Source organism: Pseudomonas sp. HLS-6 (assembly GCF_002753995.1).
Lineage (GTDB): Bacteria > Pseudomonadota > Gammaproteobacteria > Pseudomonadales > Pseudomonadaceae > Aquipseudomonas > Aquipseudomonas defluvii.
The window spans coordinates 3247962-3299469 of sequence record NZ_CP024478.1; the positions used below are offsets into that span (position 1 = coordinate 3247962).

71 protein-coding genes and 2 pseudogenes (2 of these 73 only partly in view) are annotated in these 51508 nt (G+C 59.4%); 24 read left to right on the forward strand and 49 right to left on the reverse strand.

Going from position 1 to position 51508, the window contains the following annotated elements; genetic code table 11:
* The 3 genes and pseudogenes from CS390_RS15010 to CS390_RS15025 form a co-directional block, all read left to right on the forward strand.
* On the forward strand, window positions 1-490 hold the end of the coding sequence (locus CS390_RS15010) for a SulP family inorganic anion transporter (RefSeq protein ID WP_065759664.1). Its footprint begins 1190 nt before the window's first position; the window shows 490 of its 1680 coding nt (coding positions 1191-1680); its start codon lies off the left edge, out of view; the stop codon is at window positions 488-490.
* A gap of 217 nt (window positions 491-707) precedes the next feature.
* Window positions 708-995, forward strand: a pseudogene (locus CS390_RS15020) (DMT family transporter); the annotation flags it as partial.
* Entirely contained in the window at window positions 992-1264 is a 273-nt protein-coding gene (locus CS390_RS15025; RefSeq protein WP_065759666.1) for a hypothetical protein, read from the forward strand. The pseudogene CS390_RS15020 and the gene CS390_RS15025, both read left to right, overlap by 4 nt.
* A 236-nt stretch (window positions 1265-1500) precedes the next feature.
* On the opposite strand, the gene CS390_RS15030 is transcribed toward CS390_RS15025, so the two are convergent.
* Window positions 1501-1974 carry an OsmC family protein gene (locus CS390_RS15030; RefSeq protein ID WP_065759667.1) on the reverse strand — a complete coding sequence of 158 codons (474 nt, stop codon included), beginning with the start codon at window positions 1972-1974 and terminating at the stop codon, window positions 1501-1503.
* A gap of 62 nt (window positions 1975-2036) precedes the next feature.
* Window positions 2037-2618: a DUF3841 domain-containing protein gene (locus CS390_RS15035; RefSeq protein WP_157767146.1), complete on the reverse strand. Its 582-nt coding sequence runs from the start codon at window positions 2616-2618 to the stop codon at window positions 2037-2039.
* 277 nt (window positions 2619-2895) lie between these two features.
* Here CS390_RS15035 and CS390_RS15040 point away from each other — a divergent pair, with 277 nt between their 5' ends.
* Window positions 2896-3861: an endonuclease gene (locus tag CS390_RS15040; protein ID WP_099775223.1), complete on the forward strand. Its 966-nt coding sequence runs from the start codon at window positions 2896-2898 to the stop codon at window positions 3859-3861.
* 294 nt (window positions 3862-4155) lie between these two features.
* Here the strand turns inward: CS390_RS15040 and CS390_RS15045 are convergent, their stop codons facing one another.
* The 4 genes from CS390_RS15045 to CS390_RS15060 form a co-directional block, all read right to left on the reverse strand.
* Window positions 4156-4965, reverse strand: coding sequence for a helix-turn-helix transcriptional regulator (locus CS390_RS15045; protein WP_099775224.1), 810 nt, complete (start codon window positions 4963-4965; stop codon window positions 4156-4158).
* Window positions 4966-5041: 76 nt separating this feature from the next.
* Window positions 5042-6391 (reverse strand): MFS transporter, encoded by a 1350-nt coding sequence (locus CS390_RS15050; RefSeq protein WP_099775225.1) that lies wholly within the window; start codon window positions 6389-6391, stop codon window positions 5042-5044.
* An 86-nt stretch (window positions 6392-6477) separates the two neighbouring features.
* Entirely contained in the window at window positions 6478-6666 is a 189-nt protein-coding gene (locus tag CS390_RS15055; RefSeq protein ID WP_083199803.1) for a DUF2783 domain-containing protein, read from the reverse strand.
* Window positions 6667-6676: 10 nt separating this feature from the next.
* The gene (locus tag CS390_RS15060) at window positions 6677-8377 is read right to left on the reverse strand and encodes an FAD-dependent monooxygenase (protein WP_099775226.1); all 1701 of its coding nucleotides are present in this window, start codon (window positions 8375-8377) and stop codon (window positions 6677-6679) included.
* Between the two features lie 230 nt (window positions 8378-8607).
* On the opposite strand from CS390_RS15060, the pseudogene CS390_RS15065 reads away from it, so the two are divergent.
* Window positions 8608-8907: pseudogene (locus CS390_RS15065) on the forward strand (DDE-type integrase/transposase/recombinase); the annotation flags it as partial.
* Window positions 8908-9221: 314 nt separating this feature from the next.
* On the opposite strand, the gene CS390_RS15070 reads toward CS390_RS15065, so the two are convergent.
* From CS390_RS15070 to CS390_RS15275, 42 genes are all read right to left on the reverse strand, one after another.
* Window positions 9222-9752, reverse strand: coding sequence for a lysis system i-spanin subunit Rz (locus CS390_RS15070; protein ID WP_371918201.1), 531 nt, complete (start codon window positions 9750-9752; stop codon window positions 9222-9224).
* Complete coding sequence (locus CS390_RS15075; protein WP_371918202.1) at window positions 9749-10243, reverse strand: glycoside hydrolase family 104 protein; 495 nt, start codon at window positions 10241-10243, stop codon at window positions 9749-9751. The genes CS390_RS15070 and CS390_RS15075 overlap by 4 nt, the downstream gene beginning before the upstream one ends.
* Window positions 10244-10359: 116 nt before the next feature.
* Window positions 10360-11415 carry a phage late control D family protein gene (locus CS390_RS15080; protein ID WP_099775228.1) on the reverse strand — a complete coding sequence of 352 codons (1056 nt, stop codon included), beginning with the start codon at window positions 11413-11415 and terminating at the stop codon, window positions 10360-10362.
* A 64-nt stretch (window positions 11416-11479) separates the two neighbouring features.
* Window positions 11480-11686, reverse strand: coding sequence for a tail protein X (locus CS390_RS15085; protein ID WP_099774354.1), 207 nt, complete (start codon window positions 11684-11686; stop codon window positions 11480-11482).
* Complete coding sequence (locus CS390_RS15090; protein WP_177442408.1) at window positions 11661-12506, reverse strand: phage tail protein; 846 nt, start codon at window positions 12504-12506, stop codon at window positions 11661-11663. Before CS390_RS15090 ends, CS390_RS15085 begins: the two co-directional genes overlap by 26 nt.
* A 9-nt stretch (window positions 12507-12515) precedes the next feature.
* On the reverse strand, window positions 12516-15143 hold the full coding sequence (locus tag CS390_RS15095) for a phage tail tape measure protein (RefSeq protein WP_099775229.1): 2628 nt from the start codon (window positions 15141-15143) through the stop codon (window positions 12516-12518).
* A 141-nt stretch (window positions 15144-15284) separates the two neighbouring features.
* The gene (locus tag CS390_RS15100; RefSeq protein WP_099774352.1) at window positions 15285-15587 is read right to left on the reverse strand and encodes a phage tail assembly protein; all 303 of its coding nucleotides are present in this window, start codon (window positions 15585-15587) and stop codon (window positions 15285-15287) included.
* Window positions 15588-15599: 12 nt separating this feature from the next.
* Window positions 15600-16109, reverse strand: a complete 510-nt coding sequence (locus tag CS390_RS15105; RefSeq protein ID WP_099775230.1) for a phage major tail tube protein — start codon at window positions 16107-16109, stop codon at window positions 15600-15602.
* A gap of 12 nt (window positions 16110-16121) precedes the next feature.
* A complete protein-coding gene (locus CS390_RS15110) occupies window positions 16122-17285 on the reverse strand; it encodes a phage tail sheath family protein (RefSeq protein WP_099775231.1) in 1164 nt (387 codons plus the stop codon).
* Between the two features lie 90 nt (window positions 17286-17375).
* Window positions 17376-17801 (reverse strand): phage tail assembly chaperone, encoded by a 426-nt coding sequence (locus CS390_RS15115; protein ID WP_099775232.1) that lies wholly within the window; start codon window positions 17799-17801, stop codon window positions 17376-17378.
* 15 nt (window positions 17802-17816) lie between these two features.
* Window positions 17817-19754, reverse strand: a complete 1938-nt coding sequence (locus CS390_RS15120; RefSeq protein WP_099775233.1) for a phage tail protein — start codon at window positions 19752-19754, stop codon at window positions 17817-17819.
* Window positions 19747-20358, reverse strand: a complete 612-nt coding sequence (locus tag CS390_RS15125) for a phage tail protein I (RefSeq protein WP_099774347.1) — start codon at window positions 20356-20358, stop codon at window positions 19747-19749. The genes CS390_RS15120 and CS390_RS15125 overlap by 8 nt, the downstream gene beginning before the upstream one ends.
* 2 nt (window positions 20359-20360) lie before the next feature.
* Entirely contained in the window at window positions 20361-21242 is an 882-nt protein-coding gene (locus tag CS390_RS15130) for a baseplate J/gp47 family protein (protein ID WP_099775234.1), read from the reverse strand.
* Window positions 21239-21565: a GPW/gp25 family protein gene (locus CS390_RS15135; protein ID WP_099775235.1), complete on the reverse strand. Its 327-nt coding sequence runs from the start codon at window positions 21563-21565 to the stop codon at window positions 21239-21241. Before CS390_RS15135 ends, CS390_RS15130 begins: the two co-directional genes overlap by 4 nt.
* A gap of 4 nt (window positions 21566-21569) precedes the next feature.
* On the reverse strand, window positions 21570-21776 hold the full coding sequence (locus CS390_RS15140) for a hypothetical protein (protein WP_099775236.1): 207 nt from the start codon (window positions 21774-21776) through the stop codon (window positions 21570-21572).
* Between the two features lie 65 nt (window positions 21777-21841).
* A complete protein-coding gene (locus CS390_RS15145) occupies window positions 21842-22165 on the reverse strand; it encodes a hypothetical protein (RefSeq protein ID WP_099775237.1) in 324 nt (107 codons plus the stop codon).
* A gap of 7 nt (window positions 22166-22172) precedes the next feature.
* The gene (locus CS390_RS15150) at window positions 22173-22733 is read right to left on the reverse strand and encodes a phage baseplate assembly protein V (protein WP_099775238.1); all 561 of its coding nucleotides are present in this window, start codon (window positions 22731-22733) and stop codon (window positions 22173-22175) included.
* The gene (locus tag CS390_RS15155) at window positions 22730-23230 is read right to left on the reverse strand and encodes a hypothetical protein (protein WP_099775239.1); all 501 of its coding nucleotides are present in this window, start codon (window positions 23228-23230) and stop codon (window positions 22730-22732) included. Before CS390_RS15155 ends, CS390_RS15150 begins: the two co-directional genes overlap by 4 nt.
* On the reverse strand, window positions 23223-23885 hold the full coding sequence (locus CS390_RS15160; protein WP_099775240.1) for a hypothetical protein: 663 nt from the start codon (window positions 23883-23885) through the stop codon (window positions 23223-23225). Before CS390_RS15160 ends, CS390_RS15155 begins: the two co-directional genes overlap by 8 nt.
* Window positions 23882-24196: a hypothetical protein gene (locus tag CS390_RS15165; RefSeq protein WP_099775241.1), complete on the reverse strand. Its 315-nt coding sequence runs from the start codon at window positions 24194-24196 to the stop codon at window positions 23882-23884. Before CS390_RS15165 ends, CS390_RS15160 begins: the two co-directional genes overlap by 4 nt.
* Window positions 24197-24198: 2 nt before the next feature.
* Window positions 24199-25194 (reverse strand): major capsid protein, encoded by a 996-nt coding sequence (locus tag CS390_RS15170; protein WP_099775242.1) that lies wholly within the window; start codon window positions 25192-25194, stop codon window positions 24199-24201.
* Window positions 25195-25256: 62 nt separating this feature from the next.
* Window positions 25257-25604, reverse strand: coding sequence for a head decoration protein (locus tag CS390_RS15175; protein WP_099775243.1), 348 nt, complete (start codon window positions 25602-25604; stop codon window positions 25257-25259).
* Entirely contained in the window at window positions 25601-26752 is a 1152-nt protein-coding gene (locus tag CS390_RS15180; protein WP_099775244.1) for a head maturation protease, ClpP-related, read from the reverse strand. Before CS390_RS15180 ends, CS390_RS15175 begins: the two co-directional genes overlap by 4 nt.
* Entirely contained in the window at window positions 26749-28230 is a 1482-nt protein-coding gene (locus tag CS390_RS15185) for a phage portal protein (protein WP_099775245.1), read from the reverse strand. Before CS390_RS15185 ends, CS390_RS15180 begins: the two co-directional genes overlap by 4 nt.
* Window positions 28227-28433 carry a phage head-tail joining protein gene (locus CS390_RS15190; protein ID WP_099775246.1) on the reverse strand — a complete coding sequence of 69 codons (207 nt, stop codon included), beginning with the start codon at window positions 28431-28433 and terminating at the stop codon, window positions 28227-28229. The genes CS390_RS15185 and CS390_RS15190 overlap by 4 nt, the downstream gene beginning before the upstream one ends.
* Window position 28434: 1 nt before the next feature.
* Complete coding sequence (locus CS390_RS15195) at window positions 28435-30375, reverse strand: phage terminase large subunit family protein (protein WP_099775247.1); 1941 nt, start codon at window positions 30373-30375, stop codon at window positions 28435-28437.
* A complete protein-coding gene (locus CS390_RS15200) occupies window positions 30347-30889 on the reverse strand; it encodes a terminase small subunit (RefSeq protein WP_099775248.1) in 543 nt (180 codons plus the stop codon). Before CS390_RS15200 ends, CS390_RS15195 begins: the two co-directional genes overlap by 29 nt.
* A 105-nt stretch (window positions 30890-30994) precedes the next feature.
* Window positions 30995-31312, reverse strand: coding sequence for a phage holin family protein (locus tag CS390_RS15205; protein ID WP_099775249.1), 318 nt, complete (start codon window positions 31310-31312; stop codon window positions 30995-30997).
* A gap of 224 nt (window positions 31313-31536) precedes the next feature.
* Entirely contained in the window at window positions 31537-32025 is a 489-nt protein-coding gene (locus CS390_RS15210; RefSeq protein ID WP_099775250.1) for a hypothetical protein, read from the reverse strand.
* A gap of 59 nt (window positions 32026-32084) precedes the next feature.
* Window positions 32085-32426, reverse strand: coding sequence for an antiterminator Q family protein (locus CS390_RS15215; protein ID WP_099775251.1), 342 nt, complete (start codon window positions 32424-32426; stop codon window positions 32085-32087).
* A 9-nt stretch (window positions 32427-32435) separates the two neighbouring features.
* A complete protein-coding gene (locus CS390_RS15220; RefSeq protein WP_099775252.1) occupies window positions 32436-32753 on the reverse strand; it encodes a hypothetical protein in 318 nt (105 codons plus the stop codon).
* Window positions 32750-34051, reverse strand: a complete 1302-nt coding sequence (locus CS390_RS15225; RefSeq protein WP_099775253.1) for a site-specific integrase — start codon at window positions 34049-34051, stop codon at window positions 32750-32752. Before CS390_RS15225 ends, CS390_RS15220 begins: the two co-directional genes overlap by 4 nt.
* On the reverse strand, window positions 34048-34476 hold the full coding sequence (locus CS390_RS15230) for a VRR-NUC domain-containing protein (RefSeq protein ID WP_099775254.1): 429 nt from the start codon (window positions 34474-34476) through the stop codon (window positions 34048-34050). The genes CS390_RS15225 and CS390_RS15230 overlap by 4 nt, the downstream gene beginning before the upstream one ends.
* Window positions 34473-34769 carry a DUF1364 domain-containing protein gene (locus CS390_RS15235; protein WP_099775255.1) on the reverse strand — a complete coding sequence of 99 codons (297 nt, stop codon included), beginning with the start codon at window positions 34767-34769 and terminating at the stop codon, window positions 34473-34475. The genes CS390_RS15230 and CS390_RS15235 overlap by 4 nt, the downstream gene beginning before the upstream one ends.
* Window positions 34766-34969: a hypothetical protein gene (locus CS390_RS15240; protein ID WP_256587500.1), complete on the reverse strand. Its 204-nt coding sequence runs from the start codon at window positions 34967-34969 to the stop codon at window positions 34766-34768. Before CS390_RS15240 ends, CS390_RS15235 begins: the two co-directional genes overlap by 4 nt.
* Window positions 34966-35634, reverse strand: a complete 669-nt coding sequence (locus CS390_RS15245) for a replication protein P (protein WP_099775256.1) — start codon at window positions 35632-35634, stop codon at window positions 34966-34968. The genes CS390_RS15240 and CS390_RS15245 overlap by 4 nt, the downstream gene beginning before the upstream one ends.
* Entirely contained in the window at window positions 35631-36398 is a 768-nt protein-coding gene (locus tag CS390_RS15250) for a helix-turn-helix domain-containing protein (RefSeq protein ID WP_099775257.1), read from the reverse strand. The genes CS390_RS15245 and CS390_RS15250 overlap by 4 nt, the downstream gene beginning before the upstream one ends.
* A gap of 11 nt (window positions 36399-36409) precedes the next feature.
* Window positions 36410-37075, reverse strand: a complete 666-nt coding sequence (locus CS390_RS15255; protein ID WP_099776719.1) for a Rha family transcriptional regulator — start codon at window positions 37073-37075, stop codon at window positions 36410-36412.
* A 143-nt stretch (window positions 37076-37218) separates the two neighbouring features.
* Window positions 37219-37836: a hypothetical protein gene (locus tag CS390_RS15260; protein ID WP_099776721.1), complete on the reverse strand. Its 618-nt coding sequence runs from the start codon at window positions 37834-37836 to the stop codon at window positions 37219-37221.
* Between the two features lie 135 nt (window positions 37837-37971).
* Entirely contained in the window at window positions 37972-38157 is a 186-nt protein-coding gene (locus tag CS390_RS15265) for a hypothetical protein (protein WP_099775258.1), read from the reverse strand.
* 18 nt (window positions 38158-38175) lie between these two features.
* Window positions 38176-38376 (reverse strand): hypothetical protein, encoded by a 201-nt coding sequence (locus CS390_RS15270; RefSeq protein ID WP_099775259.1) that lies wholly within the window; start codon window positions 38374-38376, stop codon window positions 38176-38178.
* Window positions 38377-38409: 33 nt separating this feature from the next.
* Window positions 38410-38649: a hypothetical protein gene (locus CS390_RS15275; RefSeq protein WP_099775260.1), complete on the reverse strand. Its 240-nt coding sequence runs from the start codon at window positions 38647-38649 to the stop codon at window positions 38410-38412.
* Window positions 38650-38687: 38 nt separating this feature from the next.
* Here CS390_RS15275 and CS390_RS15280 point away from each other — a divergent pair, with 38 nt between their 5' ends.
* The 14 genes from CS390_RS15280 (at window position 38688) to CS390_RS15345 (ending at window position 47870) form a co-directional block, all read left to right on the forward strand.
* Window positions 38688-39299: a hypothetical protein gene (locus tag CS390_RS15280; RefSeq protein ID WP_157767147.1), complete on the forward strand. Its 612-nt coding sequence runs from the start codon at window positions 38688-38690 to the stop codon at window positions 39297-39299.
* Window positions 39277-40152, forward strand: a complete 876-nt coding sequence (locus tag CS390_RS15285) for a hypothetical protein (protein WP_099775262.1) — start codon at window positions 39277-39279, stop codon at window positions 40150-40152. Before CS390_RS15280 ends, CS390_RS15285 begins: the two co-directional genes overlap by 23 nt.
* Before the next feature lie 155 nt (window positions 40153-40307).
* Window positions 40308-41024, forward strand: a complete 717-nt coding sequence (locus tag CS390_RS15290) for a hypothetical protein (protein WP_256587502.1) — start codon at window positions 40308-40310, stop codon at window positions 41022-41024.
* A gap of 627 nt (window positions 41025-41651) precedes the next feature.
* Window positions 41652-41858 (forward strand): hypothetical protein, encoded by a 207-nt coding sequence (locus tag CS390_RS15295; RefSeq protein WP_099775264.1) that lies wholly within the window; start codon window positions 41652-41654, stop codon window positions 41856-41858.
* A gap of 69 nt (window positions 41859-41927) precedes the next feature.
* On the forward strand, window positions 41928-42368 hold the full coding sequence (locus tag CS390_RS15300) for a tellurite resistance TerB family protein (RefSeq protein WP_099775265.1): 441 nt from the start codon (window positions 41928-41930) through the stop codon (window positions 42366-42368).
* Window positions 42365-42586 carry a hypothetical protein gene (locus CS390_RS15305; protein ID WP_099775266.1) on the forward strand — a complete coding sequence of 74 codons (222 nt, stop codon included), beginning with the start codon at window positions 42365-42367 and terminating at the stop codon, window positions 42584-42586. The genes CS390_RS15300 and CS390_RS15305 overlap by 4 nt, the downstream gene beginning before the upstream one ends.
* A gap of 98 nt (window positions 42587-42684) precedes the next feature.
* On the forward strand, window positions 42685-42954 hold the full coding sequence (locus CS390_RS15310) for a hypothetical protein (RefSeq protein WP_099775267.1): 270 nt from the start codon (window positions 42685-42687) through the stop codon (window positions 42952-42954).
* Entirely contained in the window at window positions 42951-43496 is a 546-nt protein-coding gene (locus CS390_RS15315; RefSeq protein WP_099775268.1) for a helix-turn-helix domain-containing protein, read from the forward strand. Before CS390_RS15310 ends, CS390_RS15315 begins: the two co-directional genes overlap by 4 nt.
* A 245-nt stretch (window positions 43497-43741) precedes the next feature.
* Window positions 43742-44155, forward strand: a complete 414-nt coding sequence (locus tag CS390_RS15320; protein WP_256587503.1) for a hypothetical protein — start codon at window positions 43742-43744, stop codon at window positions 44153-44155.
* 9 nt (window positions 44156-44164) lie between these two features.
* The gene (locus tag CS390_RS15325; protein ID WP_256587504.1) at window positions 44165-44764 is read left to right on the forward strand and encodes a DUF1566 domain-containing protein; all 600 of its coding nucleotides are present in this window, start codon (window positions 44165-44167) and stop codon (window positions 44762-44764) included.
* A gap of 65 nt (window positions 44765-44829) precedes the next feature.
* Window positions 44830-45444, forward strand: coding sequence for a DUF1566 domain-containing protein (locus CS390_RS15330; RefSeq protein ID WP_099775269.1), 615 nt, complete (start codon window positions 44830-44832; stop codon window positions 45442-45444).
* Between the two features lie 54 nt (window positions 45445-45498).
* Window positions 45499-45855 carry a four helix bundle protein gene (locus CS390_RS15335; protein ID WP_099775270.1) on the forward strand — a complete coding sequence of 119 codons (357 nt, stop codon included), beginning with the start codon at window positions 45499-45501 and terminating at the stop codon, window positions 45853-45855.
* Window positions 45856-46209: 354 nt separating this feature from the next.
* Complete coding sequence (locus tag CS390_RS15340; RefSeq protein WP_256587505.1) at window positions 46210-47211, forward strand: RNA-directed DNA polymerase; 1002 nt, start codon at window positions 46210-46212, stop codon at window positions 47209-47211.
* Window positions 47212-47273: 62 nt separating this feature from the next.
* Entirely contained in the window at window positions 47274-47870 is a 597-nt protein-coding gene (locus CS390_RS15345; RefSeq protein WP_099775272.1) for a hypothetical protein, read from the forward strand.
* 15 nt (window positions 47871-47885) lie between these two features.
* Here CS390_RS15345 and CS390_RS15350 read toward each other — a convergent pair whose 3' ends face one another.
* The gene (locus CS390_RS15350) at window positions 47886-48239 is read right to left on the reverse strand and encodes a hypothetical protein (RefSeq protein ID WP_157767148.1); all 354 of its coding nucleotides are present in this window, start codon (window positions 48237-48239) and stop codon (window positions 47886-47888) included.
* An 81-nt stretch (window positions 48240-48320) separates the two neighbouring features.
* Between CS390_RS15350 and CS390_RS15355 the strand changes: the two genes are divergently transcribed.
* From CS390_RS15355 to CS390_RS15375, 5 genes are all read left to right on the forward strand, one after another.
* Window positions 48321-50108: a DNA cytosine methyltransferase gene (locus CS390_RS15355; RefSeq protein ID WP_099775274.1), complete on the forward strand. Its 1788-nt coding sequence runs from the start codon at window positions 48321-48323 to the stop codon at window positions 50106-50108.
* Window positions 50109-50192: 84 nt separating this feature from the next.
* The gene (locus tag CS390_RS15360; RefSeq protein ID WP_099775275.1) at window positions 50193-50687 is read left to right on the forward strand and encodes a hypothetical protein; all 495 of its coding nucleotides are present in this window, start codon (window positions 50193-50195) and stop codon (window positions 50685-50687) included.
* Window positions 50684-50935: a hypothetical protein gene (locus tag CS390_RS15365; RefSeq protein WP_099775276.1), complete on the forward strand. Its 252-nt coding sequence runs from the start codon at window positions 50684-50686 to the stop codon at window positions 50933-50935. Before CS390_RS15360 ends, CS390_RS15365 begins: the two co-directional genes overlap by 4 nt.
* Window positions 50932-51234 carry a hypothetical protein gene (locus CS390_RS15370; protein WP_099775277.1) on the forward strand — a complete coding sequence of 101 codons (303 nt, stop codon included), beginning with the start codon at window positions 50932-50934 and terminating at the stop codon, window positions 51232-51234. Before CS390_RS15365 ends, CS390_RS15370 begins: the two co-directional genes overlap by 4 nt.
* Window positions 51231-51508: the 5' portion of a hypothetical protein gene (locus tag CS390_RS15375; protein ID WP_099775278.1), read on the forward strand. The gene runs 1 nt beyond the window's last position; 278 of the gene's 279 nt are visible here — the first part of the coding sequence; it begins with the start codon at window positions 51231-51233; only part of the stop codon is in view: it crosses the right edge, with 2 bases visible at window positions 51507-51508. The genes CS390_RS15370 and CS390_RS15375 overlap by 4 nt, the downstream gene beginning before the upstream one ends.

Genomic DNA, 51508 nt, shown 5'->3' on the forward strand with positions numbered 1-51508 from the left:
TACCGTAGCCATCGTCGTATCGTTGGTCAGCCTGGCCTACCAGACCGCACGCCCGCACCTCTACGTCCTTGGCCGCAAGCCCGGCACCGACGTACTGCGCCCTCTTTCAGAAGAGCACCCTGATGATGAAACGTTCAAGGGGCTATTGATCGTACGACCAGAAGGCCGCCTGTTTTTCCTCAATGCCGACTACGTGAAAGAACAAATCATCGCACTGGAAGCGCAGTACCAACCACACGTGATTGTCTGGGACATGAGCGCAGTGCCCGATATCGAATACTCGGCACTTCAGGCGCTTATAGAGGGTGAAAAAAACCTGACCGAACTGGGCGCCAGCCTCTGGCTCGCAGGCTTGAACCCTGGCGTACTGGATATGGTGCGACGTGCCAAATTCGATGAAAAACTGGGTTCCGAACGCATGCTGTTCAATGCCAATGCGGCAATAGAAAAGTATCAAGCTCAGGAAGGCGCGTCGGCGGGTGGCGGGTAGTGGTGGGTGGTATCACTTGAGATTGAAACGTCGCCCATGGGAACGCAACGTATCCCACCCGCGAAAGCACAGTCGCATTTCCAACGTCGCCCATCTTCCAACGGCACCCAGCGGACAGACAGCTCCTGCGCGGCACGATGGGCTGCAGTTTCGGGCAGCATGGCAATGCCGGCACGCTGGGCTACGAGCTGCGCGATCACCTCGAAACTGGCGCCATTTACCTACGGCGGTTTGGATCAACGCGGGGTTGATGGCGGTGTTTTCCACCGTGCTGCCGATCTACTGGGCGGCGCTGGCAATCCAGCGCATGGGCGCCACACAAACCGCAGCCGTAGGTAACCTGGGGCCGGTGCTGACGATGCTGGCTTCCTGGGCCTTGCTCAACGAAACGATCTCGACCTACCAAATCGCCGGCCTGGCACTGGTGCTGTTTGGCGTGTCACGGTTGAAGCCGGGTAAGCCCAAGGCTGCACCACAAGCGGCTATGGCGGACGAGGCAGCATGAGCTCTGGTGTCGACACCAGCAAGGCAGAAGTTCGCGCACCTGCCCAACTCGCCAACTTGCCTTTCTACGCGCAGGTTACGTCTTGGGAACGGCGCTATGTGCGTTGCCGAACGGAATTGCGGGCAGAGGTGCCGTATCGTCTAAACAAGACACCGTGTGTGTTGCAATTCTGCTCAGATCAAGAGGTGGCGTTCATGAACAACATTGTCTATATCGTCGGGGCCGTCGTGATCGTCCTGGTTATCCTGTCATTCGTTGGGCTTGTGTAAGTTCGAAGAGCGTTTTTGCTCATCGTTTGGATTCGATTTCTGCGGATGCGCCATCAGGTAACTTGGCGCCTGCCCCCTGACAAGGGACGCCAAGAAGCTGGTTATGCAGCCAATGCCCATAAATAAAACCGATACCCGCTTGGCTATTTCACGAGCGACGCTCGGGAGGCGCTTGCTTTAAGGTTGTGGCATGGCCGGACTCTCATTCAGATGCGTTCCTCCAAAGCGCCTTAGCGCTATTCCTCCACAGTGATAACAGCCTCGCAGCTCACCGGAAAATTCACCGAGTTGGCTATAAAGCACTCATGGTGTGCATCCTCATGCAGACGCATCGCCAAATCCGTGTCTGAACCGGCGCTCACCTTAACTCGCGGGCGTAGCGTGATCTCGGTGAAATGTCCTTTTCGATGTGCGTCACCTTCGACCATGTTCCCTTGGGCCTGGTCGACGTACTCCAGTACGTTCACCTTATTGACCGCGCAAAGGTGCAAATACCAAAGCTTATGGCAGGCAGATAACGATGCGACCAGCATATCCTCGGGATTCCATCGCCTGGGATCACCTCGAAATGCCGGATCAGCAGATCCAAGAAGGGCCGGTTTGCTTGGCACATCAACAACGAAGTCTCTTGAGTAGGCGGTATAGCTGGAGGTGCCTTCACCCACGTTACCCGTCCAGGTCACCATAGCCTCATAGGTATGCGTCTTCATCCTTGCCCTCGATAATGTAACGATTGACCGTAACAGATATGGCTGTTTTCGATTGCAAGCCACTACATGTTGGTGGGGGATGACATCGACCACCAAGGTTCAGCAATACATACCTCATGATAGGCATCGAGACGCACTTTTCGCACCTCCACCAGCCACTCGCGCCGCAAGCTCGGCAACACAGTCTGAATCGGTGCGTCGTCCAATGCCGTGTAGTCGATCTCGAACAACCCAAGCACCGTTTCAGGCAATAGCGTGAACGCTGCATTTGAAGATAGCGGGAAATACACCTGATCACACCAAACGTTGTAGTCCGAGTTCAGCACCTGATCGCCTGGGCACTCGAACGTCAACAGCACCATGGGCGTCTCGATCAGTTGATGGTCACTCAGTAACTGGCGCGCCAGCTCGGCGTCCGGTGCTCGCTGGTAACCACCGCAAGAATGCCAACCCCACACTGGCGGTCGCCCTTCGCAGGACAACCCACGGGCCGCCATTTCGCGGCACATGAGGCGGTAAGCCGCCTCGTTCTCGGGACAGACGTATGGCCAGTCACCCTGTAACAGGCCATCGTGTAGCAATGCCTGTAACTGGACCTCGGCTTGGAACGTCCAGACCGTTGTTAACGTGCTTGGTGGTCTCAAACCCACTGACCTTCCGATGTGATGTCCCCGCACTGTAAACGGTTACTCATATTTGAAGAATCTCGAGCCTCATCTGCGTTTCACGAAATCCTGATTACTGTTGGCGAGCCCCTGTTTTACATACGCCTGCGTATACCATCGGGTCTCAACCAATACTCTGTTTTTATCTGCAGCCAACGTTGCGCCAGCAGCCGTTGAGTTAAATTCCCGCAGATTACAGGCGTAGTCCTACGTCCGGCGCGTATGATGCGCGACCTGAATTTGAAAACACTGTCTCATGAAAAAACTGTTTTATGTCCTAACGCTAACCCTCTCTGTTATCACTCCCGCCTTCTCAAACCCTCCGTCGACTTTTTCCGAAGCCAAGGTCGTAGCAAAGCAGAAGATCTACCTCGACCAAGCGAGCAGTGCCATGGGCGAGCTGTATTGCGGCTGCAAGTGGACATGGGTAGGTAAGTCGGGTGGCCGGGTTGATGCTGAGTCCTGCGGCTATAAAACCAGGGAACAACAGAGCCGCGCGCAACGGACTGAATGGGAACACATCGTTCCTGCCTGGACATTCGGTCACCAGCGCCAATGCTGGCAGAACGGTGGGCGCGAGCACTGTGTGGACGATGATCCCGTGTTTCGAGCGATGGAAGCTGACCTGTTCAACCTCTATCCAGCAGTTGGGGAGGTGAACGGCGACCGTAGTAATTTCAACTACGGCATGGCTAACGGGGTAGCGCCGCAGTATGGACAGTGCAAGACGCGGGTTGATTTCGATCAACGAACTGCCGAACCACGTGACGAGGTCAAAGGGCTGGTCGCAAGGACAACCTTTTACATGTTCGACAGATACAAACTGAGCATGTCTCGTCAGCAGCAACAGCTACTGATGGCCTGGGACAAGCAGTTCCCGGTTTCGTCTTGGGAGAAAGAGCGAGATAGACGCATCGCTGCAATCATGGGTCATTCCAATCCTTTCGTAACGGGTGACCGGCGCTGGACGCAAGGATACAAGACGGTTGGTGATGGGCTAGTCAGCGCCATTCCTGTGAAAGCTCAGCAAGCAGCAGCCCAGCCAACCCTGGCAAGCACGATCGGGGGAAGTTTGATCATTGGTAATCGGAAGAGTCAGGTGTATCACCTCTCACAGGGATGCCCTGGTTATGAGCAGGTGTCGGCGAAAAACCAGATAACGTTTGATTCTGAATCTGACGCTCAGGCGGCGGGGTATCGTAAAGCAGGCAACTGCAAGTAACTGATGAGTGCTTCTGTCTCTATTCTCGTGCCCAGCATGTCAAAGGGATCTGAGCATTTTTTTCCAATAGATCGAGTGGCCTGTGCCCCGCTCGGCTGCCCGCCCGGCAAAGCGCACACCAGGCGCATTGTCCTCGAGTCGTGCCGGTCCGTGTGCTTGAGCACCATGGTGCAAGCGCGGCCTCGCCGATCAGTAATCCAAATAGACGATGGCTTTTCAAACTGCCCTCCCCTCGTCACCAAAACCAGCACCACCTTCGGCTCCTGCAGTGGCAGCTACTGTTCGCTGGCCATTTCAGGCCCACTCGGCCCGCGTGGCTAGCCCGAACAATTCACGCAAGCCATTGATGCCCAGTTTGCGGTACAGGCGTTTTACGTAGGTCGCAGCGCTGACGGGCCGAACGCCCAACTGCTCGGCGATGTCTTCCACCGTCAGGCCACTCAGCATCAGGCGCAACAGTTCCTGTTCGCGCAAGGTCAGCTCCACGTGCTGCTGCCTGATCACCCGCTCGGCCAGCAATAGAGGCATCTCGTTGGCATGCAGGTACGCGTGATAGTGCAGGCGCACGGCTTGGATCAGCAGTGGTGCGAGGGTTTCAAGGTAGTTCATTTCCCGTTCCGAGAAACGTCCATGCTCACGACCACGGTAGAAGTTCACCGACAGCCAGCGGTTGCTTTCGCAGTGGGTCAGCAAGGCCACGCGCTCGGAAATCTGTGGTTGCTCGTAGCAGATGCGCCGGTACTCGCTGTGCGCGATGTCATCGATGGACTGGCGTTGCACGATGGTGTTGTGCACGGTGCTGCTCTGGTTCATCGCCTGCTGGTTGCCATCCAGGCCAAAGAAGCGCTGGACATACTTGTTGGAAATCACCGGCAGCGACACTTCACGCGCCCGGTCCGCAAAGGAGAACACTTCTGGGTTACGGCGCTTCGGATAGGCAAAGATCGTGCACTGGGCCAGCGGCACACCGGGGCCGATGACCTGCAGCAGATCAGCGGCCAAAAACCGGCTGCGGTTCACACCGACCCTGGCGAGCAGGTTGGCGGTGTGGCCGAGATTGAGGCTGTGTTCACTGCTGCCGGGACGCAAGGGCCAGTAGTGCATGACGGGTTCTCTCCGCGTGTCGGGCACAGGTGGTGTGGTGATTGCCAACCGCACGTGCCCGCTACTCTAGCATCGTTTAGCGCGAGGTCTCTGGCATCGCTGGCGCGGCAATGGGCAGGCGCAGGGCCAAAAGCGCACCGAGGATCATCAGAACGGCCGCATAGACAAAGCCTGAACCGAAATTCAAGGTCAGGTCTTTCAGCCAGCCGACCACCAACGGATTGACGGCCGAGCCAATATTCCCCACCGCATTGATTAGCGCAATGCCCACGGCACGCGCGCGAAAACTCAAGGCCTGGTCCGGCGTAGTCCAGAAGATCGACATGGCGCTGTAGGAGCCGCTGGCAGCCAAGCACACACCCACCAGTTGTACCGTTGGAACGCTCGAGAGCGCCGTGAGTAGCCAGCCTGCCGCGGCCAGCAGCATGGGCAGCACCAGGTGCCAGCGGCGCTCACGGGTACGGTCCGAATGCAGCCCCCAGACGACCATCAGGATGATGGTGCAAATCTGTGGAATCGCTGCCAGAAGACCGATCGAGGCGTTACTGCTGGCTGTGTTGAAGCTCTTTACGATCAACGGCGTCCATACCGCAATCATTACCAGAGTGTTGACCAGGCAAAAATACACCAGGCAGAACAGCAGGATGTGCGGCGAAGTCAGTTCGGCCAACACGCTGCGCGCATTCTGCGCAGCGGCGGGTGTTGACGCCTGCCGGTCGGCATCCAGCGCCTTCTGCACCAGCATCTTTTCTTCGTTATCCAGCCACTTGGCCTGTTGCGGGCGGTCATCCAGGTAACCGAACACCACGCAGCCCATCAGCACCGAGGGCAAGCCTTCGAGCAGGAACAGCCATTGCCAGCCTTTCAACCCCCACACGCCGTCCAACCCCAGAATCAGGCCCGACAGTGCCGCACTGAAGCCCGCAGTGAACGGCATGGCGATCATGAACAGCGCATTGGCTCGGGCCCTGTAAGCCGCGGGAAACCAGAAGGTCAGGTACAGCAGCACGCCGGGCAGAAAACCCGCTTCGGTCACCCCGACCAGGATACGCAGCAGGTAGAGCGAGGTGGCATCAGTGGCGAACAGTGTGCACGTGGAGGCCACGCCCCAGGCAATCATAAGGCTGCCAATCCAGCGACGGGCGCCGATGCGCGCCAGGGCCATGTTGCTGGGGATGCCACAGGCGATATAGGCAATGTAGAAAAAGGTGCTGGCCAGACCGAACTGGGTGCCACTCAAGCCCAGGTCGCCCATCATGGTCAGGCCGGCAAAACCGATGTTGATGCGGTCCAGAAACGACAAGACAAAGCAGACAAACAAAAAGCCAATCAGTCTTTTAGAGACCTTTTTACACACCTGCTGGTAGCGGTCTTGAGCACCGGCCACCGCCGAAGTGGCCGCACTGACAATGGGGCTGCGAGTCATTGGGGACTTCCTGATTATTGTTATAGGAAGGCGCACCGGCCTGATCATTCAAGTCGGTGGCAATTGCACGATTGGCAGGGTGCTGGTTACAGGTCCAGCAACGCGGTGCGGGTCAACGCCATAAACTGCTCGGCATCGCCGAGAGCGTGAGCACTGAGCAGCGCCAGTTTCACCAGGAACAGTTCGCGCTTGCCTTGGGCTGCTTGATCCAGAGCGTCGGCGAGCTGGTCGTAGATCGTTTCAATGTCGATAAGGGTCAGTTGTTTGTGTTCCATGCTGTTGTCCTCACTCATTGCCCAAGGCCGTTTCGATGGCGGCGCGCAGCGCCTGGCCGCTGAGTTGATGCCAGCGTGCACACACGTGCTGGTCCGGGCGCACCAGATAAGCACTGCCCGTCTTCGCCCCGTATTTACTGCGCAGGTGCCCGCTGTGGTCATCCACCTGCCCGTCCGCGCCGCTGACTGCGGTTTGCCGATTGCCGGTAACAGCCAGTAGCTGCAGCGGCACACCCTGCTCACGCAGTGCTTGCACCTGAGCCTGGATATCACCCGGCACCTCGGTGGCGTCGGTGAAATACAGCAGGTAGAACGACGCGCCCAGCCTGTCGAAAAGGAACTGGTCATCACCGAGCCGAATGTTCAACAGCGGAGCACCCTGATGGGGGCCGCTGCTGTAGAGACTGTTGTCATCGCCCTTGAAATTGAGCGACGAATCAACGTAGTCATGGGGCCGGGAGGTACGCCAGTGATACAGCGGACGTACGAACGCCTGAGTCAGTGACAGCGACAGCACCGCATCGCGGACCAGGCAATGGCCCGGCGTTGGCGGGGTCATGAAGCGCGTGCTTTTACCGGCTTCGGCAATGATCTCGCGCGCGGCCCCTACCCGCTCCGCGCTGTAGGAGGCGAGCAGGCCCGGGCCGGCAACGCCCTTGATAGTCAGGGCCAGTTTCCAGCTCAGGTCATGGCAGTCCTGAAAGCCGGTGTTGGCACCACGAACACCGAAGATTGGCAGCAAGTGCGCGGCATCTCCAGTAAAAATCACGCGATCATGGATATAGTTCGGCAGGGTCAGCGCCCGCGCCGAATACACCGAGCACCAGTCCAGCTCCCACTGCGGATTCTGCACCCCAACGATGGCCAGTTGTGCATTGATTCGCTCGCGCAGGGAATCGGCGGACAAGGCGTGTTCCGGCGTCTCATCGCGCGGTAGCTGATAGTCGATGCGCCAGATATTGCCAGGCTCCCGGTGCATGAGCACCGTATTGCCCGGGTTCCAGTGCGGGTCGAAGTAAGCCAGGCGCTCGGTGGGCAGGTCGAGGTCGATCTTGATGTCGGCAATCACAAAGCGCCCTTCATAGGCGGCGCCTTCCAGTTGCAGGCCAAGCAGACTGCGAATGGCCGAGCGCGCGCCATCGGCGGCGATAACCCAATTGGCTTCCAGCGTGTAGTCACCGGCCGGCGTATCAATGTCCAGCGTCGCATAATCCCCGGCCTGCACGAGCGCAGTGACCTTGTTGCCCCAACGCAACTCGATCAACGGGTTGGCCTGACAGGTCTCGACCAGAAACTGCTCCAGGCAAGGCTGTTGCAGGTTGGTCATCGGCGGGAAGCGATCGTCCGGGTCGTGAGGCGCCTCCATGCGGAACACCCGCTGGTTGCGGTAAAAGGAATTACCGAAACGCCAGCTAAGCCCCGCCGCCATCACCCGTTCGGCGACACCGACTTGCTGGAGAATCTCCAGGGAGCGGCGGGTGAACACGATGGCGCGGCTGCCTTCGCTGACCTGACGTTCAGCCTCCAGCACAATCGACGGAATGCCGTAGCGGGCCAGATCCAGTGCTGTAGTCAGCCCGATGGGCCCGGCGCCGACAATGACCACAGGGCGACGCTCGACCTGTGCGGCATTCACACTGGCAGTGTGGGCAGGGAAAACCTGGTAATCGAAGTAAATTGAGCGACGAGGCTCGGCGAGCGGTGTGTGCATCGCAGTGCATCTCCGGTTTTTATGTTTATTGGCCTGAGCCGTTCGGAATTGCAGAGGACTTTAAGCGGTGCGCGAAAAATCAATGTCCCCTTGAGGAGACAACTTTGTGCAAGCGCTAACTGTGGGCAGCCTTTGCACCGACCCGATGACACATTCGATGCATCTGACCGTAGATCAACTCGCAGGATTCCAGGCCTTCGCAGAACAACTGGCCGACGCCACTGCGCAATGAACCGAACACGGTCTGGGTGACAGATATCGCCTACATCCGTACCTACGAAGGGTGGCTGTACTTAGCAGTAGTGCTGGATCTGTTTTCTCGCCAAGTGATCGACGCGGTGCTGATGACTGTGTGACGGCGCAAACCAAAGCAAGAAGTGATGATTCACTCAGATAGATAGTCAGGTCAGCAGTATGAGCCGGCGAGGAAACTGTCACGACAACGCCGTTACATAGAGCTTTTCCAGCGATTAAAACGGGAGCGAATACGACAAAAGATCTACGGAACACGCGAAGAAGCCCGAGGCGATTCACAACGGCATCAGGAAGCAGCCATGAGTACTGTCCACTGACCGCTTTTGTCGCCCCAGAAACGCAAAAAGCCCTGAATAATCAGAGCTTTGAATATGGCGGAAGCGTAGAGACTCGAATACTAGGATAGTTGCCCATCGGCGGTTTTCAAGACCGTATCATAAAGCCGTGTATCTTGCGGCGTCCAGCGCAAAATAGGTTCCAAAACAAAACGCAAATGGCAACGCTACAGCCCGCATTCTGCAAGGGCAGCCTTTCCAGTTTTGGAACCGAATTTTAGCCCTCTCCGGCGTCCTGCCGACCGAACACCCTCCTATTTATGAAATTCACGCACGTAGGCCTGACAAGCCTGCAGGGCGATCAATCCGTCGTCACCGTCACTGGTGATGCCGACAATTCGTTGAGCATGCGCTGGGTCAAGTTCGGCTCGCGTGCCTCCATGAACCACGCTGCTGGGGCCGGTGGCTTCTCGCAGCCCACCGCTACCACTCGTGGCGGTGGTGGGACCGGAGAGTAAGACTGACAGCCGCAAATCAGCAGTAGCAAGGCGGTCACGCAAGCGATCCTGAAGTTTTTTGGCATCGAGCAGTTCCTTGTAGTGCGTTTCGTCATTTGCCTGCAGGCGGTCTTCAAGCGCTCGGCGCTTTATCTGTTCGTCCCGCTGCCAGTCGAGCACAGCCAGAGAGGCCTTGTTGCGTTCTTGCTGGAATGCTTCGGCCTGTTCGGCACTCGTAGCCCGCCACTCGGCATCCATGGTCGAGCGGCCGTGCTGGTAGGTCGACCAGAAGGCCAGGCCAGTCAGCGCCAGCACTGCCAGCGCGCCAAGCGCTCTCGACCAGGTCATGCCAACCTCCCACCAGCGGCAATGTAGTGGGCGATCAGGTCGTCCAGCTTGCGCTCATGCTGCCCGTAGCCTGCACCGGGCAAGCTGGCCCAGATATTCCGGCACTTTGAAATCGCGATCTCAATGCGACCGGCATGAACGTCCGCCAGCGCGCCGCGCTCCTTGATCAGTTGCAGGGCTAGCTTGTCTTGGCTTACAGGCCCGAAGTCCGGCAGCTTGAGCAAATCACGGTAGTGCGGCCAGTAGCGCTGGAGCTGCTGATACCGCCCTGCAGCGGTCGACTTCAGCCCTTTCGTGTTCACGGTCACCAGAACGCCAGGATGGTCGGCATAGCTGGTGAACGTGTTCGGGCTGTTGAGGCCGCCGACAATCACGTCATAGCCATCGTTGCGGGTGTACTTGCTGGTCGAGGTACCCTCCGACCAGGCCAGCATGTCGAGGAAGGCGAGCGCATTCTTGCTACCCGCCAGGGAGTCAGAAATCTTGGCCAAGGTTTTCTCCAGGCAAAAAGAAGCCCGCAACTGGGCGGGCATTGAGGGGCTACAGCAGGTGCTGCAGCAGTAATAGTCATCCGGTGTTTCTGCTTGATTGCGGCCACTTGAGTGGCCTACTGGGTCGAAAGCTGGACAACCTTGAGCGGCTTGGTCACTTTCTTTTTCTTCCCGCCCTTCGCCTTGGCCTTGCCCTGTTTGCCGCCGTTGCATTCGACGGTGGTGGACCAGCCGGACTGGGTAAACACCTGCTCGACCGAATCGACCAGGTACTCACCATCAAGCCCGGGTTTAAACTCTTGGGCGTTGATCATCCGTTCAGCGAACAGATCGACACGCCCCGCCATCTCCAGGCGCACACCTGCAGTGCTGCGGTTGAACGCAGCAAGACGTGCCTTGGCGGCCTGCTCGGCGGCTGACTTGTTCGGGTAGATATGCCGGTCGGTATGCACGGGCGGCAGGCCGTCAGGCGATTCATCGTTGCCCAGGTCGACCACCTGCAGCTTTCCGGTTTTCTTGTCCTGATGCTTGGTCTGCACGGCCTTGTGCGTGGTCTTGTCACCGAGACGGAACTGCCAGCGGCTGACGTCGCTGCGCTTGATCACAACAACGCCCAGCGTCTTGCCGCTCGCGCTCTGGCCACCCTGCCGGGGCATTACCATCAACTTGCCGTCAGCGACCTTGGCCGTGCAGTCGTATTGCCTGGCCAGCCGGGTGATAAAGTTAAAGTCCGACTCATTGAGCTGGTCGACGCGGGGGACTTTGGTTTGCACCGAGCACACCGGCTGCCAGCCATTGCGCGCTGCAATGTCCCGCACGATCTGCTGCAGCGGTACGCCTTCCCAGCTGCCGCTGCGCGTGGTCTTGCCGCTGCCGCGCATGTCACCGGCTTTGCCGCGAATGACGATGCTGTCAGGCGGGCCTGAAACCTCGACCTCATCGACGGTGTAACGCCCCAGGCGCGCCAGCGACTGACCGGCATAGCCCATGTAAACCTCAATGTTCGCGCCGCGCTTGGGCAGCGCTACAGCACCATCGCGGTCATCGATACGCAGCTCAAACTCGTCTGACTCCATACCGGGCTTGTCCGAGGTGCGCAGCAGCAACAGCCGGTCGTTGATCAGCGAGGTAATGTCCTTGCTGTCAGCGACGATGCGGAAAACAGGTTGCATTGTTCAGGCTCCAGAAATGAAAAACCCCGCACTGGGCGGGGCTCCGTTACGCGTAACGCCGTGGCTAATCCCACAGCTGAATGACTTCCTCGGTCACCGCCTGCAGCTCAGGCAGGCGGATCAGCACCCCGGCCCGAAACGGTTGGGGTTCATCCGCCAGCCCTTGGTTGGCATCAAGCACCGCCTCGACAGAGCCGTTGAGGTGCCCGTAATAGTTCTGGCACAGGGTGTCGAGCAGATCCCCGTCAGACGTTCTGCATATCGTCGCCATAGGCTACAAACTCCAGGGAGAACCCTTGTTTACGCGGGATGCCACCCGCGAGCAGTGCGCTCTGGTCTTCGGCGACACTGAGCAGGCACCAGTTACCCAGCACCTCGCCATAACCCGTGGTCAGGGTCAGCGGCTGCAGTTGCCGACCAATGCTGCGCAGCGTGTCCAATTGCCTGATCCCACCCTTAAACAGCGGGTAGATCGCACCCTTGAGGCTCAGCTTGTCCTCGCCCTGCCCCACCGCCTGCTGGGCGATGCTGCGCGTCAGGCGCTCCTGACCCGCCCAGCGGAACGCGGTCTGCCGGCGCAGCTCATCAAAGGCCGCCGTGTCCAGGTTGAAGTAGTACGGCTGCGCCTCGGGCTTGAGCGGCTGAATGATCAGCAGGTGCGGGAACGGCTTCACCGCCTCAGCGGCCGGGGTCAACTCGGTGGCAAAACTGCCGGTCGGCAGGATGTTGGCCAGGGACGGACTGACCTTGCCCGCGATGCGGTTGATCGCTGCACCCGCTCGGGCTGCCTGCTCTTTCATCGCCCCCATGCGCTCCTGAATCTGCGACATGGCGGTCGTGGCCCGCGAGTAGGTGGCCACCACCTGGCCGACTTTGGCTTGCGCGGCGTTGATGCCGCGCATGGTCCGCTGCAATTTCTCGCCCAGCGCTGGCCCCACAAACGGCACGTTCTCCAGCTCCGAGGCCGCGCCGGTCATGTCGCTGATCGCACCGTTCATGGGGCCCAGCATGTCGTCCATATTGCGACGCCCTGCTTCACCCGCTGCCACCAAGGACTTCAGCGCCGACTGCATCTGCTCGGCATAGCCCATAACACCTCCTTAGCCCACATGCGGGGCATCAAACATTTGACGGGCTGCAGCCTGGCGACTGAAGTCATCGAACATGCGTTGCAGGCTCGGCCATAGATAATGGGCCAGTTGATTGGGATCTTTCACATCGCCCTGAACCGTCACAGACAGCGCCGGGGAGAACGTGAACTGCTGGTCGATCTTGGGCGGCTCAGGCTTAGGCTCGGGCTTGCTCGCCTCCGGCGCCTTGAGGATCGCCGGTACCGCCTCGGCAGCAGGCTTGGGCACCGCCATCGAGCGCACCACATCCCCCATGTTTGGCGGCGGTGGCAGCGCATCAGGCCGCACCGGCTCGGCGCCCGGAAACCTGACCTTGTTGTTCAGCGCGGGCAGCAGGAACGGGTCTTTTGCGCCAGGGTCGCGCGGGTCATAGGACACCGGCGTTGAGGCCACGACGGGCTGCGACACGGGCCCTACCGCATGAGCGGCAATCGGCCCGACCTTCGGGGCAAAGGCTTGCGCCGTCGCGCCAAGGCTTGGCACGGTCGGGCCAACCTGAACCGGCTTGAGCAGCGAGATCGGTGCAGCAGCAGGCGCCTCAGCAACCGGATCATCCTCGCCGCCGAACAGCTTTTTACCCACCCAGCCGCCGAGGTCCGTCCCGCCCATTGAGCCCAGGATACCGCCGACCACACCGCCCACGGCGGTACCGATTACCGGCACCAAGGAACCGACCGCAGCACCGGCAGCAGCACCCGCCAGAGTGCCTGCCAGACCGCCTGCCGCCTCGCCGTAACCCTCGGCCTTCTCGTCTCGGGTTTCGGCGTTCTGGTAGGTGTCGACGGCCTTCATGCCTGCGTCAACGACCGCGATGGCGGCTGCACCTTTGACCACGCTGCCGACGCTCAGACCGCTACCGGAGCGCCCCTTGCCGCCCTTGCTGCGCTTATCGCGCTTGCCGTCCGCGTCGCCAAGGTCGCCCGCACCGCCGCTGCTGCCACCCCCCGCCGCTGGGGCGTTGGTGACGAACACGCGCTGCACGACCTTGGGGTCGCCCATCATCGAGCCCCTAGCGACGTTGAGCATGCCCTTGCCGATCTTGAGCACGGCCATCGCGTTTTTCAGGGCGATGAAACCGGCGCCGAGTGCAGTAACCCCCAGCACCAGCGGCGAGGCCGATTCAGTAACGCGGGTCAGCGAACGGGCCACCCACGTCAGGCCTTGGGCTGCCATGTCCGTTGCCGGGCGAATGGCATCGCCAATGGCACGCATGCTGTCATCCACAGCGTGCCCCATTTCCTTCCACATCTGCGCCGAGGTTTCCCGGCGCTCGGCCAGGTTCTTGTCGAGAATGCCGGTGGCGTCTTTGGCGTCGGTTTTCAGCTTCTCGTACAAGCCCCGGTTGGCGGCGTAGGCAGTCAGCGCCGCCTTGACCTGCATGTCAGCGAAGATATCGCCAGTACGCAGAGCCTTTTCCAAGGAGTCGAGCATGGCCTGTGCTTTGGCCGGATCAGTCTCCTTGCTGATTTTGGCCGTCGCCTCGGCCATTTTCTTGGCCTGCTCGGGATTGGTCGCCTCGACGTAGCGTTGCGCCAGGGCAAAGCTCGACTCCAGCGTCGACATACCGTCTTGTATGCCAGTGTTCAGCGACGCGTTGTAGTCAATGCCAGCGTCCTTGTACGCCTTGACCACATCCCCCGAACCGATTTTCTCCATCCAGTTCTTCAGGTTGTTGGCCGCTTCATCCGAACTGCCGGCCGTCTTCATCTGCACCTGCAGCATCGCGCCCAGCTGGGCCACTGAGTCCGGGCCACTGATGCCCAGCCTCTCCATGCCGGCGAGCAGTGACGGAAACCACTTGGCCATGTCGGCAGCTTCAAAGCTACCGGCCTGGCCCTGCAGCGCAATGCCTTCCAGGGCTTTCTCCATGACCTTGGGGTCGCTGATCTTGGCGTTCTGTTGCAGCGCCATGATCATCTTGGCCGTGTCCTCACCGCCAGAACCCTGACCGACCGCAAACTTGGCCGCGACCGGCGCATAGGCCAGCGCCTTGTCCAGCTCCATACCGGCGCCGACCAGTTGGTTCACCAGGTCGGCCACGTCGTTGCGCCCCATCCCCGTATCCTGCGAGGTCTGGATAATAGCGCGGGTCATTTCCTGTTCTTGTGGCTTGTTGGCCACGTCGGCTTTGATCGCAATGTCGCGGATGATTGCCTGATAGCCCGCGCTGATCGTGGTCGGTACCGCCACTGCACCGACACCAGCCACGGCCTGGCCGATCCCCGACTTGAGGCTGGCCTTGCCCTGCTCGATCTGCTGGTGGCCTTTCATCTGCAGATCAACGCCCTTGGCTACCCGGCCGAGGGCTTGGTATTCCTTGGCCAGTCGCCCGACTTCCACGCCCTGCTTGCGCAGACTATCCAGATTGGACTCCAGCTTGCGCAGCAGGCCACTGGCCGAGGCCGCGCCGCTGTCATGCGCCTTCTTCCACTCATCGCGCAAGCGCATGGTTTCGCCGATGGTGTTCTTCAACACCTTGGCGTTGTTGCCTTGCTGCTCCAGTTTTTTGATACGGCCTTCGACCGTGCTGAAGGCGGCACCCACCGTCGCACTGACGGCGCCGCCGATCACCAGCCCTAACGCCAGCTTGTTCGCCATCGGAAACCCCTATGCGTGCGAAAGCAGGCTCAATCCGTGAGCCACCAGACCATGTCGGAAAACGACATGGTCATGAGTTCGGCGGCGGAAAAGTTCAGCTCCTTGGCGAGCCGCTTTGCCACCATCTTTTGCACGGCCGGATCAAAGTTCGTCGTCTTGCACCAGGCGAAAGTAAGCGGTCTGCAGACGGCTGTAGTCCTTCAGCGCCACCCCCTCCAGATCCTTTGGACTGACTTCGGCCAGAGACGCAAACAGGTTCAGTTCGCGCTGCTCTTCGTCAGTGCCTGCAGTCAACTGTGCGTTGCGAATGTCACGCACTGTCGGCGCTCGCAGGGACAAGCTATCAACCTGCACGCCATTGGCCTCAACGGGGCGGGAGAGCCTGACCACCACGCGGTCAGCGCTCAGGGTCAGCCAGCTAGGGGTTTTCTTTGCTTGAGTCATCGGGGGCTTTCCTTACAGGCCAAGGGCCGAACGTTGAGCGGCGAGCTGGTCGACGCCATTGATAACGCGCTTCATGCCAAGCGGGTCGATTTCGTACATCACGCGGCCTTCGATCTCCAGCTTGTAGTAGGTGACCGCCACGTTGTGCTTGATCTCGGCCTTGTCGCCGGCCTTCCAGTCGCCCATATCGACTTCTTTCAGCATGCCGCGCAGGGTGACCACGACCGGGGTGATCGCACCCTTTTGGCCTTTGAAGGAACCCCGGAACGTGCCATTGAACGCCGTGCTATCCGCCAGGCCGAAGAACTTCAGCGACTCACGCCGCACGCCGGTGGTGACAAACCCGGCCTCCATCTTCTCCATGCCCTGGTCAAGCTCGACCGCCATATCCATGCCACCGGCACGGTGTTCCTCGGTCTTGAGGGCCAGTTTGGGCAGGGTCAGGCTGGGCACATCGCCTTGGAAGCTGATGCCGTCGGCGAACAGGTTCATGTTCGCCAGGGTTTGAGGAATCATTGCCATGGTGTGCGCTCCTTAAGCGGCGGCATCGAGGACTTCGGTCAGCCATTGATTGGTGACCTCGACCCGGAAGGTTGGGTTTTCGGCAGGCGGCACATCGGTGAAACGGATGGTCCAGAACACCTTGCCCTGCTCCAGCTGACTGGCGGTGTTCAACTCGGTGTCCGCGAAGACCTCGAAGTTGATGATTGCGCCTTGGTTCTTCAGGTCGCGCATGAACGCCTGCAGGCCTTCGGTCACGTCCTTGACGTAGGTCGCGGTGATCGAGCGGTCGACCGCCCACTCGTGGCCGTAGAGGATCGCGTCCATGACGATGTCCATCGTCCGGACACGGGTAACGAACGCCCATTTCGGATCGCTGGACAGAGTGCGGTTACCCCACAGGCGGAAGCCGTCATCACGAATGATGGTGGTCACGTTCGCATTGTTGAGCAGGTTGGCCCGGCAGGTTTCGTCATCGTCCAAGAACTCAATCGGGCGCGTGGTACCGGTGATACCGACGAACTCCTTGTTCGACGGCGAGGCCCAGAAGCCATACTCGTTGTCGGTCCAGGCGAACAGGCCAGCCACCCAGGCCGAGCCCGGCGCATCGACCGTTGCGCTTTCCGTGGTATCCCAGTACTGCACACCAGGGTCGACCAGGTAGGCACGCTTCGCGCCGAAGTTCTCGGCGTATTCCATCACCGCCTCATCGGTGGTGTTCGGGCCGTCGAGGATGGCCAGGCCGCGCAGCTTGTCGGCCAGGGCCACCAGTGCGGTACCAACCGCCAGGGTCGAACTGTGTTTCGGGGTAACCAGCAGCCGCGGCTGCGCGTTGAAACGGCTTTTGCCGTCCAGCAACGCCTGCAGGCCGGTACGCGTACCGTCGAGTTTGACACCGCCGATGATCGCCGAGGTTTGCTGCGCGGGGTCTTCCAGCTTGGCCACGCCACACGCGACGATCACCGCCTTGGCGCGCAGGTAAATGGCCTGGCAGGCCTTGGTGATGGCCGAGTCAGGGCCAAACGCCGCGATGGCTTCACGCTCGCTGGTGATCAGCACCAGGTCATTGACCTTGGCGCTGAAGGCCGGAGCCTCGGTGAAGGTGTCGACCAGACCGATGATCGAGGACGACGGCAGCGAGATCGTGCGCGACCCCGTATCGACGTTCGTTACGGTAACGCCGTGAAAGAAGCTCATAGAACAATCTCCAGACATGAAGAAGCCCCGGCGTGCGGGGCTTTTGAAAGGGTGAAGCCAGGAACGAAAACGCCCCGACAGTGCGGGGCGTTATTGGTATTGCTCGGCGATCCAGGGCGGCGCCACGGGTCGGTGCTCGATCATGGGGAACTGCTCCGACTGGGGCCAGTCGCGCAGGGCCTGCATGTACACCAGCAGCTCCTTGAACTGCTCCGCATCAATGCTCGTCGGGGCTTCGATTTCCAGTTGATCCCGGTGCCGCTCTCGCAACCACATGACAGATGCCAACTCAGCATCGCGCCACTGGCGTTCCTGTGCTGCCGGATCTGGGGCCACCTCAGGGGCATCGACAAGGTATGGCAGACCGCGTTCATCGTGAGCGCGAGCTTTGCCAGTGGGAGGGTTGCCGATCACCGCCATGTAAAGCTCATCAGTGATTTCGACTGCATCTGCTGGCATCGAGCCGTGCAGACCAGCTATGTATGTAGAGCCAGTCGATTTACTGTAATAGCGCATACCTAACCCCTCCCCTCAGTACCCAATCGAAAACCAATAAACATCAAAATTTGTTGGTGAGTTAGTAGAAGAGCCATTGCCAGCACGCCGATTAAATGTTGACTGCGTTCTAGACGCATCCCCAGCTGTTTGCGATGTGTCCCAACCCGTTGGGGAGGCTACGATCGGCACTGCGTGATCGAAAAATTTAGAAGTTGTGAATGCGATAGGGAACGACACCGTAATTGGGCCAGCCGTTGCGTTTTTACCCCGGCCCCACTGAACAATCAGGCCACCCAGCCAGGAAGGAAAAGCGATGTAGCCATTGCTCGCCAGGCCGATTGAGAAGCCCCAACGAAGCTTCTTCGGTGTCGGCATGACCAAATCGTTCGCGCTATCAAGCATTTGCGCGTTAGTTGCGACTTTTGCCGTGCCTTGATTAACCTCGGTCGCCTGGGCCGCCAACGGCGCCAGAGCTGCAACGTCGATGTTTCCCTGATTGACTGGAGCGTTCCAGGCCTTGATGCACCACATCACGGAAATGTTGCGCGGGCGGACATACATTGCGGCAGCTGTCCCAGGCCCGCTAATGTTTGCGCCGATACCAACGTACTGAACATTCGGCAGGACTGACGGAACCCCGTCAGAATTCAGCCGCGCCCGGAACGCTGCTGCATCGTCGTTGAGGTCGTTGTAGAACCCTACAACGCTCGCCCCCGTCATTGCCGCGTCACCCGCCGAGACAATCGACGCATCCTGGCGGCTGCCAAGTGCTCGCCCAGTATCAACACCACGGCCATGGTCCCAGCCCCGCAGGAACTCGCCACGCGAATCCGGCAACCGGAAGTAACCGGCAGGCTCGTCGCCCTTGTTGAACGTCGTACCGAGGTAAGCGGCCAGATCGGGGTAAGCCGCGCTGCTTTGCACGCTGCCATCAAGCTCAAGGAACCCAGGTGGCACGGCGGCTTTCGTGAACGGCAGCACCGCACCTACCGGCAGCGCCGAGGACTGGGCGACAATCGAATCCACCTCAGGCTTGGTGTACGCATCGGTAATACCAAGCCCCGCCAATGTTGTCGGGTTCGTCCCGGCAATCACACGACCATTCTTGTCGATGGTCACCTTGGTGTAGGTGCCCGCTGCCACACCGGTACGCCCCACCACCTGCTCAAATGTCAGCGCGGTAGTACCCAAGGTAATCGGTGCGTCTGAAGTCAATTGCCAGACACTGTCGCCGTTGGTCGCGCCCTGCTCGACGTGAACGAACAGACCGGGGGTTACCTCAACACTGGCGTCGGCATCAACTGAACGAACCCATGCGCCGGCCGCCGCTACATAGAGACCATTGTCCTTGCCTACAAGCTGGTCCTTGACCAGCACCCGGGCGCCGGCCGGTACCGGTATGCCGTCAACGGACTGCAGACCATTGAGCGCGATGGCTTCAGTGGTCGCTACCAGCACCGAATTTTTGAAGTCCTGTTTGTTCAGGGCCGCGATGATCGCCGTGTCGACGTACTCACGCGTTGCCAACACGACGCTCGGATCGATCTTGAGCTGAATGTTGGCCGTGCCGCTGGTAACGATGTGCATCCGCACAACTTGGTTACGACCGGAGCCTTGCACCAGCAGCGGCTTGTAGCTCGGTGCGCAATTGGCCACCGCCGAGAAAACACCGTCGATGTCCTCCAGGGCCAGTTCACGAATCCACCAGCCACCGACATTGGGCGGCAGCACCAGCTCGGCTACGAGCACGTTCGGGTCGGTCGGTGACACATACAGCTGATTCAGCGGTGCGCGGTAGACCTGATTGATCAGCTTGGTCTGCTCCGAATTCGGTACCGGATCAGCGCCATTGGCATCGCCGATCAACATATGGCTCGGCTGCCATGGCACCCCAAGGGCGTCACAGTTGGTTTTCTTGGCGGCACCGACCGTAGTCAGCATGCCGCCGAAGATCGAGTTTTGATTAACCATTCAGGTATACATCCTGTTCGTCGAGGGTGTAGTCATTCACGCCTTGGAAGCCCTGTACCTGCACGTCGATATCGGGGTTTTCCCACGGGTACACGTCGATCTGATCGCCGTCATACACCGCGATACCGACATAGCTGTTCACGGGCGTTTCGAGGCTGATGTTCAGCCCCTTCATGTGCCGACTGACCGGCTTGGCGTCATCGATCAGCGCGGTCAGCTCGGCGTACATTTCCTCGCTGATGCCGGTATCGAGCACGCCCACCTCCAGGGCGAAGGTGCCGGGCTCGTCCATGGGTTCGGTCTGCCACCACTCGGTGACCTTGAGCAGGTAGCCCAAGGGCTCGACCACGCGTCGAATCGCGCCGATGGTGCCCTTTCGGGAATGCACAAAGAACGCCGAGCGGCAGACCGAGCGCTTGACCGCCTCCGACCAAGTTTCGTCCCAGCGGTCGACCGACCAGGCCCATGCAAGCTGATGCAGCAAATGCGCTGGGCAGGTGTCCGGGTTGTACAGCGTCCGTAGCGGTATCTCGGGGCTTTCATAGGCAGCGGCCTCAATCGCCCGCTCCAGTGATGTACTGTTGGGCGGAAGAAGGCTTTTCATGTCTACGGCCCCCGCACAACGTCAAAGTCAGTACACCAGGCCGCTTGGGCTTTGGTGGGCTTTATATCCGCCCAGCCCGTCAGCTCCACCCTCACCACGCCATCAATGTGCAATTGCGCATCAATGGCCGAGCGCGACACTTCAACGCCCAACCGGCGCCGTGGATTGATCCACGCCTTCAGGCGCTTCTCGCACTCGGCAAGAATGGCCTCGTTCTCCGAGCCGGTACCGGCCATGTAAACCACGGCATCAATGCGATACGGCAGGATCTCGGCCGACTGCACAATCACCCGATCACCCAGCGGCCTTACGTCTTCGTCACTCAGGCCGTCGCGCACCACGTCCAGCAGCTCGTCGTCGGCCACACCGTCACCGAGCAAGCCAAGCACCGTAACCACTACCGTTGCCGGTGACGGGCTCTCAGCCGAAGCATCGGCCACCAGGCCCGAGGCATTGCGCGCGTGCAGGATGTAGCTGTTCCGTGGCCCGGCCGTGGTCAGACCTTCATAGACCATTTGCACCCGCTCGCGCAGGGCGTCGTCTTCCTCGAGGACTTCGGCAAGCGGTGGGACAGCCGTCAAATCCTCGGCCTGTACCACCAGCCGCTTGAGTTCAACGTTAGCGGCCAACTGATCAAGGTCACCTCGCTTGGCATGGGCCAGCATCAGCGCCTTGGCGGCATCGTTGATCCGAGCCCGGTTGCCCAACTTCCGGTAGGCGCCGACCTCAAGCTGCTTGGTCACCGGATCGCTTTCTAGTGCCGCGCTCCAGTTATCACCCATGTGCAACCGAAAGGTCGAAAGGTCTTCCTGATAGACCTCTTCAAAGTTGAGGTCTTCCAGCACCGGGGGCGCGGGCAGCGCCGACAAATCCACGGTACTCATGCCGTCACCTCCAAAATTGCACTGTCGCCCAGGTACTGCCCAGTCAGCTGGAACGTGATCTTGCCGCCCACTACTGCAACCACCCGAACGCGCTCCAGCTTCAGGCGCGGCTCCCAGCGACCCAGCGCCCGCGCCACCTCAGCCTGAACCGCGCTCTTCCAACCGTCGTTTACCGGCAGGTCGACAAAGCGCCGTAGCTTGCTGCCGTACTCCGGGCGCATGCGCCGACTGCCAATGGGCGTGCTGAGAATGTCTTCGATGGACTGCCGCAGATGCTCGATGCCAGACAGCGGTTGGCCTGTGCGTCGGTCCACTCCGATCATGGGATTACTCCTGCAGCGGCTTCATGTCCGGGTGCTTGCCGAGGTATTCCAGGGCGACGGTGTCGTCAGGCGGTACCGACACCCGGCCACGGGCGACCGCCAACTGGCGACCGTCCTGCAGGATCAGCACGCGGGTGGTGTAGGCCGTGTCGCGGAACACCAACATTCCGGCGTCAGCAGGTTGTGCTTCGGCCTTCTTCGGGGTAGCCATATCTTTTCTCCAGGCATAAAAAAGCCCGCTCAATTGGCGGGCCGTGGTTGATAAGCCTCAGCAGGCTATCGGACAGCTTGCAACTTCAGGTCATCAAGAACCTTCTTAAGCTCTTGCGCAATGCTCTCCGGGCATGAGCCAGGAGGCGCCTGAATGGTGACGTTGTTAATAACGCGGGTGTCCGGTTTTTTAATGTATCGACCACCGCTCAACGCCATACAAATACCTTTTGCGATTTCTTCAGGGTCATTCTCGCCTGCCAGCAAGCGCCTCCAGAAGGACAGCATGCGGTAATGGTCAAAGTGCTGAGTGACTTGGTTATCAATCATTTTTCTGACCTGATGGCGGTCGAAACCATTAACGGGGCCCAACTCATCTTTTTCAGCCATAACGACCTCAGTGTTTATGGTTTGCGGTGTTGCCACCGGCGTCGATGATCTTTCCGTCGCCGTTGATGTCGCCCGTTACCCGTAACGCGCCGTTGATCTGCACAGCACCGGTCAACGTGATATTGGCGGCTGCAGCATCAATCGCGTTATCCGTAACGACCGCACTGCTGTCACCGACGTTGATGACCACGGTGCCGCTGGGCAGGCTGATGCTGTAGCTCTTGGCTTGCCAGTCGTAGACCAGCGAGCCGCCATCATCGAAACGCCACACCTCGACGTGGTCGCGGTTGTCCGGTTGGGCACCGGCGTTGCCGTACAGCCCTGGCACGAAGGTGCCCTGCGCGGGCTCGCCGCTGGGACTGATCAAAGTGCCCTGCTCACCCATGCTCGGGGCTCGCCAATGACGGGCTTTGCCAGCGGCCTGGCTGTGCCAACGCACCCAGGCACTGGTCCAGCCAGCACCATCAGAAACCCGCACCATCGCCGCAGCCAAATCAACACCGACCACGCTGCAAGGAATGATCAACCCCGACAACATCCGGTCATGCTCAGCAACGGCAGAACTCATGCGGCCCCCTTCTGCTCGTCCGGGTAGTCGGTGAATTTCAGGTAACCCCCGAATTCATCCGGCCACGGCCATTCCTCCGTGCCAAGCCAAATCGGCTGAGTCCACTCAACGGCCCAGACGGCATAGCCGTCAAGCTCGGGGCGCGTCCAGTCCTGTGCTGCGCGCACAAACTCAGCATGCCCCACGGCCACGTCCCACGTCTGCATACGCAGCAACACCGCGAGCTGGGACGCAGCGAATGCAGCTTTCTGATGGCATTGCTCAAGCTCAGACCCCACAATCACACGGGCCTCAAACCGAGCGATCAGGGCCGCTTCGCCAGTGCCCTGATCCTCTCCGGGCTCCAGTTCGGTAAGCTCCAACACAACCGCAGGAAGGGATATACGCTCAAGCATGTCCGGCATGGTCCCCACATAGGCCAGCCCCGCGATGGCATCGCGAATATGCTGTTCAATGGCGCCATACAGGGCATCCAAACTAAACGGCTCATCAGACACGTTTTATACCTCCCAGGTACTTCTGAAGCTCATAGTTCAGTTCCTGCCGAAGCACCTCCAGCAACCGCTGATCAGCGCGCTTTACCCATTTTTCAAAGTGAGGCCGTACCTCATCCAGAGACACCTTGGCTTTAGCGAGAGGGTAACGACTGTCGTTTTCAGACTCTGAGATCCAGCCCGTCCGCCCACCCTTGCCGACATCACTATGGGGATAGTTAGCCGCATCAAAGTGTTTGCTATGCGTGCGAATCCAGATGTCCGCGCGACCGCCATATACGCGCTTGAAAAAAGCACCCTGATACCGTCGCCCCGCCACCGAAACTCCCGTACGAGTCTGGCGCGGTCGCCCAGTTCGGCTGGCCTCGATAGGGTTGATGCCAAACCAAAGCTTGCCTCCTTCGCTACCTTTAGTTGGATAGGCTCTCAGACGTTGCCGAACTGCCGAAACAGCAATCCGTTCCTCTCGACCTACAGCGCTAGCAATCTCCTTGCGCAGCCAACGCAAGGTTTTATTGATCGCCCGGCGCTGGGCGGCTGCAGCTGCTTTTGGCACTACATTTGCGAAGTCTTTGAACGCCTGCAGATCGGTAGCCGACGGCTGCAAGGTGATCATGCCTTCACGGGCTGACTGCTTGTAATAGCTGCCAGCGCTCATGGGTTGATCCTCAGAATCAGAGCGACCAGCCCATCGCCACCAGGCTCAAGGCGGGTCAAGGTGTATTCGCCACCGCCATCATGGACAGACAGCTCGACGCGGACCTGCTGCCGCACCTGGACACCATCTGAATCTGAAACGCGAATCACCAGGTGCGGCTCACGCAAGGCAGTGTTGATGCCGCCAAACTTCGGTTGCAGCCAGGGTGCTGAGAACATACCCAGCACCTCGCGCCCTTCGATGTATGCAGTATCGCCAAGCGTTTCAAACACCGCGCCATCGACACTGTCGATCAGGTCGCGAAAGCCCATGATCAGAGCGTCAGGCGAATGACTGCGCGGGGTCGGGTACAGATGTGCAGCGGGTTGGACTGGGCCTCGCCGGCAACACCTTTACCAAACGGCAGTGGTTCGAGCTTGCTGTAGTAAGGCAGCCCTTGGGTGTTGACCGTTTCCATGTAGTCAGCCGGTGCATAGGCCGAGAGGAACATCTCAGGAACACCCTCGGGTACAAGGCGGGCCTCGTCGTCAGCAATGAACGCGACGCCGGCAACTTTGCCGCGGTAGCGTTCCCAGCTGATACCGCCGAACTCGAACCCTTCGCGGCCATCACCGCGCAACGCAGCGGCTTGCTGGCTGCCCTTATAGGTATCGACCACCGATGGGTGCGAGATCAGCTTTTTCCAGAAAGTCTTGCCACAGAATGCCCGCGAGGAAGTGGTAGTGACGTTACCGAGAGCATCCTCCTGCATGTCCAGCGCTTCCACGCACTGCACCTGCACGTTAGTTTCGGGGTCATTCAGCCCCATCGACATGGTCTGACGCTGGACGCCAAAGCGATCATAGATGTCCAGCAACACCGTCTGGCCGTCGGCATCAAGCACTTTGCCGTTCAACGCCCCCATGCGATGGAACTCGTGGGTCGCATCCAGTTGGCGGCGCGCCTTGTCGAGCCGCTTGTTCACCACATCCTGAACCGCCTGCAGCTCGGATTGGGTACCGAAGGCTCGGATACCTTGGATTTCGTCCGCCCCGATAGTGAAGCGTTCAGGCAGGTGCACAGTATTGAAGGGCAACAGGATGCGCTTGCTTGCACCAACCACCAGACCCGAGACGCCGCGATCGCCAGCCGGCACCAGAGCCAGCTTGTCACCGTCCTTCTCAATCTGCACGGTCAGAGTGGTCACGCCCTCCTCCTCAAACAAGCCAAGGGCAGCCAAGCGACCGGGCACAAGCTCCTGCTCGTTGATGGCGGCAGTCAGTGCAGCAACGCCAAAGGCGTTATCTTCAAAAATGGCGATATCAGCCATGAGATACTCCAGAAAGCAAAAAAACCCGCTCAAGGCGGGGTTTTGAAAAGGATGAGATCGCCTCAGCGAACGATGATGTAGTGCGCTGCCAAGGCCTTTTCGGCGTCGAGGTCCAGTCCGGTCAGCAGGCTCTCGCTGACCTCCGCCAGCCGAACCACGGCCCGACCACGACGCGCCACCTCGGACTCTCCGAGCGAAGCGAACAGAATGCAGGTAGCGTGCTCGCTACCGTCTTCAGCGGCCGGATCGTAAGGCGCAAACTCGCCCGTCGCAGTCACCAGGCCAAGTACCTGACCCGCAATCAGCGCCGGCCCTGCCACAACACTGATCGCCTCGCGGGAGATCTTTCCCGCGCCTTCGCTTAGTAAAAACTCACCGGCATGCACCGATTCGCGTTGGATGTTGCTCATGGTCGTGCTCCTTTATTGGTGGCCTGCCGGCGGGCAGCCCAGATAGCGTTTGGATTGGGCAGTTGCGCTTTGACCTTTTCAGGCAGGTCATCGGCCGGAGGCAGGCTGTTATCGATCTCAAAGCCCTTGCCCGAACCGACCAGCTTGTCGAACAGGCGGGCGCGAACGGCCTGGGCATCCAGACCGGCCTGGACAAACTCAACAGTCAGCTCAGGCAGCCGGGCAGCTACACACAGATCGCGTACGGCCGTCGCCCGGGTCAGCGCAGCCTGAACCGTGGCTTCGTCGGCCAGCTTGGTCGAGGCAATCAACGGTTCCACCAGGTTGCTGATACCGGCCTTGGCACAGGCCTGGGTGATCATCAGGGCCAGCTTGGCCGAGTTGGCTACGTTCGGGCTTGGAGGATCTTCGGGATCAGGTTGATCCGGTGGATCTGTAGGATCTGGATCGGGCACCACGGCGCTGAGCTGGTCGAGCAAAGCCTTGGGCGTCTGCCGGTAGCGCTGCATCGCGGCGCCCTGTCCAAGGCAAGCCTTGACCTCGACACCATTACCGATTTCATCGGCCAGCCCCAAGGCCAGTGCTTCCTGCGCGGTCAACCAGGTCTCAGCGTTGACCATGCGCCGCAGCTCGACATCGTCGATCTCGGGTGACTTCGCCTTGTAGGCTGCGATGATGGCCTCCAGGGTCTGGTCGAGCACATCCGCAACCTTGCGCAGATCTTCGGCATCACCAGCCGTGTAAGTCCAGGGATTGTGGATCATCAACATGGCGTTTGAGGACATGACCATACGGTGTGCCCCGCACGCCGCTACGCTGCCAGCACTGGCGGCCAATGCGTCAATGCGCGCCGTACAGCGCTCGCCCAAACGACTCAGCGCATTGTGAATGGCCAGGCCGTCGAACAGGTCACCACCGATGGTGTTGAACGCAACCACCACGGGAGATACACCGTCGTCCAGAGCCTTGAGATCCTGAATGAACTGGTTGGCCGTGATGCCCCAGCCACCGATCTCGCCGTAGATGTAGATCTCGATGGTCGATTGGTCAGCCTGGGTTTCCGCCTTGATCCGGTACCAGTGCTGATCTTCGACCGGCAAGGCGGTCTTGGCCTTGTTGAAAATGCGAAACGGCATCAGCGGTTTCATGGTTTCTCCTTCTCGTCGGGATCCTCATCGAAGGCCGACAAGGTGCTGTAGTTCAGGCCCAAGGAATGGGCACGTGCCGCGTCGGCGGCGTTCTCTTGGTCGACGATTTCAGCGTCGGTACCGGAGCGCAGGCACATCTCGCTCCGTGAGGTCAGTCCCGCATTAATCTCCATGGCTCGCGCCTGCACATCCTGAACCGGCTGAATGTAGGCCCAGCCCTGAGGCACCCATCGCGTGCGCAAGTACTCACGTCGTCGCTGACTGTAATCCCGCAACGGCAATGCACCTGACAGCACAGCCATGTCCAGCCATGCCGCACGAACTGGGCGACACAACTGGTGCACATAGACACCGAACTGCAACTGCTCAAGGCGTCGGCGAAACTCGTTAAGCACAACCCGAATCGTCCGATCATTTACACCGCGCATATCGCCAGTCATCAGCTCGTAGGGCAGGCTGGCACCAGCAGCTGCGGCCATCAGCTGCTGTCGCATGAAGTCGGGGTAGTTGTTGCCGCCATCTGGAGGCTTGGAGAACTCCACCTCCTCACCGGGCAGCAGTTCCTGCATGGTGCCGGGCTCAAGCGCCACCATCGGCGTAAAGCCATCGCTACCTGTATTGATCGGCGCCCCGGTGAGCGGGTCGATCCTAGGCTGACCTTCCGGTGCAGGCTTGCGGATGAAGCCCGCGAACAGATTGGCCACCTCCTGACGGAACAGCACTGCATCGTCGTAGTTGTCCAGGCTACGCAAACGCTTGAGCACTGGAGCCAGACGCGGAACCCCGCGCAATTGACCAGGCTCAACCGGCTCAAAAATATGCAGCATCTGGCTTGCCGGGATCCGCACCAGCATGTTGTATCCAGCGTTCAGTGCCGCCAGGTCGCTGGGATGGGATCGATAGCACCAGTAGGCAACCCGCTGGCCGAATCCGTTGAACTCGATACCTGCACGAATGACGTTACCGCTCTTGGTAACCTCAAACTTGTCATGCGGAACGAACTCAGGCGCCAGGCACTGCAACTGCAAGGGCACGGCCAGGCCGTCTTCTAGTCGGCGCGGGCGGATCCGGACAAAACACTCGCCGGACTGTTCGACCGTGCGCGCCACCAACGCTTGCTGGCCGTAAAAGTCGGTCAGCTGGTCCGCGTCGGACTCATCGACCCAGTCCTCCCATAACTCCTGCAGTAGCGTGCGAAGCTCCTTATCCTCTAACCGCGGCTGCGGGGTAATGCCGGTGCCGATTAAGTTGCTGACGCGGCGGTCAATCGCGTTTGCTGCATACGGGTCATTGCGCACCGCTGCCCGCGAGCGCGAGCGAAGGTTGCGTAACGCTGGCATGATCAGGCTGTTGACCCCGGTATCGGGTGCGTCCCAACTCGACGAGCGGCGCCCATCAGCGGCGCCTTCGTAACTGGCCTTAAGCCGTTCCGGCAGCAGAAACCCCGAACGCGTCAGCATGGGGTAACGAGTACTCACAGGCCTTTACCTCCATGACACAGACGCACAACACGGGAACGAGGACCGGCGGCACTGGCCAGACTGGTTCGAATCACATCGCGGGCCTGGAGCAACTCGTCCACCGAACGGTATTCCACTGTGCGATCGGCATAGCGCACGATTTTCTCGCCGCGCGCGATCGCCGCCTCGACGGCATCGAGGTGCTTCTGGGTGTAGGCCATATCAACGTCTCTTCAGATAGCCACTGCTTGAGCTGCGGCGGCTTGAGGTGGTGGCAACTGGAACAGGATCTGCGGGTGGGGGTGGTGCATCGAGCACCAAGCCAAATCTTTGCTGGGCAACACGTAGCATCGCGAGCGCGCCCACCGCGCAGTCCAGCGCCTCGTTGCGACGATTCTTGCTATCCCAGCGATAAACTCGACGGCCTCTTTCAAACTTCGGCACCTTGACCTCGGCGGTCAGTTGCCTAAGTTCGTCCTCGTCACAAATGTCACTGTTAGCCGGTAAGTGCATGACACCAGGAATCACCTTCCCAGGCTCTGGCTGCATGCGCAGGCGGCTATAGATAAGCTCTTTGGCATTGTCAGTGCCAATCATCGTCAAATAGACGCCAGCTTTATGTTTTGTACGTGGAAAGTCCGCAATTGGCCGTCCATAGATGCTGTGCCCCTTGGTGGGGATGACCCAGAGAACGCCATGCCTGCGGCTCTCTGCGTAGACCTCGTCGGTGTAATTACCACCTGAGTCCCACCCCCAAAGCACAACGCGCATCTGTACGCCGTCTTCTCGCAGGTACTGCTTATGCAGGCGCTGAGCGACTTGATTGCGCAACTCCTCGCTCGCAGGATTTCCGTACAAAATCCATCGATCAACGAGCCAAGATTCCTCTCCAGCAGCCCAGGCCCAGACCCGCGCTTCATAACGGTCATTCTGGGTATCGATAAAGCCGGTCAGCGTTACGGCGCGCGCAGGAAGGTTCTGCCAGATTTCTCTACGTGCATATAAGTGCTCCCATTCAAGCTTGGTGCCCCGCTCCTCTTCCCAGGTTTCGCCCAGCGTCGTATTGGTAAACGTCTTGAGCGTGTTGGCAGCTCCCTTAGCCAGCAAGAACTCCGTAGCAATCCGCGCCCAGGTGGTGAACGGGCTATAGGCGGTCCAGATGTGAAACGAGACCGAATCAGGAGTTGGCACGTCTTGGGCGTCAGCGTCGAAGAAGCTAAACCCATCTCGAGTCCAGATCGATGTACGTTCGCATACCCAACGCCCTTTAGCCTGCTGATCCTGCATTTCATGCTGCTGAATGACACAGGCGTTCGCCTCGCACTGGTACCAAGCCCCCTGAGGTTTGCCCGGATCCCATTTAATGCCAAAGCCACAATCCTTACCGCCCCATTTCAGACTCTGCTCAGCGCCACAGTGCGGGCACGGAATGTGAAACCTGAATAGGTGTGGTGATTCATTAGCAGCAGCCTCGATCTGGCAGCCACCCTCATCGACCGGCCCCTTGATTTTCGGCGTACTTCCTCGGATGGACTTCGGAAAACTAGAGCCTTCCACCCGCTTATCGCCGAGGAATGTCGGCGATCCTTCCTTTTCAACGTCGTAATCGAAGGCGGCAAGTTCGTCATAAATGACTGTGTCGACAGACAGCTCACGATAGTTTTTGGCGGCAGCACCACCACGACAGAACAGCTGTTTCCCATGACTAAACCGCTTGGCATCTAGCGTGCTATCACGATGGTTTTTTATGCCGTACCACGGGGCCAGCTCACGAACGACCGGCACGTCACGGATCATCGTCTCGATCTGAGACTTCATGAATCCATCTGAGCTGGCGTCGCTCGGAACCAAGAAAAGGATGTTGCGGCGTTTGTGCTCCACCATGTAGCCGGCAGCAGCGATCAAAAGTTTTGAATAGCCGACACGGGCAGACTTGAGCACGTTGACCGTGCGAATCTCGTCGTTCCCCATGGCGTTAAGCATCGCCACTTGAAATGGTAGAGTCTCCCAACGGCCCTCTTGGTAGGAGGACTCACTGGAGAGATAGAAATTCTCATCAGCCCATTCGACGGGCGTCTGTGGCGGTTTTCTTGCCAAGCCCTGTAGGCCAACTTTCATCGCCGCTTGGCAAGCCTCAATCTGCGCTATCGATAAACTCGTCATGCCATTCTGGCAACCTATCGGAAGACTGCGCGATCAGGTTTCGCGCCTTCGTGATCTCTCTGCTGATTGAGTCCAGCTGACCAGGCGTCAGGTCGGGGTGCCTGCGCCTGAGAGTCATAACCAGCGTGTCGAAGATAGATGCAGCAGCAGGTATGAATTTGCCGAAGGCGAAACTGAAGAACTCGACCGGAATCAATCTCCGCTGAGTCACCTCGTTCTTCAGCTCTTGGCTCTCTGCCTGGGCAGAGGTCAGGCGCAAACGCTCTTGGGTTAGCTTGTGCTCAGCAAGAGGATCGATGCCATCGACAGAATCAGCCTCAGGTTGGTGTTTCCGCTCCAAAAGCGCCATGCGATTTTCGAGCACAGAGCGGACATCAAAAAAGGCTTCGCGACCTATCCTCGCCACCGGCTGAACGCGCCATTTATCAAAGGCTTGGGTAGTTATTCCGAGGCTCGCCGCCATCCTGCTTTTGTTGAGCCAGTGGGGCTGCCGAGTGATGTCTGATCCGCTCATGACTAAACAACAACCAACCCCTCAAAAAATTTTGTATGTAGCTGGCTACCGCGAGTCCCGCTACCCGTGCCCTCCAAATACCGCCAGGGTCCCCGCCACTGCTGGCTACGGCGGGCTGATCCCGGCCTTCTTGGCCAGGAACCGGGTGTACAGGCCGCCCGCTACATCAGCTCCGATAACCGCAATGACGATACCCAAGCCCGCAGCAAGGTAGAGATTGCTCCACAGAGCCATCGCGAGCAGCAGGGTCGCCATGCCGAGCAGGCCAGACGCCAAGAAGCGCAAAGCCACGCGCTGGAGGATCTGCCGAAGACCAAGGTCAGTGCCTGAAGCTCGCAGCATCTCCCCAGACAAACCGGCCATGCTCAACAGCACCAACAGCCAAAGGGGCACATCAGCGAGCGCCTGATGCTCAGAGTTCATCCGTAGTCCTCAAATAGGTCCGACCCCAATGTCACTGTCATCCGCTTGGCGCAAAGAGCCAGGCATGGGGCCGAAAACGAAAAAGCCCAGCACGATGGCTGGGCTCAAGAAAGCAAAAAGCCCGCCTAAGTAGACGGGCTTTGCACGCGGAAAAACCGCAAAGTAACGTAAAAACTACAGACTTAAACCGGTGTTGTCAACTACACGACAAAGCGAAGACTTACTCAGCTCCCGCTCGCATTGCCTTGAGCGGCTTGAATGCACTCCATCGCTGCCACAATGTACTTCTGGTGATACTCAACAAACTGTTCTTTGTTGCCGCCAATCAAGCCCTGCCAAGACAGCGCTGCATCTGAGGAGGCGTCTCCACAGCTCACGAAAGGTGCGAACAGCACTCGGAAGCGCGCCCCTTCATCCTGAAGTTTGTTCAAAGCAATTGCCTGATTGCGAATCGCCTTTCCATCCATAGCCCCGGTCTTGGCCTGTGCATGCCCCTTGTCAACCGTTTCACTCAAGCGCTGCATAAACTGCATGGCCTCATCTGGCGTGATCCTGGCAGCGGCTTTTTGAGCTTCGATTTGCTTGCGGCCCCGCTCCGCTGCTTCAGCGCTTACAGGCCCACCCGGTGACAAGTCAATGACTCGCAGCTTTTCCTCGGCATTCGCAGCCAGCGCCAAGCCAAGACAAAAAACTGCTCCAAACGTCCTTTTCATCAGCTAAATCCTATGTAGGTGATACCCTAATGATATCACCCGCACTTAGGGATGACAGATCAAGCCACCTCTCGCCTGCTTTCGAGCGCACCATCAATCCAAGCAACCCCTGTTTTCCACATCTGCCTTGTTTTCTCCACCTTAAAACCAAGTTTCTTCCCAACATCAGACAATGCGGTGTTGCGCGAGGTGTAATACCCCATGATCACCTTGCCGCACTCCGGGTAACGCTTAAGGAGCCGCCCGACAAGGCGATCAATCTTTAGCGCATCGTCATCGGTGATCATGGGGTCGAGAATCGTATTTTCCCGAGACGCGCAGCAAGAGACTCCCGAGCCAAGCACAACCCACCGCCCCCAGTGCTCGAGTAAGTCCTCTGCAGTTCTCTCCAAATGGCTCATGGCGCCTCCTCAATCCCCAGTGAAATTCGCACCGCCGGCACCGCGACGGTTGCTTCCTGTGTACAGCGCCTCCGGCCCAGTGGCCCGAGGGTGTTTCAATTCGTTGATGTACCGCTGAGCGGCCTGCAGGCGCAGACTCAATTGGGTGACCAGCTCTTCCAGTGGAAGCGCTTCACCGGTGCCTGCATCAACCCAGCCGGACACGTTGCACGCCATGCATGGGCGCGGGCCGTAGAGCCCATTGACGGCGGCCTGGCCGCGACATTCTGGGCAGGCGGTCAAAGGCATTAACTGCCGAGAGAACTCAGGGCGAGGGCTCTTTTTCATGCCTTTGAATCCTCGCTAATAACAAATTCGGTAAGGTTGCTTGAAGCTGCGCCATTAGCGGGCTGCATGCGATTCCGTGAAATCTCGGATAAGGCCTCTTTAAGGCCGTGAATGGCGCTGAAGCCGATACCGTCAAGCCACGCGTGCCACTTTTCCAGAGCCGCTCTGCGCTGCTGCATAGCCTGGGTGTGGATGTAAGTGCTGGCAATCTTGCCTAGCGAGTGGTTGAGCAGCATCTCGCCGATATGACCGTCGATACCGAGGTCGGTCCAGGTGGTGCGGGAGACCTTGCGCAGGTCATGGCTGGTCCAGGCGCCCTTCCCCAGCCGGGTGAACACGGCACTGGCCTGAGCCTCACTCAGCGGCTGACCACGGCGGCTCGGGAACAGGTAGGCTCCATCGTAACCATGAGCCTGCTGGATAGCTCGATAGCGGACCAGCAGCGCCCTGAGCTGAGCAGTCAGCGGCAAGCGGTGCTCGGTGCGGGTCTTCGTGTGCGCTGCGGGGATGAACCACTCGGCCGCTGCCAGCGAGATGTCACTCCAGCGCGCACGGCGGGTTTCACCGATCCGCGTGCCGTGGGCAAGCATCATCAGGGCGAGCATGGCGTCACCGGGCGCTGCATCGAACGCCTGGACCAGCTTCTGAATCACCTCAGGAAGCTGCACGTCTCGCAGGCGCGCTGCCTTGGGCAGGATCTTGGCCTTGGTGAAATCACTAAAGCGCATCCCGGCCATGGGGTTGCGATCGATGAGGCCCAACTGCAGGGCCTGGCGGAAGGCAGTCAGCAGCAGCGCGAACATCTGGCGCAGGTACGATAGCGACACTTCGGCCTGACACGGCCACATCAGAAGCTTGTCGAGGCTGTCGGCACAGACATCAACCATCGCCAAGTAATGCAGGCGCGGCTTCAGGTGCCGGGCGATGGCGGAGCGAGCGCCGGCCTTACGCTTGGCCGACAGCGAGCGGTCACGGGACATCCGGTCACCGTACCAGTCCAGTAGCCGGCCAACGGTATCCATGCCCGAAGCAACCGGCGCAGTGGCTGGGTCACGCATCAGGCGTTGCCGCAGTGCCGGCAGCACCTCCAGCACCGCCGCAACGCTCAGGTCTGGCCAGCGAGCGATTGGCACCCACCGCTTACCGCGCACCAGATGCCAGGTGCCACGGTCGCGAGTACTCCAGAAGCGCAGGTATAGGCCCGGGTGGCGAGGATCGCGCAGGTCGCGCACAGACCTATCGGAAGCCTGGCGGCGCAGCTCGGCCTCGCTGAACTTCACTTCCCGCGTCGCACTCATGCGGCCACCTTGGTCGGCGCCATGCGCAGATAGGCCCGGATCTGCTCCATGGCATCAAAGTGCCCCCGGCAAACGACCGCGAGGTAGCCCTGCTCGTTCAATCGACGCAAGCAGGCGGACTGACTGGCTGACACGGGGGCAGGCTCAATGGTCGCCTTGAATTCGATGTACAGGCCGAAGTAACCACCCCGCGCCATCGTTAGCACCAGGTCAGGTATACCGGCCTTCACACCCTGCTGCTTCAACTTGGCCGCCACCAACTTGTGCCGGTGACCACCATTCGGGACATGGTAGATCAGCTCAAAGACCTGCGGGTAGCGCAGCTCGATCTCCCGCATCAGTGCGGCCTGCTCCAGGCCTTCGCGGTCAACAGGCTTGGCGCGGGACTTCTTCGTGCTGAATAGGGCTGGCTTGGCGGTCTTCATGCGGCAATCACCCCTTCGCGGATCAGCAGGGCCTGGGTACGCATTACGCCCTCGGCGTGGTGCTGACGGGCTTCGGCGCGACCGATCAACTGGCTGCGCCCGTCACAGGCGTCATGGCAGGCACTACATGCCCAGGCACCCTGCAGGTCATTCGGCTTCATGCCGACGCCGCAGGTGCCGGCCATCCGGTAATGGGCCAGCACAGTGGTTTCGGGATTGCCGTTGCAAACACCAGGAATGCGCACCTGGCACTCCCGGCCGCGCGCGGCCTTGGTCAGCTTGGATTGCTTCATTGGCGGTCGTCTCCGTGAAGATCGATGACAGTGAAAGTGGATGGCCACATACGCAGGCCATGAGTTCGCGCCGATGCTTCGTCGCGGTACAGGCCAACAGGCGGCTGGGGCTTATTGGTGAGGTCCAGCAGGTGACCGCAGGCGTACAGCGCCCAGCGGTACTCAGTGAGGTCAGGCGCAGCCAGCATCGGATCGGTCATGCGCGTGCACCTCGACCCGCACGCAGCGCCTGCAGCGCGGCACGCCCCACATCGAGAGTGCGTGGCGCGGGCGGTGCAGCAAGCTCGGCGACCGGTACCGGCCCCAGGCTCTCGCCTTTCCAAATCTTCCGGCACTGCGCCAGGTAGTGCTTCTCGAAGCAGCTCAGCCCGAGCTCACGCGACATCAACGGCAGGCTGTGGAAGCCTGCGGCGGCAGTTGCGTGATAAACGGCTGGATGCATCCACTTCGCCGACCCGCGCATGGCCGGGTGGCAGTTGCGCAGGCCTTGGGCGTAGGCCTTCTCGACGCTGGGCAGGCCCAAGCCTTCCGGCGCGAAGCACCAGCTGACGAACACGCCCGGCGCCGGAACGAACGCGGACTTGCTCGCGCTCAGCACGCGCATGCCGTGGTCGATCTGCTCGAGGCGAGTGATCCCGGAACGCATGAACTCGCCGAGCCATTCCAGCTTGGCCGCATCCATCACGGAAGGTGTTGGCCAGGATTGGCGCCAAGCACCGCAGGCGCCGCGCAACCGCAGGAACAAATCCTCAATGACCTGCTGGGTTGCTGGATCAATCGGTACATGGCCTGGCTCAGCCGGTGGCTGGTAGGTCGGATCGGTTTTGCGATTGGCGAGGAGTTGTCGAACATTGGTCGCGGTCACAGGCGCACCCCCTTCTGTGCCCAGTTGGATTTGGTCTCGTCCAGCTCTGCTTCGGCTGCAGCCTTGGCCTTCTCGCTCTTGAGCCACTTGGCCAGGCGGAAGCACCAGCCGCCATTGCTGTCGAACACCTTGGGTCTAGCGACGAAGAAGCCCAGGAAGCTCTTCAGCGCCTCTTCGGTGAGCGCTTCAAGGGTGAGCCCGGCCAGGGTCAGTTGGGCGGACACCTTGTCGACCGGTGGATTCCATTCGGCGAACATGGCGAACCGTTGAAGGTCGTCCTGAGACTCCAGCGCCTGGCGATCTTGATCGGCGATCACATCCTGCAACTCGCGCGGCTGCTGCTCTTCGGTTACTTGATGGTTAAGTGACGGATTGGGTGCAATGGCTGCACCCCGTTCTGTCGTAGATTGCACCCCGTTCTGCCGTACGTTGCACCCCGTGTCGTCAGTTGCACCCCGTTCATTACGAGGTGCAGCCACTGCACCCCGCTTGATCTGGAGGTCGTAAACCACAGGGCGGCGGTCGTGACGATCGATGTACACAGCAGCCAGTGCCTGGTTACCTCGAACGATCAGGCCCTTCTCTTCCAGCAGATCCAGCTTCGACCGCACAGTGCGCTCTGAGAGGCCCGTGTCTTCGGTCAAGGTCTTGGCCGATGGGAAGGCGCCACGGCCGTCGGTACCGGCATAGCTGGCAAGGCACAACAGCACGTGGCGTGCGCTTGAGTCTTTCCCGAGGTCGCGACGAGAGAGCGCCCAGGTCATAGCTTGAACACTCACAGGGATGCTCCAATATTCTTTTCGGCCAGCAGAGCAAGGCCTTTCGGTGTGACGAGAGGTTGATATGCAGCGCGATCGGCACCGGTTTCGGCATCCGGCTTCAGGGCGGTGACCTTGTGGACCATAAGACCGGCGCTGATGCGAGGCTGATAGGCGATCCAGCGCGTCGATCCGTTGCGATGGAAGATCCAGCGATGCTGCTGAAGCCAGGCGAACAGCTTCGAGGGCGGAACTTGCAGATGCTTGGCGGCATCAGTGATGCAGATCGCTCCACCAGCGCCAGCAAGACGCTGGATAGCAGCTACCTTCGGAGCCTGGCGCTCGATGACACCCTGCAGTTTTTGGTTTTGTTCAACCTGCTCGGCAGCGAGGCGCAGTGCCTCAGCGAAATTGGTCGGCACCTGGAGGCGAGCAACCACCCCACTCTCCAGCTCCTGCCAGCGGTCGATGATCTTGGCGCGCAGTTGAGCGTTGTACCCAGAGACCAGCACCAGCGTGTCACGCTGGCTAAGCAAGAACTCTGGATAGACCCGGCCGTTCTGCGGGTGCGTGTAGGGGGTCTCCTCAGATTTGAGGACACCCTGTTTGACCAAGGCGCGGGCATCGCGCAGCACGTTGTCGTGGCTTTTCCCGGTCAGCTCGGCGATCTCTCGCGACGACATGACCTGTCGCGTCAGATTCGCGGTGATGCCTGAACCTGACGCGCCAGTGGCGCTATTGCCTGCATCGATTGCAGTGTGCATAATCGACTCCACGTTGTTGTTGAAGAAGCCGGTCTAGCCACCGGCTTTTTTGTGCCTGCGATTCAGGCGATTGATTTCAGTGCCGGCCGAGCATTCGCCAGAAGCTCCTCAGCCCTACGGCCTAACTCCCCTGCCCTTGCTTCAACTTGGCGGCATTGCTTGGCGAACGCTGGCAGGTGAGGCAGGTCCTCCTCGCACATCACTTGGTCATCAAAGACTTCACTACCGGTATCGATCACATCGCCCAGCGCACGAACTAGTGCGCCGAAGCTTTTGTTCGCGCACTGCTGGCTTTCCATTTGGCGAGCACCGATCAGACCGTGCCGGCTAGCGAGTTCATTCACGCAGTGGTCGCGAAACTCTGGCTCTAGCGCGCTCACCCATGCCTCTTCCAGCCAGGACGGCAGGTCCTGATCACCGGAGAGCCAGCGCTGAACGCGCTTAAGCCAGCGGCCGGTTGCCTTCACAAACTCGGTAACGTCGCCGGCGAATTTGGTAGAGCTAAAATCCGGGACTTCCTTTGCTTTTGCCTTGTCCGGGCAGGACCGGTGCAGCTCGCGACTCAAGGCATGAGCAAAGTCGTCCTGGCTTAGGCTGGTGCGTGCAATTTGGTTCTGGGCGTGAGCAACCAACACCTGATCGCGGGTTTGAATCGAGTGTCTGAAGCTGGACGTATCCATGTAATTCTCTCGCTCGTAATCTGGGTTCATAGAAATCTGTTTACTGATCAAGGCCGCATCCATGACCAACTTTTCTCGTCCCTCAATAGAGACCCCGTTCATTCGTTGCGGGCGGCCCCTAATTAGGGAAGGCCATTACCTCTTCAGGGGAAACGGGACAACGTTGCTACTGGGCTTTTTGCTAGGGATGGCATCCATCAGCCGCATGAGCGTTGCCACCACCTCTTCGGAGGTCATGCCCTTCTCCGCCCCCCACTGCGCCAGCTCCGCTTGGTCGCTCCTGCTAAGACTCTTCACCACGTTCTCCACTACGTCGGGCATAACGCCTCCTTGGCCTGATCAGGCGCGCTTCTCCAAACCGAATGGCAGCTCGCCGTGCTCTCGCCTGAACTTCAGGGCGGCTTCGACGATTTCGCGAGCCAGTACGCTGTGTTGACGCTTGACCTCACAGGCGACGTCTTTCAGCTCTTGAAAGACCTCGTCATCGAAGCGCGACTTCACCTGGTGCTCATGCCGGTGCGTCTTGTCGTCGTAGGCCATGGTGGTATCCGTATCCGGAGGGGAAGGATTGGGTTAGGCGGCGGACTTGGTCGGCGCCGTTTCGGAGAGAAGCCGAGAGACCTTGAGCGGCTTGCCGTTGGCTTTGGCCAGAGCAGCAATTCTCTCGGAATACTTCGTTTCGCCGGTGTATTCGGTGCGCGGGAGGCAACCAGAGGCGAGCCACTTGTAGACGGCTCTTGGTGTTTTCCCGCAGGCGAGCGCTACCGCGGCAACGCCGCCAGCGTCTTCGATTGCTTTTCTGAGTGCCTGCATTGGAACCCCAACGGAAATATGAACTGTAAGTACATATTATGTCGGAACTGAAAGTACATGCAAGCGCATGCGATATTGAACCAATGGTTCAAGCAGACGAAATGAGAAAGGCCTTTGTGGCCCGGCTGAAGATTGCACTAGCAGCCAATGAGATCCCCGAGAGGGGGGCTGGCGCTCGGCTGGCGGAAATTGTGAAGACCACGCCAAAAGCGACTAGCAAGTGGCTGAATGCCGAATCAATGCCGCGCGGGACAAATATGCGCATAGTGGCTGAGGCTCTCAAAGTGAGAGCTGAGTGGCTTGAGTATGGCGTACCCCCAATGCGCGATGGCGATCCCAATAGCTTTGACGCATGGGTCGGGGAGCGGATGCGTGAAGTTGGAAATCCTCATCAGCCAGCAGGCAGCAATCTCCCTCGGACTGGCCACGGGAACGCTTCTACTGAGTCACTTATGGCTATTTCTAGCCCGAGATCTCAGGATGCTCTCGCAAAAATCATTGCTGCAGTCGAACGCGGTCGACTAACCGAGGAAGACATCATTCTCCTAGAGCAGATCGCCACCAAAATTGCCGGGGCGCCTGACGCCAAAAATACCAATGCAAAGCTTAGGGAAAAGTTAGCTCTCGATGATCCACATCCTCCAAAGTAGTGCTTTCGGCGGCCAGATCAGATCGCCAAAGAAGACGGGCATCAATCCGATATTCCGGGCTAAAATCACAGTTGATGGCGTTTCTCTGCGCTGCTACGTGAAACCCATGCCTGATTTCTACCTTGAGCAGGACGGGTCTTCGTTCCTAAATCGGGAAATCACCAGCGAGTCATTGGGATATGTCCTAGCCAAGGCATCTGGCCTAGCTACCGCCGATGCTGCCGGCGTTATCGTATTGGAACGTGAGATGATTCCCGCAGATGCCCTTAAAAAGCTGGACGCCATAACACACGGCGGCCCTCAGGACTCATTTCTGGCCTGGTTTAGCCAAGATATGACCTATCCAAATCTTGTGGAAAAATTCGTAGACGCTCCATGGAACGCTTTCCAGCAGAAGCGGATCAAACAGCTTGCTGAGAAAATGGCGAAGCATGTCGATGCCCCAATGGTTGTGTCATTCGATGAGTGGACTCTCAACTCAGATCGGCACTTCGGCAATCTCTTGATTAGCCCGAAGGGCAGGCTGTACTTTATAGATCACGGTCGGATATTCCGGTACCCGTCCTGGGATCCTGTCACGCTTGGCCCGCTATCGTCAGTGTGTGAAAACAGGTTCAGGTCTATCATTGACCACTATGTACCAAGGTGGAGCACCCAGCTCCCTCTCAAAAGCGCCCGAGCTCTTGCTTACAATACGCTGTCGGTATCCTTCAAAAACCAGGGGATAGCCGCCGCCAGGTCGGTGCTCAAAAACCTGCTCATGGAGGAGCAAGAGGTGGATATGATTACTGACTTTTTAGCGCAGCGGCTTGAACCAAAAATGTACTGCAGCTTTGTAGGGGTGGTGGTTTGAGCGCCAGATCGCTCCGCGCCAAGCTTGCCGCCGACACGCAGCCGAGGAGCGTAAGAGGGAATTGGCGCCCGATCACTCTGTGTCTTGACGAGGACGCAGGAGAATTCCTTAACGTTGGCGTGGTTTTTTCCTATTCAGACCAAGTAGAGGTCAGGATGCTCGACTCCTTCGAGCGCTTGAAGTGCCTGTACGACAGCAGATTCAATGCGAACGATCTCATGCATTATCTGCAAGATATTGAGGAGTTCATTTACCGCAGCAAGGCTGAGCTGCCTGACGAGATAGATACTAATATCCGCTTGGGCGAGCCGCTTTTTGCCGCAGGCAATAATGCAGAAGCGGTTGTCACCGAGTTCTTTGACGATGTTGTTACCCTAGCTAGGCCGAAAGGAACCCCACGCAACGCGAGCTTTCGATACACATCAACACCGAAGCTTAGGGATAACGTCTTTCAAATTATGCGTCAAAAGATGCATATGGCTGCATCAGCGATCATTCAGGAAGATCGTTTTCGGCTTCGCATGCGCTCAGGGAATGTGATAGATGTAGACACCCCGCTTCTCAGTGCCTCAGCAGCAGGATCAATTGTCTCTGCCTGGTACAAAAGCCCCTTAGTGGTGGAAAAGAATATCCTTCAAGCATCTTCCGATCTCATGATTGTCGCCAGTAATAGCGATAGAAAGGCATCAATGTCTATTTTGGTACCTGACGAAGAAAGCGGCATGGACACTATTGAATACCGCCGGGTAAACGATGCCATCCATCGGCAGCTCGACCGCTTGCGACATTCGGGCGTCGAGGTAATCGAAGCAGGCTCCACTGATGCTTTAGCCAACGACACAATCAAGTGGTGGGAAGGCCGCGTAGCGTAGCCTCGACCAGTATCTGAAAAGCCCGCCAAGTGCGGGCTTTTTTGTGTCTGCTGCTTTTTTATGTACTTTCAGTTCAGCAAATGCTTGACCAATGTGAACCATTGGTACATATTCACTTCGTCGCAGTCACTCAGCAGGGACCGCGCAAGCCCTAACCGGCAACCGCTCTTTACACAACCTGACGTTTCAAAGCACCGGCCGGGAAAGGCGGATAGCGTGACCATAGCCTTGAGGCTCCCTGGTTGCTCAGTGCTCACAGTGGCGACACTCCCTGAGCATGGCCGAATCGACCTCGGTAAGCCGGTGCAAGCAACAGAATTAGCGCCCTGAGCTTCGGCTATGAGGGGCGCCGGACTTGATGCAGCCCTGACCCACTCAACCGGGGCCAAACAGAGCTTTAGCGCTGCATCTCGTATGGACCTTTGAAGGCGCCGTCACCGCTGATTGACGGCGCTGGAGGAAGCTCGCGGCCCACCCCAGCGAATCGCGGACCTGCAATCAGCAGCGGGGAAGCGAACTGATCACCGCTGATGCAATACACCCGGCCTGTCGCCAGTAGCGAGGCCGGGATTTCACCAGATGCCACTCGTTGAGTGATATCCGGGAAATCAACCGGGAGATAGGGACATGGCTCAGTTCAACATCGATTCACACATAGGCAACGGTAAGCGCCTTGAGTGGCTTGCCCTGCCTGATAGGGGCGAGACGGTCGAAAGCATCGTGATCGCGGTACGCCGCGCAGCGATGAAGAAGTTCGGCGACGCGGTCTGGCTCAAGCGCTGGACACATGTCGTGGCCAGCAATGGCTTCGTAACGGTGCAGATGCATGCATGACCGATTTCACTGGCTGGCCTTGGCGACAGGGTCAGACGGGAAATCAACCACCACGCCAGAGGATTCACCATGTTGGGACTGAAAAAGCTGTTCGGCAAAGGCCGCGAGGCTCGCGCTGCACTGGGCAAGCTAGAAAACCGCGACCTGCTCCAGGCCATCGTTTACGGCTGTTTCTACGTAGCAGCCGCCGACGGCGATATCGAGTCCGCCGAGTTGGACAAGATCGACCGCCTACTGCGCAACGAACCCAAGCTGCAGGGCTTCGGGGCCGAACTGGGCAACCTGATCGACAAGGCCAAGGCCGACTTCAACGAGGGCGGCCCGCGCATCATCCGAATGAACGCTGAGCGCGAGCTAGGCGACTTGGCCCACACCCCTAGCGATGCAGAAACGGTCATCAACTTCATGCTGACCATCGCCGAGTCTGATGGCGAGATCGAGCCAGCGGAAATCGAGGTGCTGGAACGCGCAGCGGCGAAGCTGAACGTGCGCCTCAAGGACTATCTGTGACCGCCTGGCTCTCCGCCAACCCAGCAAAAGGCGTTTTGTTGGTGATGGTTGCTTTTCTGGCGTTCCTGATGATCGCCGCAAGCGTGATCAATCGCACATCCTGCGCTTGGTACGGCCAGCAAACCGAGCGTGAGACGCGCTATGCGGCGTTTGTCGGCTGCATGGTGAAAACCGGCGCAGGCTGGGTTCCGCGCAACGAGTTACGCACGCAGCAATAGAGCATCACTTCTGCCCACTCACTGAGTGGGCAGCGGGATGACACCAACTAGCTCTTCCCTGCCCGGTCGACGGGCATCAAAACCTAGAGGAAACCAACATGCATCCAGCCATGCAGGAGCGCGTGGAGGGCTTGGCTGCCCTTCGTCTGCGAGCCCACCTCGCAACCACGGACTTCTACGCAATGATCGGTCGACCAGCACCTGAGCAGACTGTGCGCTACCAGGTGGTCACCAAGGGCAAGGCCTATCACGTCGTGGAGCTAGCCACCGGCAAGACCAAGGGCTTTTGCTTCAGCTACAAGGCGGCGATGGTATTCGTTGAAGCCATGGAGGCAGCTGCAGGTCGCAAGCTGGTACCACGGCAATGATCGGCGAACCTATCCCAGATCCGCGCCATCAGATCCTGGCCGACCTTAACGCGAGGATTGAGCAGTTCTTTGCGGCTGGCGGTGAGGTCACTGAATTGACACCGCCCAAGTACGAGCCGCGACCGGCTGCCAAGTTCAACAACCAGGTACCGGCAGACGAGAAGAAAGCCGCAGCCCAGCGCCGCCGCGCCGAAGATGCAAAGCGTCTTGAGCAAATCCGCGAAATGGCCAAGACCATGACCTACAACGAAGCAGCCAGGGCAACCGGTTACTCCACGGCCACGCTTCATCGTATCGCCAAGCAAGGCGGCTTCCTGTTCAAGGTCAGCACCGCACGACGCGGCAAGGGTCGAGCCATCGACCGGGTGGCGGATGCGGCCAAGCTGGAGCAACTGAAGGCGCTGCGTGATGGCGGCCTGTCGCGCTACCAGGCATCCAAGCAGATGGGTATCAGCGACAAGCTGCTGGATCGGCTGATCAGCGACTACGAAATCGACTTCCCTGCCAGGCCGATCAGCAGTAGAGCGAAGCACGACCAATGATCATCGCCACCACCAACCACCTGGAGGCGATCAAGTACGCCGCCTGCATGGCTAGAGCAACCAGCACAGCCTGGGGAATCTATCGCACCAGCAATCGGCGGCTTTTCGTCATGCCCGCCACCGGCACACGCCAGCGAGCTCTGGAGGTGTGTCACCCATGATCCGCCGAATTTCAAACCGCGTCCGGCACGGCCGGCGCCAGCATCAGATTACTTTGCCGCCAAGCGGCTTGCGAGGTACCGGCAATGACCGAGAAGAAGACAGGAGCAGCCAAGCACTCGGCGGACTACCGCGAGAGGAAGAAGGCAGAAGCGGAACGCTTTGGTATCGAGACGCTGCCGGTAGAGATGGCGGCCAGGACTCGGGCTGGAATGGCGGAGGCGATGCAGGCTCACGGCTATACCCAGCTGCAAGAACTGCTGCAGGACCTGCACCGGTCGTTCCTGAGCGCTTCGCCAGAGGAGCAAGCGCGCCGACTTCAGCAACCTGACGCGCCAGCTTTTGAGATATCGCCAAAACTGGCGCGACAGTTCGACAAGGCTAGCCAGGCAGAACTGAAGCGTGATCCAGGCTGCGAAATCGAAGCGCCTAAACCACTCCCGCACGGCGAGCAGCAATGCAAAGCCGCCCAGCTCGACATCCTGCAACCCGCTCAATAAGGACGACCCATGCAAGCACCAAGCATCAGCATAAAGAACCTCACCCTTAACATTCATTCCTCGCCGAAGGCAGCCATGCCAGCCCTGGCCGTGCTCAGTGCGGCCCTCGCAGCCAGTGGCGCCATGAAGGCTGAAACCACAGCGCTTACTGATATCCCTGCCGTCGGCCAGGCATGGCCGGGCCAAGGCGGTGTCAACGGCGGTCTTGTCCCAGCGCGCGGCGATGTGGCGGCGCACTACCTGATCATTGCTGCTGCCGACATCGGCGACCACGAATGGGGCGGATACCGGGAAGAATCGAAGGCGACCAGCAAGACCGATGGCATGGCCAACACTGCCGCGCTGATCGAGGGCAATCACCCTGCCGCCAAGGCTGCTGCCAACTACACCGCGGACAATCACTGCAGTTTCTATCTGCCATCCGCTGCCGAGCTGTATCACTGCTGGGTGAACTGCCCCGAGGTGTTCGCGCAGGACTGCTACTACTGGTCGAGCTCGCAGCGCTCCGCCGACTACGCATTCCTCATGACCTTCGATGATGGCTATCAGACCAGCATCGGCAAGTACGACGAGCTCCGCGTCCGCCCCGTCCGCAGGTTGTTTATTTAATCCTTCATTCATTCAAATCAGGGCGCATCAGCGCCTTTTTTGTTGCCTTCAGAAAGGAGCAGCACATGAGCGCAGTAGAGAAAGTGGCACCTGCAGTACAGCTTCCCGAGATCGGCCAGCCATTCCAGGGTGGCTTTTTCTCTGGCGTCACCGTCGAGGGCGGCAAGCGCTACGCCAACATCACTGCCGGCGCAGCGCATGAGCTGGTCGGTGCCTGGGGCGAGTACGGCGTCAAGATCGAAGGCGCCGACAGCTTCACCGACAGTCGGGCGAACACTGAGGCCATGGCAGCCGCTGGCAGCGATCTGGCTCAGAAGGTGCTGGCTCTGGATATCGGCGGCTTCACCGACTGGGCGATCCCTGCCCGTGACGTGCAGGAGCTGCAGTACCGCAACTTCAAGCCGACCACTCGCGAGAACTACTGCTGGAACCGTGATGGCGATAACCCCAACAGCATTCCGGTTGGCCTGCTGTACACCGAGGAATCGCCTGCGCAGACCGCTATCGTGGCGTTCCGCGAAGACTCTCCGGAAGCCTTCCAGGAACGCTGGTACTGGTCATCATCGCAGCGCTCCGCCAACTACGCATTCAGCATGAGCTTCGATGTTGGCCTTCAGGACATCACCGACAAGGGCCACGAGCTCCGCGTCCGCCCCGTCCGCAGGTCGCTCATTGATTGATTCGTTTATTTAATCCGGCCGCTTGCGGCCGGTCGCTCTTGGAGGGCGAGCCGAATGGCAATGCACATGGACCTGCAGATATACAAGGCCTCGCTTGGCCTGCTGCAAATGGCCACGAACCTGACCCGAAACATACCGCGCGACCTGAAGCAGTCACTCGGTAAGCGCGTCATCGATGAGTGCATCGATGTCCTGATGTTGATCGCCAGGGCCAATGCCACACGGGACAAGCATCCTCACCTGATCCGGCTCGTCGAGAAGGTCCAGGTGATTGAGTTCCTGATGCGACTGTTCAAGGAAAGTCGCTTCATCAGCGTCTCGCAACACGCAAAGACGATGGAGGTCACCACCTCAATCGGAAAGCAGGCCAACGCCTGGAAGCGCTCCACCCCAACCGCGCCCGCTACCTGAGAGTTACGGCTTTCTGGTCTGTGCGAATTGAACCTGGTCGTGCCGCTGACCTGTGGTCACCGCCATGCGCACTCTGGATACCGCCGGCCTAAAGCGTCGGGCAGGTCCAGCGCAGTTTCCCTGCTGAAGATTCGGCAGGGCGACGTAGATAGCACGACTGGTCGCAGCGCTCCGCCAACAACGCATTCAACATGAACTTCGATGATGGCAATCAGAACAACAACGACAAGAACAACGAGCTCCGCGTCCGCCCCGTCCGCAGCTTCAACGCCCTACCCGTTCAGCGATCTAGTCCAGGCCTACTACGACTGCCGACGCTCCAAGCGCAACAGCGCCAGCGCACTGGCTTTCGAGATGAACCTGGAACGGAACCTGACAACGCTACACAGCGACCTGGTAACCGGCCAATACCGGCCAGGCCGCTCTATTTGCTTCGTCGTAACCCGACCCAAGGCCCGGGAGGTGTGGGCAGCGGACTTTCGGGACCGGATCGTTCACCACCTGCTGTACAACCATGTGGCCCCGCGCTTCTACGCCAGCTTCATAGCGGACAGCTGTGCCTGCATCCCAGGGCGCGGCACGCTTTACGCCGCCAAGCGTCTTGAGTCGAAGATCCGCAGCGCCACGCAGAACTGGTCGAAGCCGGTCTTCTACCTGAAGTGCGACCTGGCCAACTTCTTCGTCGCTATCGACAAGCAGGTGCTACGCCAGCAACTGGCGGCCAAGATTGATGAGCCTTGGTGGCTGGCCTTGGCCGAGCAGATCTTGATGCACGACCCGCGCTGGGATTACCTGACCCGCAGCCCGGCGCACCTGTTCAACCGAGTTCCGCAGCACAAACGCCTCACGGCGCAGCCTGCACACCTTGGTCTGCCAATTGGCAACCTGTCATCGCAGTTCTTCGCCAACGTCTACCTCGATGCTCTGGACCAATTCTGCAAGCACCGACTTAGGGCCAGACATTACGTCCGCTACGTCGATGACTTCGTTCTGCTGCACGAATCACCCCAGCAGTTGAATGCATGGATGGCTGAGATCGAAGCCTTCCTACCGAAGCTCGGAGCCAAGCTAAACCCGACGAAGACTATCCTGCAGCCGGTTGAGCGTGGCGTCGACTTCGTTGGTCATGTCATCAAGCCATGGCGCCGCACTACTCGGAAACGATCAGCGGCCCAGGCTATGAAGCGAACCGCTGCGGCCCCACCCGAGCAGCTTCGCGAAACCGCCAACAGCTACTTCGGCCTGATGACCCAGGCCAGCCACAGTCAGAAAGACCGCGCCGCCCTAGCCAATCTGGTGTTGCGGCGAGGGCGCGTCGTCAATGGCGATCTGACCAAGACATATCCGAAGCGGTAACCACCCTCTAACTCATCATGCCGCATCCGGCCTCGGAGGGCGGCGCATGCATGGAGAAAGCCATGAAGGTCGATACTTCCACCATCACCAAGATCAGGATCAGCGATGTCCATGGCCTGGGTCCGGTGACCGTATTCATCGAAGACCACGGCGTTCGCGCAAAGTCAGGCGATCACGAAACGTGCGCAGGCAACCTTACCATTAGCTGCTACGGCCAGAGCTGGACCTGCTACTGGGGAAGCATGGGGCCGAGCACCGTGGCGCAATTCGTGACGAGCTGTGACGCCGACTACATCCTGAACTGCTTGAGTAGAGGACTGAGCGGAACGCAGTTCAGCGGCAACGCCCTCGTAGAGCTAGCCAGCAAGCGGGTGATCGATCGGCGCCGCAGGCGGAACGTCGAGGACTGGGAGGACTGCTACGAACTGAGCAAGCACGATGCCCGCAGCCTGTACGACCAGATCGACGAGCTAGGTTTCGTCGACGCTCCAGCGGGGTGCATGGCTCACGACGAGCTGCTGTCATCGATCTTCGGCGGCGATTGGGGGTATCAAGTCAGTGAGGGTGCTGTCGAGCCGAACCCGGATTACACCTACCTGAAGCGCATCGTTGAGGCGGTGCAGCAGGCGCTGGCGTCACAGCTGCCCGTCGCAGCTTGAGCAATGAGCTGCGCGCTAGCCCGCAAAAACACCGATAAAAGCCCCCAGCACAGCTAGCCATGTTGCGACATTCATATGCAGCACAGCAGATCTGCCATACCTTTCCTGTGCGGAGATGAATTCATCTGGCTCAAACTGCCCGTCTGATCTTAAGACCTCGCCCATCATTTGGGCTCGCTGGGCCGCGAGGATCGCAAACACCGTCATGATAGGGCCAGATTTTGAGGCCCACGCGTCGTGAGTACCCAGATAGTGGTAAACACCATAGACCACCGGAATGGTCAGCAAAGCCAGCAACGAAAATGCTCGGCACCAAAATCTGGCAGTCATAGCAGCCTTTTCAAAGGCTGAAACATGTCTTCCGATCAAGCCAATCTCCCACCGCACTTGGAATTGGCTTAGACAAATACCTCACTTCAACGAATCACGCCACCCCGGCGAGGAACGCCCATGTCTGCATTTCAGAAAAAGCCTACCTTCGACTTCAAAACCCAGTACGGCCTGGGCCTCAATCCGCAAGACGATGAGATCGTGGTCGACTTCTTCTGTGGTGGTGGCGGCGCCGGTACCGGGCTGGAGATGGGCCTTGGTCGGCCTGTGACCGTGGCCAAGAACCACAACCCGGCAGCGATCAGCATGCACACCGCCAACCACCCGCACGCCCGGCATTACACCACCGACGTGTTCGAGGGTGACCCTGACGAAGAATGCGGCGGTCGTGCTGTGGGCTGGTTCCACATGAGCCCGGACTGCACCCACCACAGTCAGGCCGCTGGCGGCCAACCCCGCAAGCGCGAGATCCGCAACCTGTCGTGGATCGGTCTGAAGTGGGCAGGCAAGAAGAAGCCACGGGTGATCAGCTTGGAGAACGTGAAGCAGATCCTGCAGTGGGGCCCGCTGATCGCCAAGCGCGACAAGGCTACTGGCCGGGTCATCACTCTGGACCTGGTGCCGCACCCAACCAAGCCAAAGGCAATGGTTAACCGGGTTGCTGCGCCCGGCGAGCAGGTTCCGGTTTCCAATCAATTCTTGGTACCAAACCCGAAGCGACGCGGCGTCACCTGGAGGCGCTTCGTAGCTTTGCTGGAAGGCATGGGTTATCAGGTCGAGTGGCGCGTCATCAGGGCCTGCGACTTCGGCGCCCCAACCAGCCGGGAGCGCCTGTTCATGATCGCCCGATGCGACGGCCAACCCATCATCTGGCCGGAGCCCACCCACGCCAAGAAGCCCGCCAAGGGCCAGCAGAAGTGGCGCACCGCTGCCGACTGCATCGACTGGACGGTGCCGAGCAAGAGCATCTTCGGTCGTAAGAAAGACTTGGCACCAGCCACCCTACGTCGTGTCGCCAAGGGGCTAAAGAAGTTCGTCATCGACAACCCGCAGCCATTCATTGTGCCGATTGCAAACTGGTCTGGTGAGCTGGCTCAGTCTGCTCAAGAGCCGTTGCGCACCATCACGTCATGGCCACGGGGCGGCAGCTTTGCCATGGCTAGCCCGGTAATGGCGCGAGCCACGCATCAGGCGAGCGACAAAGTCTCGGCCTTCATGGCCCAGATGAATGGCGGCTTCAATTCCACTGACGCCAAGGGCATAGACGAGCCCATGACCACGGTTACAAACACCGGCAGCCAACAGCAGTTGGTGACGGCAAACTTGGTTCACTTGCGCGGCAACTGCGATGCGCGAGACGCAACCGATCCGCTGCACACCATCAGCGCGGGCGGTACCCATCATGGATTGATGACGGCCTTCATGGAGCGGCAGTTTGGCGCGAGTGTTGGCCAGGCACTGGATGAGCCCGCCCCAACCATCACCGCTGGAGGCGGCGGCAAGAGTTCACTGGTGGAGCTGAAACTGTCGCCTGAGCAGGAGGCCGGCGCACTTCGTGTAGCCGCGTTCTTGATCAGCTACTACGGCACGGAGAACACCAGTGCGGCCAATCAACCAGCCCCAACCGTGACCACCAAGGACAGGCTCGGCCTGGTGACCGTGCACGTCAAAGGCACGCCGTATGTAATCGTCGATATCTGCCTGCGGATGCTACAGCCGCATGAGCTCTACCGAGCCCAGGGCTTCCCCGCCGACTACATCATCGACAAAGGCACCGACGGTAGGAGGTTCACCAAGACCGAACAGGTGCACATGTGCGGCAACAGCGTCAGCCCACCGCCGATGGCAGCACTGGCCAGGGCAAATGACCCGTGGCGAGCTACTGAGCACCAATCAAAGGCCGCATAACGCAAAGAGTACATTTGTACTCCACCCCGAAATACCCCTCTCCCCTCTATTGAACAGCCGCGATATGGCGGCCAAGGAATCCCTATGCTTGATGAAAATATCCACGAAACCCTGAGCATGCTCACTGCAAGTCAACTGGCCAAGCTGCTTGTCATGCGCAAAGGGCTTGAGTTCGGATACACCTACACGTTCACCGACGACGATGGGCAGGATATCGACATCGACCTGGCTTTTCTGGCCGCAGCACCGGGTGATTTGCTGGAGGCTCTGTTCGACGAAAACGAGCATGACGACGCCATCAACGAGGTGCGCTACGAGGCCGAAGATGTTCACGGAATCCCGTATTGGTGCCACTACAGCTGGAATCGTAACTACGAGATCGACGTTAAAGCCTTCATCCTGCCCGATGGCCGTGCCCTGGCTTTCTGCGAGATGAGCGGCGGAGGCAAGCACGGCGAGCCGAATGCCTACCCGTGGGTGGATGAGGCCAAGTTCATCAAGGTCGCCGGCGTCGAGGAAAGGGTCATCAAGACCTACAAGTTCGAGGAAATTCCAGAATCTGCTGAGGTCGAGCAATGACCCGTCTCGCCCTCTGCCTCCTGCTGCTGGCCACCGGCGCCAGCGCAACCGAGAACGTCATCGACGTGCAGCACGACAGCCAGCGCGGCGTCACCTGCTATCTGCTCAATGGGGTCGGCATCAGCTGCATCCCCGACAGCCAGCTAAAGCCCGGCAACGAGCGCCAGCTCTCCCCGCACGAAACCCAACCCGAACCCACACCTGCTGCCGCGCCGGCGGCCTGGAATGATGAGAGGTATCAGCTGTGAGTGAAAAGAAGCGTGACTATGTCCGTGACGAATTTCTTGAGTGGCTGGCTGATGAGTGCCGGTTACGCGGAGAAAGCTACACGATCTGCACCGATCAGGACCGTTTTGATCGTTACAGGCTGGTTTGGGTGCAGACATCCTGGATTGCATGGCAGGCCAGTCGTGAGGCTGTTGTAGTCGAGCGGCCAGATAAGTGCGAGTTCGCAGAGCCTGGCGGCGATTACGAGAAGGGCTATCGCCAGGGTCTACGCAGCATGGTCGACATGATCGAGGCCGAAGGCTTCAAGGTGGCGCCATGAGCCTGTTCCAGTGCTACGAATGCGGTTGCCGGGAGAATACGGCGCTATGCAACTTCTGGGGCAGGATGGCGGATGCCGGCGGCAAATGGCGCGGGCTACCTAGCCAACCCTGGATGCTGTGTTCGGCTTGTGACCCACGCATCCATGAATGGCACAGACAGTTCGAGCGCCTGTACTTGCCGAAAGGCGAGTTTCGCACGAACGCCCAGGGCAACCTTGAGCACGTCGCAACCGGAAAGCTTTGCCATGAATACCTGGCCGAGGCGCAGCCATG

Excerpts from the sequence above, each read along its gene's own strand:
- CS390_RS15025 (WP_065759666.1), top strand. The coding sequence starts at position 992 with ATGAGCTCTGGTGTCGACACCAGCAAGGCAGAAGTTCGCGCACCTGCC.
- CS390_RS15030 (WP_065759667.1), bottom strand. The coding sequence starts at position 1,974 with ATGAAGACGCATACCTATGAGGCTATGGTGACCTGGACGGGTAACGTG.
- CS390_RS15040 (WP_099775223.1), top strand. The coding sequence starts at position 2,896 with ATGAAAAAACTGTTTTATGTCCTAACGCTAACCCTCTCTGTTATCACT.
- CS390_RS15045 (WP_099775224.1), bottom strand. The coding sequence starts at position 4,965 with ATGCACTACTGGCCCTTGCGTCCCGGCAGCAGTGAACACAGCCTCAAT.
- CS390_RS15050 (WP_099775225.1), bottom strand. The coding sequence starts at position 6,391 with ATGACTCGCAGCCCCATTGTCAGTGCGGCCACTTCGGCGGTGGCCGGT.
- CS390_RS15055 (WP_083199803.1), bottom strand. The coding sequence starts at position 6,666 with ATGGAACACAAACAACTGACCCTTATCGACATTGAAACGATCTACGAC.
- CS390_RS15060 (WP_099775226.1), bottom strand. The coding sequence starts at position 8,377 with ATGCACACACCGCTCGCCGAGCCTCGTCGCTCAATTTACTTCGATTAC.
- CS390_RS15070 (WP_371918201.1), bottom strand. The coding sequence starts at position 9,752 with ATGACCTGGTCGAGAGCGCTTGGCGCGCTGGCAGTGCTGGCGCTGACT.
- CS390_RS15080 (WP_099775228.1), bottom strand. The coding sequence starts at position 11,415 with ATGCAACCTGTTTTCCGCATCGTCGCTGACAGCAAGGACATTACCTCG.
- CS390_RS15085 (WP_099774354.1), bottom strand. The coding sequence starts at position 11,686 with ATGGCGACGATATGCAGAACGTCTGACGGGGATCTGCTCGACACCCTG.
- CS390_RS15090 (WP_177442408.1), bottom strand. The coding sequence starts at position 12,506 with ATGGGCTATGCCGAGCAGATGCAGTCGGCGCTGAAGTCCTTGGTGGCA.
- CS390_RS15095 (WP_099775229.1), bottom strand. The coding sequence starts at position 15,143 with ATGGCGAACAAGCTGGCGTTAGGGCTGGTGATCGGCGGCGCCGTCAGT.
- CS390_RS15100 (WP_099774352.1), bottom strand. The coding sequence starts at position 15,587 with ATGACTCAAGCAAAGAAAACCCCTAGCTGGCTGACCCTGAGCGCTGAC.
- CS390_RS15105 (WP_099775230.1), bottom strand. The coding sequence starts at position 16,109 with ATGGCAATGATTCCTCAAACCCTGGCGAACATGAACCTGTTCGCCGAC.
- CS390_RS15110 (WP_099775231.1), bottom strand. The coding sequence starts at position 17,285 with ATGAGCTTCTTTCACGGCGTTACCGTAACGAACGTCGATACGGGGTCG.
- CS390_RS15115 (WP_099775232.1), bottom strand. The coding sequence starts at position 17,801 with ATGCGCTATTACAGTAAATCGACTGGCTCTACATACATAGCTGGTCTG.
- CS390_RS15120 (WP_099775233.1), bottom strand. The coding sequence starts at position 19,754 with ATGGTTAATCAAAACTCGATCTTCGGCGGCATGCTGACTACGGTCGGT.
- CS390_RS15125 (WP_099774347.1), bottom strand. The coding sequence starts at position 20,358 with ATGAAAAGCCTTCTTCCGCCCAACAGTACATCACTGGAGCGGGCGATT.
- CS390_RS15130 (WP_099775234.1), bottom strand. The coding sequence starts at position 21,242 with ATGAGTACCGTGGATTTGTCGGCGCTGCCCGCGCCCCCGGTGCTGGAA.
- CS390_RS15135 (WP_099775235.1), bottom strand. The coding sequence starts at position 21,565 with ATGATCGGAGTGGACCGACGCACAGGCCAACCGCTGTCTGGCATCGAG.
- CS390_RS15140 (WP_099775236.1), bottom strand. The coding sequence starts at position 21,776 with ATGGCTACCCCGAAGAAGGCCGAAGCACAACCTGCTGACGCCGGAATG.
- CS390_RS15145 (WP_099775237.1), bottom strand. The coding sequence starts at position 22,165 with ATGGCTGAAAAAGATGAGTTGGGCCCCGTTAATGGTTTCGACCGCCAT.
- CS390_RS15150 (WP_099775238.1), bottom strand. The coding sequence starts at position 22,733 with ATGAGTTCTGCCGTTGCTGAGCATGACCGGATGTTGTCGGGGTTGATC.
- CS390_RS15160 (WP_099775240.1), bottom strand. The coding sequence starts at position 23,885 with ATGAGCGCTGGCAGCTATTACAAGCAGTCAGCCCGTGAAGGCATGATC.
- CS390_RS15165 (WP_099775241.1), bottom strand. The coding sequence starts at position 24,196 with ATGGGCTTTCGCGACCTGATCGACAGTGTCGATGGCGCGGTGTTTGAA.
- CS390_RS15170 (WP_099775242.1), bottom strand. The coding sequence starts at position 25,194 with ATGGCTGATATCGCCATTTTTGAAGATAACGCCTTTGGCGTTGCTGCA.
- CS390_RS15175 (WP_099775243.1), bottom strand. The coding sequence starts at position 25,604 with ATGAGCAACATCCAACGCGAATCGGTGCATGCCGGTGAGTTTTTACTA.
- CS390_RS15180 (WP_099775244.1), bottom strand. The coding sequence starts at position 26,752 with ATGAAACCGCTGATGCCGTTTCGCATTTTCAACAAGGCCAAGACCGCC.
- CS390_RS15190 (WP_099775246.1), bottom strand. The coding sequence starts at position 28,433 with ATGGCCTACACCCAGAAGCACCTCGATGCCGTCGAGGCGGCGATCGCG.
- CS390_RS15195 (WP_099775247.1), bottom strand. The coding sequence starts at position 30,375 with ATGACGAGTTTATCGATAGCGCAGATTGAGGCTTGCCAAGCGGCGATG.
- CS390_RS15200 (WP_099775248.1), bottom strand. The coding sequence starts at position 30,889 with ATGAGCGGATCAGACATCACTCGGCAGCCCCACTGGCTCAACAAAAGC.
- CS390_RS15205 (WP_099775249.1), bottom strand. The coding sequence starts at position 31,312 with ATGAACTCTGAGCATCAGGCGCTCGCTGATGTGCCCCTTTGGCTGTTG.
- CS390_RS15210 (WP_099775250.1), bottom strand. The coding sequence starts at position 32,025 with ATGAAAAGGACGTTTGGAGCAGTTTTTTGTCTTGGCTTGGCGCTGGCT.
- CS390_RS15215 (WP_099775251.1), bottom strand. The coding sequence starts at position 32,426 with ATGAGCCATTTGGAGAGAACTGCAGAGGACTTACTCGAGCACTGGGGG.
- CS390_RS15220 (WP_099775252.1), bottom strand. The coding sequence starts at position 32,753 with ATGAAAAAGAGCCCTCGCCCTGAGTTCTCTCGGCAGTTAATGCCTTTG.
- CS390_RS15225 (WP_099775253.1), bottom strand. The coding sequence starts at position 34,051 with ATGAGTGCGACGCGGGAAGTGAAGTTCAGCGAGGCCGAGCTGCGCCGC.
- CS390_RS15230 (WP_099775254.1), bottom strand. The coding sequence starts at position 34,476 with ATGAAGACCGCCAAGCCAGCCCTATTCAGCACGAAGAAGTCCCGCGCC.
- CS390_RS15235 (WP_099775255.1), bottom strand. The coding sequence starts at position 34,769 with ATGAAGCAATCCAAGCTGACCAAGGCCGCGCGCGGCCGGGAGTGCCAG.
- CS390_RS15240 (WP_256587500.1), bottom strand. The coding sequence starts at position 34,969 with ATGACCGATCCGATGCTGGCTGCGCCTGACCTCACTGAGTACCGCTGG.
- CS390_RS15250 (WP_099775257.1), bottom strand. The coding sequence starts at position 36,398 with ATGACCTGGGCGCTCTCTCGTCGCGACCTCGGGAAAGACTCAAGCGCA.
- CS390_RS15255 (WP_099776719.1), bottom strand. The coding sequence starts at position 37,075 with ATGTCGTCGCGAGAGATCGCCGAGCTGACCGGGAAAAGCCACGACAAC.
- CS390_RS15260 (WP_099776721.1), bottom strand. The coding sequence starts at position 37,836 with ATGGATACGTCCAGCTTCAGACACTCGATTCAAACCCGCGATCAGGTG.
- CS390_RS15265 (WP_099775258.1), bottom strand. The coding sequence starts at position 38,157 with ATGCCCGACGTAGTGGAGAACGTGGTGAAGAGTCTTAGCAGGAGCGAC.
- CS390_RS15270 (WP_099775259.1), bottom strand. The coding sequence starts at position 38,376 with ATGGCCTACGACGACAAGACGCACCGGCATGAGCACCAGGTGAAGTCG.
- CS390_RS15275 (WP_099775260.1), bottom strand. The coding sequence starts at position 38,649 with ATGCAGGCACTCAGAAAAGCAATCGAAGACGCTGGCGGCGTTGCCGCG.
- CS390_RS15280 (WP_157767147.1), top strand. The coding sequence starts at position 38,688 with ATGTCGGAACTGAAAGTACATGCAAGCGCATGCGATATTGAACCAATG.
- CS390_RS15285 (WP_099775262.1), top strand. The coding sequence starts at position 39,277 with ATGATCCACATCCTCCAAAGTAGTGCTTTCGGCGGCCAGATCAGATCG.
- CS390_RS15290 (WP_256587502.1), top strand. The coding sequence starts at position 40,308 with ATGCTCGACTCCTTCGAGCGCTTGAAGTGCCTGTACGACAGCAGATTC.
- CS390_RS15295 (WP_099775264.1), top strand. The coding sequence starts at position 41,652 with ATGGCTCAGTTCAACATCGATTCACACATAGGCAACGGTAAGCGCCTT.
- CS390_RS15300 (WP_099775265.1), top strand. The coding sequence starts at position 41,928 with ATGTTGGGACTGAAAAAGCTGTTCGGCAAAGGCCGCGAGGCTCGCGCT.
- CS390_RS15310 (WP_099775267.1), top strand. The coding sequence starts at position 42,685 with ATGCATCCAGCCATGCAGGAGCGCGTGGAGGGCTTGGCTGCCCTTCGT.
- CS390_RS15315 (WP_099775268.1), top strand. The coding sequence starts at position 42,951 with ATGATCGGCGAACCTATCCCAGATCCGCGCCATCAGATCCTGGCCGAC.
- CS390_RS15320 (WP_256587503.1), top strand. The coding sequence starts at position 43,742 with ATGACCGAGAAGAAGACAGGAGCAGCCAAGCACTCGGCGGACTACCGC.
- CS390_RS15325 (WP_256587504.1), top strand. The coding sequence starts at position 44,165 with ATGCAAGCACCAAGCATCAGCATAAAGAACCTCACCCTTAACATTCAT.
- CS390_RS15330 (WP_099775269.1), top strand. The coding sequence starts at position 44,830 with ATGAGCGCAGTAGAGAAAGTGGCACCTGCAGTACAGCTTCCCGAGATC.
- CS390_RS15335 (WP_099775270.1), top strand. The coding sequence starts at position 45,499 with ATGGCAATGCACATGGACCTGCAGATATACAAGGCCTCGCTTGGCCTG.
- CS390_RS15340 (WP_256587505.1), top strand. The coding sequence starts at position 46,210 with ATGAACCTGGAACGGAACCTGACAACGCTACACAGCGACCTGGTAACC.
- CS390_RS15345 (WP_099775272.1), top strand. The coding sequence starts at position 47,274 with ATGAAGGTCGATACTTCCACCATCACCAAGATCAGGATCAGCGATGTC.
- CS390_RS15355 (WP_099775274.1), top strand. The coding sequence starts at position 48,321 with ATGTCTGCATTTCAGAAAAAGCCTACCTTCGACTTCAAAACCCAGTAC.
- CS390_RS15360 (WP_099775275.1), top strand. The coding sequence starts at position 50,193 with ATGCTTGATGAAAATATCCACGAAACCCTGAGCATGCTCACTGCAAGT.
- CS390_RS15365 (WP_099775276.1), top strand. The coding sequence starts at position 50,684 with ATGACCCGTCTCGCCCTCTGCCTCCTGCTGCTGGCCACCGGCGCCAGC.